The sequence below is a fragment of the Pseudomonas sp. ANT_J12 genome (assembly GCF_008370045.1).
Classification (GTDB): Bacteria; Pseudomonadota; Gammaproteobacteria; order Pseudomonadales; family Pseudomonadaceae; genus Aquipseudomonas.
Genome location: NZ_VOBN01000021.1, coordinates 57672 through 99352, shown reverse-complemented (window position 1 = coordinate 99352; position 41681 = coordinate 57672). Strand labels below are relative to the sequence as shown.

General features: G+C 60.9%; 35 protein-coding genes, 1 tRNA gene and 3 pseudogenes (1 of these 39 only partly in view). 21 read left to right on the top strand and 18 right to left on the bottom strand.

The features are described 5' to 3' along the window. Window positions 1-119: 119 nt before the first annotated feature. From FQ192_RS34675 to FQ192_RS28465, 3 genes and pseudogenes are all read right to left on the bottom strand, one after another. A pseudogene (locus tag FQ192_RS34675) lies at window positions 120-224 on the bottom strand (cysteine hydrolase); the annotation flags it as partial. Between the two features lie 329 nt (window positions 225-553). After that, the gene (locus FQ192_RS28470; RefSeq protein WP_149661507.1) at window positions 554-1885 is read right to left on the bottom strand and encodes an IS4 family transposase; all 1332 of its coding nucleotides are present in this window, start codon (window positions 1883-1885) and stop codon (window positions 554-556) included. A gap of 325 nt (window positions 1886-2210) precedes the next feature. Beyond that, window positions 2211-2298: transfer RNA gene (locus tag FQ192_RS28465), tRNA-Ser, on the bottom strand. 123 nt (window positions 2299-2421) lie between these two features. On the opposite strand from FQ192_RS28465, the gene FQ192_RS28460 reads away from it, so the two are divergent. Next, complete coding sequence (locus FQ192_RS28460; RefSeq protein ID WP_149661506.1) at window positions 2422-3093, top strand: Bax inhibitor-1/YccA family protein; 672 nt, start codon at window positions 2422-2424, stop codon at window positions 3091-3093. A gap of 78 nt (window positions 3094-3171) precedes the next feature. Here FQ192_RS28460 and FQ192_RS28455 read toward each other — a convergent pair whose 3' ends face one another. The 3 genes from FQ192_RS28455 to FQ192_RS28445 form a co-directional block, all read right to left on the bottom strand. Next, window positions 3172-3840: a hypothetical protein gene (locus tag FQ192_RS28455; protein WP_149661505.1), complete on the bottom strand. Its 669-nt coding sequence runs from the start codon at window positions 3838-3840 to the stop codon at window positions 3172-3174. 108 nt (window positions 3841-3948) lie between these two features. Further along, window positions 3949-4278: a YceK/YidQ family lipoprotein gene (locus FQ192_RS28450; RefSeq protein WP_149661504.1), complete on the bottom strand. Its 330-nt coding sequence runs from the start codon at window positions 4276-4278 to the stop codon at window positions 3949-3951. A 57-nt stretch (window positions 4279-4335) separates the two neighbouring features. Then, on the bottom strand, window positions 4336-4773 hold the full coding sequence (locus FQ192_RS28445) for an Lrp/AsnC family transcriptional regulator (protein WP_133839030.1): 438 nt from the start codon (window positions 4771-4773) through the stop codon (window positions 4336-4338). A gap of 135 nt (window positions 4774-4908) precedes the next feature. On the opposite strand from FQ192_RS28445, the gene FQ192_RS28440 reads away from it, so the two are divergent. Beyond that, window positions 4909-5802, top strand: coding sequence for a DMT family transporter (locus FQ192_RS28440; protein WP_149661503.1), 894 nt, complete (start codon window positions 4909-4911; stop codon window positions 5800-5802). Window positions 5803-5805: 3 nt separating this feature from the next. Here the strand turns inward: FQ192_RS28440 and FQ192_RS28435 are convergent, their stop codons facing one another. Both FQ192_RS28435 and FQ192_RS28430 read right to left on the bottom strand, forming a co-directional pair. After that, window positions 5806-6843: an FUSC family protein gene (locus tag FQ192_RS28435; protein WP_178129264.1), complete on the bottom strand. Its 1038-nt coding sequence runs from the start codon at window positions 6841-6843 to the stop codon at window positions 5806-5808. A 38-nt stretch (window positions 6844-6881) separates the two neighbouring features. Next, entirely contained in the window at window positions 6882-8507 is a 1626-nt protein-coding gene (locus FQ192_RS28430) for an NADP-dependent glyceraldehyde-3-phosphate dehydrogenase (protein WP_149661501.1), read from the bottom strand. A gap of 253 nt (window positions 8508-8760) precedes the next feature. Between FQ192_RS28430 and FQ192_RS28425 the strand changes: the two genes are divergently transcribed. From FQ192_RS28425 to FQ192_RS28410, 4 genes are all read left to right on the top strand, one after another. Next, window positions 8761-9150 carry a cytochrome c5 family protein gene (locus FQ192_RS28425; RefSeq protein WP_149661500.1) on the top strand — a complete coding sequence of 130 codons (390 nt, stop codon included), beginning with the start codon at window positions 8761-8763 and terminating at the stop codon, window positions 9148-9150. A gap of 17 nt (window positions 9151-9167) precedes the next feature. Further along, a complete protein-coding gene (locus FQ192_RS28420; protein WP_149661499.1) occupies window positions 9168-10562 on the top strand; it encodes a D-arabinono-1,4-lactone oxidase in 1395 nt (464 codons plus the stop codon). Then, on the top strand, window positions 10562-11845 hold the full coding sequence (locus FQ192_RS28415) for a DSD1 family PLP-dependent enzyme (RefSeq protein WP_149661498.1): 1284 nt from the start codon (window positions 10562-10564) through the stop codon (window positions 11843-11845). The genes FQ192_RS28420 and FQ192_RS28415 overlap by 1 nt, the downstream gene beginning before the upstream one ends. A gap of 183 nt (window positions 11846-12028) precedes the next feature. Next, on the top strand, window positions 12029-12550 hold the full coding sequence (locus FQ192_RS28410; protein ID WP_149661497.1) for a GNAT family N-acetyltransferase: 522 nt from the start codon (window positions 12029-12031) through the stop codon (window positions 12548-12550). Between the two features lies 1 nt (window position 12551). Here FQ192_RS28410 and FQ192_RS28405 read toward each other — a convergent pair whose 3' ends face one another. Next, the gene (locus tag FQ192_RS28405; protein ID WP_149661496.1) at window positions 12552-13244 is read right to left on the bottom strand and encodes an aspartate/glutamate racemase family protein; all 693 of its coding nucleotides are present in this window, start codon (window positions 13242-13244) and stop codon (window positions 12552-12554) included. Window positions 13245-13323: 79 nt separating this feature from the next. On the opposite strand from FQ192_RS28405, the gene FQ192_RS28400 reads away from it, so the two are divergent. Together FQ192_RS28400 and FQ192_RS28395 are read left to right on the top strand one after the other, a co-directional pair. Beyond that, on the top strand, window positions 13324-14085 hold the full coding sequence (locus FQ192_RS28400) for an AraC family transcriptional regulator (protein ID WP_149661495.1): 762 nt from the start codon (window positions 13324-13326) through the stop codon (window positions 14083-14085). Window positions 14086-14155: 70 nt separating this feature from the next. Further along, complete coding sequence (locus FQ192_RS28395; protein WP_149661494.1) at window positions 14156-14650, top strand: hypothetical protein; 495 nt, start codon at window positions 14156-14158, stop codon at window positions 14648-14650. Between the two features lie 24 nt (window positions 14651-14674). Here FQ192_RS28395 and FQ192_RS28390 read toward each other — a convergent pair whose 3' ends face one another. The 3 genes from FQ192_RS28390 to ccoN form a co-directional block, all read right to left on the bottom strand. Further along, window positions 14675-15061 (bottom strand): putative Ig domain-containing protein, encoded by a 387-nt coding sequence (locus FQ192_RS28390; RefSeq protein WP_149661493.1) that lies wholly within the window; start codon window positions 15059-15061, stop codon window positions 14675-14677. Window positions 15062-15312: 251 nt separating this feature from the next. Continuing rightward, window positions 15313-15534: a cbb3-type cytochrome c oxidase subunit 3 gene (locus FQ192_RS28385; protein WP_149661492.1), complete on the bottom strand. Its 222-nt coding sequence runs from the start codon at window positions 15532-15534 to the stop codon at window positions 15313-15315. A gap of 8 nt (window positions 15535-15542) precedes the next feature. Continuing rightward, window positions 15543-16970 carry a cytochrome-c oxidase, cbb3-type subunit I gene (gene ccoN, locus FQ192_RS28380; protein ID WP_149661491.1) on the bottom strand — a complete coding sequence of 476 codons (1428 nt, stop codon included), beginning with the start codon at window positions 16968-16970 and terminating at the stop codon, window positions 15543-15545. 259 nt (window positions 16971-17229) lie between these two features. Here ccoN and FQ192_RS28375 point away from each other — a divergent pair, with 259 nt between their 5' ends. From FQ192_RS28375 to FQ192_RS28365, 3 genes are all read left to right on the top strand, one after another. Further along, on the top strand, window positions 17230-18903 hold the full coding sequence (locus tag FQ192_RS28375) for a nitrite/sulfite reductase (protein WP_149661490.1): 1674 nt from the start codon (window positions 17230-17232) through the stop codon (window positions 18901-18903). Then, window positions 18900-19379 (top strand): DUF934 domain-containing protein, encoded by a 480-nt coding sequence (locus tag FQ192_RS28370; RefSeq protein WP_149661489.1) that lies wholly within the window; start codon window positions 18900-18902, stop codon window positions 19377-19379. Before FQ192_RS28375 ends, FQ192_RS28370 begins: the two co-directional genes overlap by 4 nt. 180 nt (window positions 19380-19559) lie before the next feature. Continuing rightward, window positions 19560-20528, top strand: coding sequence for a hypothetical protein (locus FQ192_RS28365; RefSeq protein WP_149661488.1), 969 nt, complete (start codon window positions 19560-19562; stop codon window positions 20526-20528). A 128-nt stretch (window positions 20529-20656) separates the two neighbouring features. Here the strand turns inward: FQ192_RS28365 and FQ192_RS28360 are convergent, their stop codons facing one another. Continuing rightward, the gene (locus FQ192_RS28360; RefSeq protein WP_149661487.1) at window positions 20657-23017 is read right to left on the bottom strand and encodes a tetratricopeptide repeat protein; all 2361 of its coding nucleotides are present in this window, start codon (window positions 23015-23017) and stop codon (window positions 20657-20659) included. A 207-nt stretch (window positions 23018-23224) separates the two neighbouring features. Between FQ192_RS28360 and FQ192_RS28355 the strand changes: the two genes are divergently transcribed. After that, window positions 23225-23896: a DUF3313 domain-containing protein gene (locus FQ192_RS28355; RefSeq protein ID WP_149661486.1), complete on the top strand. Its 672-nt coding sequence runs from the start codon at window positions 23225-23227 to the stop codon at window positions 23894-23896. Window positions 23897-24060: 164 nt separating this feature from the next. On the opposite strand, the pseudogene FQ192_RS28350 reads toward FQ192_RS28355, so the two are convergent. The 3 genes and pseudogenes from FQ192_RS28350 to FQ192_RS28340 form a co-directional block, all read right to left on the bottom strand. Then, a pseudogene (locus FQ192_RS28350) lies at window positions 24061-24684 on the bottom strand (DUF1254 domain-containing protein); the annotation flags it as partial. A gap of 10 nt (window positions 24685-24694) precedes the next feature. Next, on the bottom strand, window positions 24695-25486 hold the full coding sequence (locus FQ192_RS28345; protein WP_149661485.1) for a hypothetical protein: 792 nt from the start codon (window positions 25484-25486) through the stop codon (window positions 24695-24697). A gap of 290 nt (window positions 25487-25776) precedes the next feature. Then, window positions 25777-26202: a YciI family protein gene (locus tag FQ192_RS28340; RefSeq protein WP_149661484.1), complete on the bottom strand. Its 426-nt coding sequence runs from the start codon at window positions 26200-26202 to the stop codon at window positions 25777-25779. Between the two features lie 105 nt (window positions 26203-26307). Between FQ192_RS28340 and FQ192_RS34670 the strand changes: the two are divergent. The 9 genes and pseudogenes from FQ192_RS34670 to FQ192_RS28295 form a co-directional block, all read left to right on the top strand. Next, window positions 26308-26391, top strand: a pseudogene (locus tag FQ192_RS34670) (polyketide cyclase); the annotation flags it as partial. A gap of 275 nt (window positions 26392-26666) precedes the next feature. After that, a complete protein-coding gene (gene tpx, locus FQ192_RS28330; protein WP_008030203.1) occupies window positions 26667-27167 on the top strand; it encodes a thiol peroxidase in 501 nt (166 codons plus the stop codon). 173 nt (window positions 27168-27340) lie between these two features. Further along, complete coding sequence (locus FQ192_RS28325) at window positions 27341-28651, top strand: MdtA/MuxA family multidrug efflux RND transporter periplasmic adaptor subunit (protein WP_149661482.1); 1311 nt, start codon at window positions 27341-27343, stop codon at window positions 28649-28651. After that, window positions 28648-31743 carry an MdtB/MuxB family multidrug efflux RND transporter permease subunit gene (locus FQ192_RS28320; RefSeq protein ID WP_149661481.1) on the top strand — a complete coding sequence of 1032 codons (3096 nt, stop codon included), beginning with the start codon at window positions 28648-28650 and terminating at the stop codon, window positions 31741-31743. The genes FQ192_RS28325 and FQ192_RS28320 overlap by 4 nt, the downstream gene beginning before the upstream one ends. A gap of 103 nt (window positions 31744-31846) precedes the next feature. Further along, on the top strand, window positions 31847-34954 hold the full coding sequence (locus FQ192_RS28315) for an efflux RND transporter permease subunit (protein WP_149661480.1): 3108 nt from the start codon (window positions 31847-31849) through the stop codon (window positions 34952-34954). Beyond that, window positions 34951-36432, top strand: a complete 1482-nt coding sequence (locus tag FQ192_RS28310; RefSeq protein WP_149661479.1) for an efflux transporter outer membrane subunit — start codon at window positions 34951-34953, stop codon at window positions 36430-36432. The genes FQ192_RS28315 and FQ192_RS28310 overlap by 4 nt, the downstream gene beginning before the upstream one ends. Before the next feature lie 5 nt (window positions 36433-36437). Further along, window positions 36438-36644: a hypothetical protein gene (locus tag FQ192_RS34115; RefSeq protein ID WP_178129261.1), complete on the top strand. Its 207-nt coding sequence runs from the start codon at window positions 36438-36440 to the stop codon at window positions 36642-36644. Window positions 36645-36741: 97 nt separating this feature from the next. Then, the gene (locus FQ192_RS28305; RefSeq protein ID WP_149661478.1) at window positions 36742-38823 is read left to right on the top strand and encodes a bifunctional diguanylate cyclase/phosphodiesterase; all 2082 of its coding nucleotides are present in this window, start codon (window positions 36742-36744) and stop codon (window positions 38821-38823) included. A gap of 242 nt (window positions 38824-39065) precedes the next feature. Beyond that, the gene (locus FQ192_RS28295) at window positions 39066-39812 is read left to right on the top strand and encodes an SDR family oxidoreductase (RefSeq protein WP_149661476.1); all 747 of its coding nucleotides are present in this window, start codon (window positions 39066-39068) and stop codon (window positions 39810-39812) included. A gap of 158 nt (window positions 39813-39970) precedes the next feature. On the opposite strand, the gene mapR is transcribed toward FQ192_RS28295, so the two are convergent. Both mapR and ccoG read right to left on the bottom strand, forming a co-directional pair. Then, on the bottom strand, window positions 39971-41380 hold the full coding sequence (gene mapR, locus FQ192_RS28290) for a GntR family transcriptional regulator MpaR (protein WP_133839068.1): 1410 nt from the start codon (window positions 41378-41380) through the stop codon (window positions 39971-39973). Window positions 41381-41558: 178 nt separating this feature from the next. Continuing rightward, window positions 41559-41681, bottom strand: the final stretch of a protein-coding gene (gene ccoG, locus FQ192_RS28285; protein WP_149661475.1) for a cytochrome c oxidase accessory protein CcoG. 1290 nt of this gene lie beyond the right edge of the window; the window shows 123 of its 1413 coding nt (coding positions 1291-1413); the start codon falls outside the window, past its right edge; its stop codon occupies window positions 41559-41561.

Sequence of the window (41681 nt, the reverse complement as noted above, 5' to 3'; positions counted from 1 at the left end):
ATGGTGCGGGAGGCAATCCTGATCTACAACCAGGAACGCCCACACCTGTCCTTGAAATACAAAACGCCCGATGCGGTGCATCGGGCGTTAGGGTGAAATAGGTGTAAACCTATTTCAGGACTAGACAGACTATTCAACGTATTCAGCAGCGCCTCACCAGCCCATGGTTCATCCGGGCCATGAAACAATCCAACCTGCATATCGAGAATCAACAGTGCATGCATAGTGCTTTTCCTTGCGTTTGGACCAGCGACACAAGGGCAAAAGAAAAGGCCCTTTCCATCACTGGCGGGCCTTTGAAGTTCGTGCGTTATTGGCTCACGACACCTCTCACGACCCGCCTAGGGCGGTCGTAGTCGTGGTGGTGGTCGAGGCAATGCGTAGCTGATTCATAAGCGGACAGTATCTGCACGGTGCCTGGTTGGCAAGGGGACAAGATCTACGCGATGGCTACTTCTTGTATTGCTCATTGAGGTCCGCTTCTGGCCGATTGCTGCCTTCGTTTCCATCCCATCACAAAATCGAAAACGCCGCTCATTGAGCGTGATGCTGTTCACTTAAGCGGAGCAGCCTTACGGTCCACTGGAAACCGGGTCTTTGAGATCTTCACCGTCCTTGGCCTCGAAGGCCTGGGGCGGTGATCCAGAAATAGTCCTCCAATACCTGCCCTTAGCTCTGCCAATCGCCTCCCTGTCGCTGAAACCGGGTTAGCCGCTGCCATGACGATCAGTTGGACGGCAATGTACTGGCAGGCCGGTTTGAAACGGATGTCCGAGGGGGCTCGGCCAAACGCCACCGCCGCCTGACTGGCCTCTCGACGAATCACGTTGTAAGCCAGTAAAAGCCCCCACACTTCTTGATAGATCAGCTCGATTTTTTTGCTGCGCAAGGTCATTGCGTTCTGTTGCATCGAACTCTTGATGTCCCTGAAGCCCAACTCGATCTCCCAGCGCTCCTGATAAAGCTTGGCAACGGTCTTGGTGGTGTAGGTCTTGGCTGGTAACGACGTCATGATGGTCTTCACTTTGCCTTGAATTTCATAGCTGACTTCGCGTACTTCCCAGTGCGATGGAAGCGTCGGATTTCGCTTTCTGGCCTGCGGCGAGACTTTCATGCGCACCAAACGGTCGTGCTGGCCATAACGGGCCACTTCCTCGCAGACCAGTCCTTTTTTTGCCGGGATCAACCAATGACGGTTGGTGCCCGTTCCGCTCAGGCTCGACAGCAGCTCCGCGCCCCAGAACCCTTTGTCGAACAGCGTCACCGAGTGGTCGGGAATCTGCTGTAAAAACTCGTCGGCCAAGCGCATTTCACTGCGTCGGTAAGGGCTCAATTGTGCATCCAGGATCACGTGCGAACGCACATTCATTAGCGCCACCAGGCGCAGCATCGGAAACGGTGTCTGACGTTCGCTCGGAGTATTTCCCGACCCGAAGTGATCTCGAAGCTCGGGCGCATCCGGGGTGCGCAAAAGCGCACCGTCCACCGCGAAGACCTGCAGATCATGCCAGGCATCATCGTCATAGCGCTCTGCGCCCCATTGGTTGCCGGTCTTGCGGAATAACCACTCAACAGGATCGGCGCCGAGCGGTTTACGAGCTTCAGTTACACCACTGCGGGCCAGCAAGTGGTCTGAGGCCAGGCCTTGGGCGTAGATGTTCAAACGTCTGGCTACCTCGTGAACCGGCTCGTCACGAAATAAGGCCATGCCGAGCACCAGCCAAAGCACTTGATCAGCGGGCAGGCGCCGTCGGCGAATGGTCGCCTGACTGGAAAGATCCAGTGCAGATGCGACCCACTCTATGGGAATGTTTTGGGTGAAGGTGCTCAGGTCGCAGAAGTTGAAAAGGTCGCCGAGGTCGAGCAGGTCCTGTTGAACAGACATAAAAAATCCGATGCCAGAGGTCTGGCATCGGATTTTCTAGGAAGCCCGGCGTGAGCTCAAATGCTTAAGTGAACAGCAGTACGCTCATTGAGCGGCGTTTTTGAATGCGTTTTATTTGTTAACCCAGGCCCCACATGCTTTCGCGTTTCATACCTGATCGATCCTTGCTGCCGCACTGATTGCCAGCGATGAGGGGTTCAAGTATTAGCCGCTCATCGAAAATCGATGATTTATCCAAGGTATGGGCTGAAGTATGGGCTGCAGGGTTTTGTCAAAAACCAGAAACGAAAAAGCCCTGAATAATCAGGGCTTTAGCGTGTAAATATGGCGGAGGCGATGGGATTCGAACTCATGGACCTGTTACAGTCGACGGTTTTCAAGACCGTTGCCTTAAACCACTCGGCCACACCTCCGTTTGCGTTGCGGGCGCCATAATACCTGAATGAAACACGCTGTCAAACTCTCTGCATGGCTTGTTACAGAGCGTCTGTTATGATCTTTGCGACTGAACGTTTCAAACCAACAGGAGTGTCGCCATGCGCGAACAGGATTACGCAGTTAATAACAGCGTGCAGGCTGAGCAGCTAGAGGTTAGCCGCGTCCTGCGCAACACGTACGGCTTGCTCGCTCTCACCCTCGCATTCAGCGGTGTGATGGCGTTCGTTGCACAGCAGATGCGTGTCGGCTACCCGAATATTTTCGTGGTGCTGATCGGCTTCTATGGCCTTTTCTTCCTTACCAACAAGCTTCGTGACTCGGCCTGGGGCCTGGTGTCGGCTTTTGCGTTGACCGGTTTCATGGGTTTCCTGCTTGGCCCAATCCTCAATCGTTACCTGGGCATGCAGGGCGGGGCTGAAGTGGTCAGTTCCGCTTTCGCGATGACTGCGCTGGTGTTCGGTGGTCTGTCGGCCTATGTGCTGATCACTCGCAAGGACATGAGCTTCCTCGGTGGTTTCATCACCGCCGGGTTCTTCGTGTTGCTGGGCGCGACGCTGGCAAGCATCTTCTTCCAGATCAGCGGTCTGCAACTGGCGATCAGCGCAGGTTTCGTGCTGTTTTCCTCGGTCTGCATTCTGTTCCAGACCAGCGCCATCATTCATGGCGGCGAGCGTAACTACATCATGGCGACCATCAGCCTGTATGTATCGATCTACAATCTGTTTATCAGCCTGTTGCAGCTCTTCGGCATCATGAGCCGCGATGACTGATCGCAAGCCTTGAGTAATAAAAAACCCGCTTCGGCGGGTTTTTTATGGACGTCTATTTCACTATCGGACAGGTACGCTTTATTTCAGAGGCCGGGATATTTCAACCATATCGGCCGCGCTTACTTTCAGCCGCAACGTCAGACCCTGCAGCTGTCTCATTTTCAACATGCCCAACTGCCCGCCCTTTCGCTCGTGCTTATTGGCATCCAAGCCGTGACATTCGAGTCTTCGTTCAGGGCGACTCTTGGTGTCCGCGTCTTCCCAGTGGCAGCGTACTTCAAGCAATTGCTCGTCCAGCCTGGTCGCGAGCTGCTCGTCCTCCTTCAGGAATGTTTCGACTTCAAGTCCAACGGTGGAGGTTTCAAACGTATTGCGACCGGCCTGTGACCGATCCCGGATCGTGAAGTCGAAACTGTTGAGCACCAGTGTGCAATCGCCGACTCTTTTGCCCAGCTCCACCTCGAATTCAGACGTATGAGGTGTAGGGGACAGCTGACTGTAAAACATCGCTTTGTCAGGATTGGGATCCCCGGCGTAATCGTCGGGCAAGATGCATACACTGGTGAACAGCGGACGATAGGAGGCGGTTACGTCCACGACAAACTGGGCGGGCATCTCAGTCTTGAGGGTCACATGATTGGAAAACATCGCGCAGCCTGTTGCTTGAATAATCAGGCTTCCCAGCAGCAGGTTGCGCACGAGACGAGGTACGGCGCTGGCACAGAGATGCCGTAGTAACGGGCGCATAAATACTTCCTTGTAGTGTTGCCGGTCGGCAAACGGGGTGCGCACTCTAGCGGTGTATGAAGAGTGGTGAAAGCGAAAAGCCTATTACGATCAGGAAAGGGGCCTTCCTTACTCCGCCACGACAATGCTGCCATCGGCTTGTTGGCGATAGATGGTGTAGGGCAGGAGCATGGTGTCAAGTGCGCCGGAAATGACCGCATCGATCAACACAATAATTGTTCCGTTGTTGTATTTCTCCGGATCGACGCCTGCCTCCAGCGGCGCATGCAGGGTGCAGAAATCATAGGTCACACCACTGTAGATCCGTGGAACCGCACCGCAGTAGCTTCTTTTTTCCTTGAGACTCTTTGCCGCCGCTTCGTCACTGCGCACCACCGTTTGAACAGTGCCGCAACCCACCAGCATCAATGCGGCGAGTAATATTGCCTGAGTTTTCATGCCGCCAATCCTTCGCCGGTAAACCATCAATCTATCCCATTCAGCCCCAAACCACACTCACGCCATCGGTGGCAACCGGCGCTTGACCGGGGTTTTCTTCACTATCGCTGTGTTGGTCTCGGCGTGGGTGTTGAGGCGGTCGAGCAAGGTGTCCAGTTGTTCCATCGAGCGCACATGCAGGCGCGCAATGAAGCAGTCGTCGCCGGTGACCTTATCGCACTCGGTGAATTCGGGAATGGCCTGGATCTGCCGCTCGACTTCCTGCAATTGCCCAGGCAATGGGCGAATTCGCACGATGGCTTGCAGCTGATAGCCAAAACATCTGGGGTCGATTTCTACGGTGTAGCCTTTGAGCACGCCGCGTTCTTCGAGTCGGCGCAGGCGCTCGGCCACGCTGGGCGATGACAACCCGCTGATCTGCGCCAAGGCTTTGAGCGAGCGCCGTGAGTCTTCCATCAAGGCGCTGATCAGCACTTGATCAATATCGTCGGTCATGGCGAAACCTCGATTAGGCAATTAAACAAAACGGCCTCGATAAAAAAGGCAGAAATCGAGTTTAGCCTGATTTTTGCGCTGGAGGAGACGTTCGACGGATTGGCATAATTTGCGCTCAAACACAGGAGTCTGATGATGGACAAAACACTACGGCGCGGGTCATTCGAAATGACCGCCGCCATGCTTATTTCCGGAACCATCGGCTGGTTCGTGCTGGTGTCGGGCCAGCCGGTGCTGGACGTGGTGTTCTGGCGTTGCGTATTTGGTGCCGGCACCTTGTTGCTGATTTGCGTGGCTTTCGGCTTCCTGCGCCCCGGTATTCTGACCCGCACCACGTTTCTGTTGGCCGTGCTCAGCGGGATGGCGATTGTCGGCAACTGGGTGCTGCTGTTCGCCTCCTATTCCCGTGCATCAATTGCCATTGGCACGGCGGTGTACAACGTTCAACCGTTCATGTTGGTCGGCTTGGCCGCGCTGTTTCTCGGGGAGAAAATCACCTTGCAGAAGCTGTTCTGGCTGGGTATTTCCTTTCTCGGAATGCTGGCGATTGTCAGCGCCCATGGCGAGCAGGGGGCGGGCGGCAATGATTACTTGATGGGGATCGGCCTGGCGCTGGGGGCGGCGTTTCTTTATGCGGTGGCTGCGTTGATCATCAAGCGCCTGACCGGCACGCCGCCGCACCTGATCGCCTTGATTCAGGTCTGCACCGGCGTACTTTTGCTCGCGCCTTTCGCGCACTTTTCGGCATTGCCCCAAGCGCCGAGTGCCTGGGCCAGCCTGGTTACCTTGGGCATCGTGCACACTGGTTTGATGTACGTATTGCTCTACGGCGCCATCCAGAAACTGCCGACGGCACTGACCGGCGCACTGTCGTTCATCTACCCGATTGCGGCGATTTTCGTTGACTGGTTCGCGTTCGGCCATCGCCTGGAGCCGCTGCAATGGCTCGGTGTGGCCGCTATCCTGCTGGCCGCTGCCGGTATGCAGCAGGGTTGGGGCCTGAAACTGCGCCGGGCGGCCACGCCGTAAGCCTCAGAGGTTCCAGCGCGGCGCAGTCTTGGCCAGGCGCTGGCGCATTTCGCAGATGTTCGCGGCCAGTTGCCGGGTCAACAGACGATAACCATCCAGCGGACTGTAGACCGGCGCGTCGAGACCGATTTCCGGCAGCTCCACCGGCCGGTTCAGCCGCTGGGCGGCCCCGGATTTCAAGGCCCGGGCCATGCCGATCAACTGCACGCGGATCTGCCGGTGCTCGGCTTTCAACGCGGTTTGAAGATGCGCCATGGCCACCGGATCACTGGCATCCGGACGCGTGTTGCCAAGGATTTCCAGGGTGCTGACGCACATCCGCAGATTACGTTGAATGGCATCCAATTCAGTCATGGAAATCCGTACTTCCTTGGACACCGACGGCATCAGCGAGCGCAGTTGCACCAGCACCGTATTCAGGCGACCCATGATCTTCAGGTGTTCGTCCGCGGTGACCGGTTGGCCATTGATGATGCGCCCATAAAGGGTCGCGCAATCGCGCAAGGCGTCGGCCAGGTTGTAGCGCCAGGAGAACACCGCGTACAGCGGCAGGGCGAAGGAAAACGCCAGGGCCAGGGCAATGCCGATCAGAATGTCCACGCCGCGCCACAACCCGTCGGTGACCGGGTTATCGCCATGCCCGGCGACGATAAACACGGTAATCGCCGACAGCAGCGCTGTGTAGCCGCCCTTGCCGATGGCGTGATACGAGAACAACCCGCACACCACCGACATCGCGAAATACGTCAGCCACGGCATCCCGAACCAGGCCTGTTGCGCCACCAGTAGCAAGCCGACACCGGCGCCGATCAAGGTGCCGATCGCCCGCTCGGCGGCTTTCTTGCCGATGTTGCCGTGATGCTGCAAGCCGCCGATCACCACCAGCATGGTCACCGACGCCCACTCGCCGTGGGGCAGGTGAATGCCGGTGGTCAGCAGGATCGTCGCCAGCAAGCCTAGCGACACCCGCACCGCGTGGATCACTCGCGCGTTGCGATAGCGCCGATACGGGTCCAGCAATGGACGCAGCAATCGACGCATCAGCGGTGGCAGGCGATAGGCGCTCAGATGGCGTCTCCTCAGAAAATGTAATCGGTGGTCAGGAAGCTCGAATCCCGCCCGCGAATGATCTCGCTGATGAGCGCTTTATTGCTGTCCTGGAACTTGGTCGCCACCAGCGTGCGGATCGAAAACACCCGCAGCGCATCATGGACCGACAAAGTGCCTTCGGCGGAGTTCTTGCGACCGTTGAACGGGAAGGTGTCCGGGCCGCGCTGGCACTGGGCGTTGATGTTAATGCGCCCGACCTGATTGGCAAAGGTGTCGACCAGTCGGCCGACCGCCACCGGGTTCGTACCGAAGATGCTCAACTGTTGGCCGAAATCCGATTCCAGGACGTAGTCGATCACCGTGTCCAGATGCCGGTAGGGCACGATCGGCACCACGGGGCCGAACTGTTCTTCCTGATAGACGCGCATCTGCGGGTTCACCGGGAACAGCACCGCCGGGTAGAAGAACGACGCCCGGGCCTGGCCGCCGTTGGGGTTGACCACGGCAGCGCCTTTGCTCACCGCATCCGCCACCAGCGAATGCAGGTAATCGACCTTGCTCGCTTCCGGCAGCGGGGTCAGGGCCACGCCGCTGTCCCACGGCATGCCGGGTTTGAGGGTGGCGAGTCTGGCGTTGAATTTCTCGATGAACGACTCGACCACGTCTTCGTGGACGAAGAGGATTTTCAGCGCGGTGCAGCGCTGGCCATTGAACGACAGGGAACCGGTGAGCGCTTCGCTGACGGCGTTGTCCAGATCGACTTCGGGAAGGACGATGCCGGGGTTCTTCGCATCCAGGCCCAATGCCGCGCGCAAGCGGTGTGGTTTCGGGTGCAGTTTCTTCAGGTCACTGGCCGCTTTGTTAGTGCCGATAAACGCAAAGATATCGATCTTGCCGCTGGCCATCAGCGCGCTGACGGTTTCCCGGCCGCTGCCGTAGATCACGTTGATCACGCCGGTCGGGAAGCTGTCGCGGAACGCTTCCAGCAACGGCCGGATCAACAGCACGCCGAGCTTGGCCGGTTTGAACACCACGGTGTTGCCCATGATCAGCGCCGGGATCAGCGTGGTAAAGGTTTCGTTCAGCGGATAGTTGTAAGGCCCCATGCACAAGGCGACGCCCAGCGGTACGCGGCGGATTTGGCCGAGGGTGTCCTGCTCCAGTTCGAAACGGCTGGAGCGGCGGTCGAGTTCCTTGAGGGCGTTGATGGTGTCGACGATGTAATCGCAGGTGCGGTCGAACTCTTTTTCCGAGTCCTTGAGGTTCTTGCCGATTTCCCACATCAGCAACTTCACCACCGCCTCACGTTGTTGGCGCATGCGTCCGAGGAAGGCTTCGACGTGCTGGATCCGCTCGGCCACGCGCATGGTCGGCCACAGGCCCTGGCCACGGTCGTAGGCGCGGACGGCGGCGTCGAGGGCGGTCAGGGCGGTTTCGGCGTCCAGCAACGGCGTGCTGCCGAGGATCACTTGCTCGTCGCCATTTTCGCCGGTCAGGTACACCGGGCTGCGGACTTGGGCGAGGGGGCCGTTCCAGGTGCGCAGTTCGCCGTCGACCAGGTATTCGCGCTGCTCGGTCTGGCCGTCGAGGCGGTATTTTTCCGGGATGTCGCTGCTGTCGGGAAACAGATTGCCAAGGATGTGTGCTGTGGTCATGTCGCTACCCCGTCTGGATTCTGTGATGCGCTGATGAATCGTTTTAGCAGACCTGACCCTTGCTTGTCATGACTCATCTCAGCGTTTGTGTCGCTCGGTCATTTGAAGGGCGGAACGGGTCATGGCCTCAGATGCCCCCCTAGTTGGCCCCCAATGCCCTCAACCCTGGCGCGCTGGTGCCTTAGTGTTGACCTCGCCTTGATCACAATAAAAAGGTGTCTCCCGCTGCGGGGCGCCACAAGAGAGGACCGCCATGCGGGCACGTCGATTCACTGAAAAGCCTAGCCGTTGTTTGGCGTTGGTGGGCTGCGTCTTCGCCGCGCTGCTGAGCGGTTGCGGTGATGAGCCAAAGCCACCGGTCACCCGCAGCGAAGTGGCCAACGCCATGCCCACAGACACCGCACTGGCCCAGGTCTACGCCAACAGTTGCAAGCTCTGCCACGCCAACCCCGCCGCCGGCGCACCGCTGACCGGCAATCAAAAAGCCTGGGAACCGCGGGTGCAGCAAGGCGCTGACACGCTGCTCGATCACGCGATCAACGGCTACAACGGCATGCCGCCGATGGGCCTGTGCATGCAGTGTTCGGAGGACGAGTTCCTCGCACTGATTGCCTTCATGTCCGGTCAGTCCATCCCACAATAAGAACGGCAGGTGCACCCATGACGATGGACCTGACACGACGTCAGTTACTGCAACGGGCGAGCGTTATCGGCGCCTTTACCGTGCTCGGCGCAAGCCCGGCGCTGGCCGAGTTGTTGCGCGCGCCGCGACTGATTCCCTGGCGCAACTGGTCCGGCGGCCAGAGTTGCCTGCCAGCGGCGCGACTGGCGCCGAAGAACCTCGATGAACTGACCCAAGTCATCCATCAGGCCCCCGGCAAAATCCGCCCGGTCGGCTCGGCTCACTCCTTCAGCGCCCTGGTGCCCACCGACGGCACGCTGGTGTCCCTGAGCTACTTCACCGGCCTGCTCGATCACGACCCCCAGACCTTGCAGGCCGAGTTCGCCGCCGGCACGCCGATGTCACGCATGGGCACACCGCTCAAGGACATCGGCCAGGCCCTGCCCAACATGGCCGACATCGACTATCAGACCCTCGCCGGCGCCATCTCCACCTCGACCCATGGCACCGGCAAAACCTTTCAGTCCTATTCGGCCCACGTCTGCGGCTTGCAACTGGTGACTGCCAGCGGCGACGTATTGGACTGCGACAGCACCCGCCATCCCGAGGTGTTCAGCGCCGCCCGGGTCTCCCTCGGCGCGTTGGGCGTGGCCACCAAAATCCGTCTGCAAAATCGCCCGGCGTATCGGCTACGGGAGCGCCAGTGGATCGCCAAGACCGAAGAGCTGCTGGAAGACCTCGACAAGAACACCCGGGAAAACCAGCACTGGGAAATGCTCGTGGTGACTCATTCCGACTACGCCTTGTCGATTGCCCTGAACGAAACCACCGACCCGGCCACGCCACCGATCCCGGCGGATGAGGAGGGCGGCAACGAGTTCGTGACCCTGATCGAAAAAATCGACAAGTACGCCAGCGACTTCCCCGACCTGCGCCGCACGCTGCTCAACAACCTGCGCCACCTCGCCAGTTTCGACGACCGGGTGGGCGACTCGTTCGACATCTACGCCAACGTGCGCACCGTGCGGTTCAACGAGATGGAGTATTCAGTGCCGGCGGAACACGGCCCGGCCTGCTTGCGCGAGATCCTCAAGCTGATTCAGGACAAAGACCTGCGCACCTGGTTTCCCATCGAGTATCGCTATGTGAAAGCCGATGACATTCCCCTGAGCATGTTCGAGGGCCGCGACAGTTGTTCGATCTCGGTCCACCAGCATTACCAGATGGATCATCACAATTTCTTCGCCGCCGTGGAGCCGATCTTCTGGAAATACAACGGCCGGCCGCACTGGGGCAAGTTGCACACGTTGAACGCCAAAAACCTGCAGCCGCTGTACCCGCACTGGCGGGCATTCATTGATGTTCGCCAGGCGCTGGACCCCAGCGGCAAGTTTCTCAACGCGCATTTGTCGTCGATTCTGGGGGTGAACTGATGGCCATCAATCGCCGCAGTTTCCTGCTCGGCACCTTGGGCGTGGGCGCCTTGCTGGTGGGTGTAGGCGCCTGGCTACGGCCGGGGGATCGAGGAGGGCCGTACAGCGATTATTTCCGCGCCTTGAACCGTGAACTGAACGCTCACGGCCCGATGCGTCCGGTGATGCTGATCGATCTGGATCGCCTCGATCACAACATCGACGTGGTAATGAAGTCGGTCCAGCGCGCCGGCAAACACCTGCGTCTGGTGGAGAAATCCCTGCCGGCACCTGGGCTGCTGAGTTACATCGCTCGGCGCGCCGGGACGAAGCGCTTGATGTCGTTTCACCAGCCGTTTCTCAACCATGACGCCGTGCTGTTTCCCGACGCCGACCTCCTGCTGGGCAAACCGCTGCCGGTGCGCTCGGCGCAGCTGTTTTACGAAACCCACAAGGGGCCGTTCAACCCGGCGAAGCAATTGCAGTGGCTGCTCGATACCCCGCAAAGGCTTCAGCAATACCTGGCGCTGGCGCAAGGATTGGGCGCGCGGTTGCGGGTCAATATCGAACTGGACGTTGGCCTGCACCGTGGCGGCGTCAGCGATTTGGACGTGCTCGGGCAGATGCTGGCGCTGATCAGCGCGCACCCGCAGCACCTGGAATTCGCCGGGTTCATGGGCTACGACCCGTTCGTGGGCATGGGTGTGCCGGGGATTCTCGGTTCACCCGAGGCACTGTTTGAAAAAGTGATGGTGATCTACAACCGCTGCGTCGATTTCACCCGCCAGCAGTACCCCGGTCTGTGGCGCGAAGGGCTGACGCTTAACACCGCCGGTAGCCCGAGTTATCGCATGCACGAACAGGAACGCGTGAGCACTGAAGTGTCCGTGGGGACGGCGATGCTCAAGCCGACGCACTACGATTTGCCGTCGCTGGTGGACCATGTGCCGGCGGCGTACATCGCCACGCCGGTGTTGAAAAGGACCGGGGCGGTGAACATTCCGGCGCTGGATGACAAGTCGAAACTGTTCTCGTGGTGGGACGCCAATCAGCGCGAGACGTTCTTTATTTACGGCGGCAACTGGATGGCCGAGTTCGAATCACCCCTGGGGTTACAGAGCAACGGCGTGTACGGCCGCAGCTCCAACCAGGAAATGGTCAATGGCTCCAGCGCCGTGGGGCTGGCGGTGGAAGATCAGGTGTTCTTGCGCCCGACGCAGACGGAATCGGTGTTGTTGCAGTTTGGGGATTTGCTGGCGGTGCGCGGTGGCAAAATCGTCGACACCTGGCCGGTCTACACCTGAGCGCGCAGATCCCTGTAGGAGCGAGCGATGCGGCGACCCGACTTGCCCGCGAAGGCGGTGTGTCAGTCACCTCTTTATTGCCTGATCCACCGCCTTCGCGGGCAAGCCTCGCTCCTACAGGGGGGGCTCGCCATTCAGGTGGATCGCGGGTTAGAGTCAGGGGCCATTCAAGGAAGAATCACCATGCCTAGCACCGACGCCATCATCACGATCCAGCGCTTCAGCGAATCCCACATCGACGGCATCACCGCGCTCTACAACGACCCGGCGATCACCCGCCAGGTGCTGCAAATGCCGTTTCAATCCACCGAGGTCTGGCGCAAACGCCTGATGCCGGAAAACGAGCGAGTGGTGCAACTGGTAGCGCTGCATCAGGGTGTGATCATTGGCAATATCGGCCTGGAGCAGTTTTCCCGGATCCGCCGCAACCACGCCGGCAGTATCGGCATGGGCGTCGCGGTGGAGTGGCAGGGCAAGGGCGTCGGCTCGAAGCTGCTGGCGACGGCATTGGACATCGCCGACAACTGGATGAACCTTCGCCGGGTCGAGCTCTCGGTGTACGCCGACAACGAAGCCGCCATCGGGCTCTACCGCAAATTCGGCTTTGAAGACGAAGGCCTGTTCCGCGACTACGCCGTGCGTGACGGCGTGCTGGTGGATGCCTTGAGCATGGCGCGCCTGCGTTCCACGCCCAAGGCTGGTTGAGTCAATCACCCAAGGCAAACGCCACTGCCGCCCGGGCATGCAGTTCGGTGGTGTCGAGCAGGGGCAGGGCGCTGTGCTCGGGTTTGATCAGCAGGCCGATTTCCGTGCACCCGAGGATGATCGCCTGGGCGCCCCGGGCGGTGAGCGATTTGATGACTTGCTGATAGACCTTGCGCGAAGCATCACTGATTACCCCGACGCACAACTCGTCGTAGATGATCCGGTGCACGGCTTGGCGTTCCTCGGCTTCCGGCACCAGCACCGTCAGGCCCATAGCGCTCAGGCAATCCTTGAGGAAATCCTGTTCCATGGTGAACGCGGTCCCCAGCAAGCCCACCTTGAGCGCGCCGGCCTCGACTGCCGTCTGGCCGGTCGGGTCGGCGATGTGCAGGAACGGAATGCTGATCGCGGCCTGAATCTGCCCGGCCACCTTGTGCATGGTGTTGGTACACAGCACCACGCACTCGGCACCGCCCGCTTCCAGCCTGCGCGCGGCATCCACCAGGATCGCCGCCGCATCGTCCCAGCGCCCGGCATGCTGGGCCTGTTCGACAGGCCCGAAGTCGACGCTGTACATTAACAACTGCGCCGAACGCAACGGTCCGAGGCGGTCGCGGACCTGCTGGTTGATCAGGCGATAGTATTCGGCGCTGGACTCCCAGCTCATGCCGCCGATAAGGCCGATGGTGCGCATGCTGTGCTCCTGTTTAATGGCAACCCTTTGTCAGAGAGTCTCCCGTGGATCCGCGCTTCGATCTATCAGGAAATTTCACATGCTGAGCCAACGCCTGCTGGACGATCAACTCTGCCTGCAACTGCTGCCGCGCGCGGCGTACAGCGCGCGGGATCCGGCGCAATGGCACACGCTTGGCGTAACCCTGGAGCGTCAGCAAGGCGTGCATGCCATCGATTCCGACCGTCGAGTGGACTTCGACACCTTGCCCGGCGTCCTGGCGCACACGCCGGTGGGTGTTGAGGTGTTTTCCGAATCGGCCAGTGGTGGCGAATACCTGTTGCTGCGGGTGGACGAACGGTTTGCCCGTCAGCACCTGCCGTCAGTCAATCACCGGATACAGTTCGCCGGCCAAAGCGAGGCCTTGGGACTGGCCCGGACGCTGCGCCGCCTGCTGCTCGATCCGCAACCCGACGCACTGGCGCTAGAGCAGGCGGCACTGCAACTGGTGGGGCAAGCGGGGGTAAAAACAGATTCCCGGACTACCCCCAAGGCCCTGACCCGAGTCATGGATCAGATCGCCGAACAGTTCCATCAACCCCTGAGGCTGGAGCAGTTGGCCGTCACTTACGGGCACAACGAATTGCGGTTTCTGCGCGATTTCACCCGCGCCATCGGCCTCACGCCCCACGCGTATCTGGTGGAAGTGCGCCTGCAAGCGGCGCGACGGATGATCGAGCAAACGGATCTGCCCCTGGCCAGCATCGCCCTGGACGCTGGCTTCGCCCATCAGTCGCACATGGGCAGCGCCTTCCGCAAACACCTGGCGATGACCCCCAGCCAATACCGCTCGCGCTTTTAGTCGTACGCCGGCCGCTGGCTTCTGCCATGCTCAAAGTCCGCAGCACCGCTTCACTCAAAGGAACACCGCAATGGACGACGTACGGCAACTGGGCGAGATGCTTCGCCACTACGCAGAAAGCGAAGCGCACAAGAAGCAATTGTTTGAAGCGCAATCGGCCGTGTGGGCGACGCGTATTGGGGAGCTGTTCGATCATATCCAGCAATGGCTGGAACCGGTCCAGGCCCCGAACCTGCTGGAAGTCAGCCGCGAGCTGTACGTCGCGTCCGGGCCGAGCGTGCCGGTCGAGACTTCGACCTTCAAGACCGAGAAGCTGACGATTGTGATTGCCGGCAAACCGGTGGAATTCGTACCGGACGTGATGGGCGCCGGTGGCCTGATCTCCCTGGCTGTGATGGGCCTGACCGCCGCGCGTTACGGCAGCATCTCGCTGGTCTGCCTGCCGCCGTCGACCAGCTGGCAATGGCGCAAGACCAATGGCCTGAAAGACCCGGATACCTTCGCGTTTGATGCGGATTTCCTGGCGGTGCAATTGCAGAGCCTGATTCCCCGCGAGCGCGGCTGATCGAACACCGGGCGCTGTGTGGCCTCAATGACTCTCGACGTTTAGCGTGTAGGTCCGTTGCGCCGCCTGGCCGGTGCACTGGGTGCCGTAAGTGTTGAGGTAAATCGAGACTTCATAGCGTCCGGGCTTTGTCGGTGTGCCGACGATAACGGCATGGTTCTGGCCCTCTTCATAAACCAGTTTCAACCCTTCAGGCAGTGGTAGCGCCGGATCGACATAAAACCCGGCCACGGCGACGTTCGGTCTTTCTACCTCGACACTGACGCGATATGGCTTGCCGGTTGTAGCACTCGCTAGATTGTCGGGTTGGATCGTCAGCGGTGCGCGCCCGGCGCAGCTCGCCAGGGGACTCAGCTCACAGCCGCCGAGCAGCAGCGAGAGCGCGATTATTGAAAAAAGTGCACGTTTCATGGTGGCTCTTCTATTGGCGATCAAGAATCCTGCTGATTGCTTGAACCCAACCGCGAACGTTCCTGGCAGTGTGTTTTCAACGGGCAGATTCTAGATCAATCCGCCGTTGAGGGACGAGCATCTTCCCGCTGCCTTGTGACTTGATCGTTCCCACGCGCAGCAAAGGAATGCAGCCCGGGACGCTCTGCGTCCCATTGGAACGCGGAGCGTCCCTTGAGGCATTCCCACGCAGAGCGTGGGAACGATCGGTATCAGACTTCGAGGTTGCCCCACCCCGGCTTCGCCTCTTCCGGCGCCACTGCCTTCACAGTTTTGCCCGTCGCCAACTCCACCCGCCGTGCCACCTCCGGGTCATCAGCAAACGGCATCAAACTCGCATCCTCCAGGCTCTCGGCCGTCTGATGCTTCAGGCAATACTCGATCGCCAGCCAGAACCCCACGATCCCGAACAGATTCAACGCTATCTCGATCATCTCGAACCTCAGGCAATCTGCGCTTCACGTTCAGCCATCGCCACGTCGGATACCCGCACGGTGCGCCAGGTGTTGTAGGCCATCAGCAGCATGCCGCTGAGAAAGAACACGCCGCCGGCAAACCGCACCACGAACCCCGGATGGCTGGCCTGCAAGGCTTCGACGAAGGAGTAGGTCAGCGTGCCGTCGTCGTTGATCGCGCGCCACATCAGGCCCTGGGTGATGCCGTTGACCCACATTGAGGCGATGTAGAGCACGGTGCCGATGGTCGCCAGCCAGAAGTGCAGGTTGATCAGCGGCGTGCTGAACATCTGCTCGCGGCCGAAGACTTTCGGCACCATGTGGTAGATCGCGCCGAAGGTGATCATCGCGACCCAGCCGAGCGCGCCGGCGTGGACGTGGCCGATGGTCCAGTCGGTGTAGTGGGAAAGGGCGTTCACCGTTTTGATCGCCATCATCGGCCCTTCGAACGTGGACATGCCGTAGAACGCCAGGGACAGGACGAGGAAGCGCAGGATTGGGTCGGTGCGCAACTTATGCCACGCGCCGGAGAGCGTCATCATGCCGTTGATCATCCCGCCCCAGCTCGGCGCCAGCAGGATCAGCGACATCGCCATGCCCAGCGACTGCGCCCAGTCCGGCAGCGCGGTGTAGTGCAGGTGGTGCGGGCCGGCCCAGATGTACAGGGTGATCAGCGCCCAGAAATGCACGATCGACAAACGATAGGAATACACCGGCCGACCCACTTGTTTCGGCACGAAGTAATACATCATCCCCAGGAACCCGGTGGTCAGGAAGAAGCCCACCGCGTTGTGCCCGTACCACCACTGCACCATGGCGTCGGTGGCCCCGGAATACACCGGGTAGGACTTGAACCAGTCCACCGGAATCGACAGGTGATTGACCACGTGCAGCATGGCGATCACCACGATGAACGCGCCGAAGAACCAGTTGCCGACGTAGATGTGCTTGGTCTTGCGCTGCACCACGGTGGTGAAGAACACGATGGCGTAGGCGACCCAGACCACGGTCATCCACACTGCGCCGGAGAACTCGATCTCGGCGTATTCCTTGGTGGTGGTGTAGCCCAGCGGCAGGGTGATCAGCATGATCACGATCACCGATTGCCAGCCCCAGAAGGTGAACGCGGCGAGCTTGTCCGAGTACAGCCGCACCTGGCAGGTGCGTTGCACCGCGTAGTAGCTGGCGGCGAATTGGGCGCTGCCGGCAAACCCGAAAATCACCAGGCTGGTGTGCAGCGGGCGCAAGCGGCCGAAGGTGGTCCACGGCAGGTCGAGGTTCATCTCGGGCCAGACCAGTTGCGAGGCGATAAACACGCCCATGGCCATGCCCACCACACCCCAGACAATGGTCGCGATGACGAATTGGCGGACGACCTTGTAGTTATAGGCCTGTCCGATTGTTGCTGTGCTCATGGTCAGTTCATCCATGCAAAGTCTTGCCAGGCCACCCGGTCTGGCATGGGATGCACTGTAGAAACCTTGCCGGAAACAAAACAGACTCAGGAAAACTTGATTTATACGGATCAGATTAAGGCAGTCCTGCGGCGATCTGACGCGCTCTGATACGGTTTTTTAGGTTTCAGGTGGGTCTGTAACGTGCTGCGCCGTAGGTCCATAGTCGCTTCATCGAAAACGGGCCGCAGAGCCCGATCAACCCTGATGAGGTGGCCACATGTATCAGTACGACGACTATGACCGGGCGCTGGTGTTCGAGCGGGTTGCGCAGTTTCGCGATCAGGTCGAGCGCTTCATGGCCGATGAACTGAGCGAAGAAGAGTTCCTGCCGCTGCGTCTGCAGAACGGCCTCTACATGCAAAAGCACGCCTATATGCTGCGGGTCGCCATACCCTACGGCACCCTCGGCGCCGGGCAGATGCGCACCCTGGCGAGCATCGCCCGGGACTATGATCGCGGCTACGGCCACTTCACCACCCGGCAGAACATGCAGTTCAACTGGATCGAACTGGCCCAGGTGCCGGACATCCTCGAACGCCTGGCCCAGGTGGAAATGCACGCGATCCAGACCTCCGGCAACTGCGTGCGCAATATCACCACCGAAGCCTTCGCCGGGGTCGCGGCGGACGAGTTGATCGACCCGCGACCGCTGGCGGAAATCCTGCGGCAATGGTCGACCATCAACCCGGAATTCCTGTTCCTGCCACGCAAATTCAAGATCGCCATCTGCTCGGCGAAACAGGACCGCGCGGCGATCATGATGCACGACATCGGCCTCTATCTTTACCCTGGCAGCGACGGGCAAATGCTGCTGCGGGTGATCGTCGGCGGCGGCCTGGGGCGCACGCCGATCCTCGGCTTGCAGATTCGCGAAGGCTTGCCATGGCAGCATTTGCTGTCCTACGTCGAGGCGGTGCTGCGGGTCTACAACCGCCACGGTCGGCGGGATAACAAGTACAAGGCGCGGATCAAGATCCTGGTCAAAGCGCTGGGCATCGACGCCTTCGCCAAGGAAGTCGAGGAGGAGTGGCAGCACCTCAAGGACGGCCCGGCGCAATTGACCGACGTCGAGTACGAGCGCGTGGCCAGTGCCTTCGTCCCGCCGGTGTATCAAGCGCTGGCCGGCACTGACCTGGACTTCGGCACGCGCCTGGCGCAGAACCCGGCCTTCGCCCGTTGGGTCGCACGCAACGTGCAGCCGCACAAAGTGCCGGGGTACGCCAGCGTCGTGCTCTCGACCAAACCCGGCATCGCCTCACCGCCGGGGGATGTCACCGCCGAGCAGATGGACGCGGTGGCGGACTGGTCCGAGCAGTTCGGTTTCGGCGAAATCCGCATCGCCCACGAACAGAACATCGTGTTGCCGGACGTGACCAAGGCCGACCTCTATGCCCTGTGGTGCCTGGCCTGCGATCAAGGGCTGGGCTGCGCCAATATCGGCTTGCTGACCGACATCATCGCCTGCCCCGGCGGGGACTTTTGCGCCTTGGCCAACGCCAAGTCGATCCCCATCGCCCAGGCGATTCAGGGCCGTTTCGAAGACCTCGATTATCTTCACGATTTGGGCGACATCAGCCTCAACATCTCCGGCTGCATGAACGCCTGCGGCCACCACCATATCGGCAACATCGGCATTCTTGGCGTCGATAAAAACGGCAGCGAGTGGTACCAAATCACCCTCGGCGGCGCCCAAGGGAAAAACAGCGCGCTGGGTAAAGTCATCGGCCCGTCCTTCAGCGCCGCCGAAGTGCCCAGCGTGATTGAAGGCATCATCAGCACCTTCGTCCGTTACCGCGAGAGCGAGGAATTGTTCGTCGATACGGTGCAACGCATTGGTCTGGAGCCGTTCAAGGAGCGGATCTACCCGAAAGTGCTGGAGGCGTCGGTATGAACAATCTGTTGCGGCTGGAGGAGGGCGTGGCGCGGATTGATCTGGATGACCCCTGGACGCTGGTGCGGGAGGTAGACGCTGAAATGCCCTCGGGACGGTTGATTCTGCCGTTGGCCCGTTGGCTGGATGAACCGACCCGGAATGGGGTTTGGCTGGGGCCGGACGATGAGGTGGAAAGCCTGAAATCCTGTTTCAACCTGCTGCCGTTGATCGCCCTGGATTTTCCGAGTTTTCGCGATGGTCGCGGGTACAGCCAGGCATATCTGTTGCGCACACGGCTAGGTTGGGCCGGTGAATTGCGGGCGGTTGGGGATGTGTTGCGCGATCAACTGAGCCATATGCGGCAATGCGGGTTTGACAGTTTTGCGGTGCGGGAGGACAAGTCGGCTGAAGATGCGTTGAAGGGACTGGCCGGGATGAGCGTGTTGTATGGGCGGTCGGTGATTGAGCCGCGGCCATTATTCCGACGTCGGTAAACACAGCAAGATCAAAAGATCGCAGCCTTCAGTAGCTCCTACAGGGGAATGAGTACACCTGTAGGAGTTGCCGAAGGCTGCGATCTTTTTGCTTTGGCGGTTGATGGCATTTTGGTAGAGTCCGCGCACTCGGCCGATTTTTGGGCGGCATGGACGAAATCAAGAAGGGAGTCTGGCGTTGTGAGTTTCGGCAAGAAGATTTTAGGGCTGACGGCATTTCTGTTGATGCTGACCCTGTGGGCTGGCTACTTTTACGTGTTCCAGGAAAACCGTGGCGGGCAGTTGGGCGGGGCCTATGACAGCACCGCCTGGTGCGGCACGCCACCGTCGGCCGATGCCTTGTCCCTGGGCAAGGATCAACTGACCCTGCGCATCACCAACAACCTGCGCGGCGAGTTCATGCTCGGCGGTTCGGTGATCGTTTCCGAACGCACCTTCAATCGCTACGACCTGGGCCGCAACGAATTGCGCCTGCGCCTGGAACCGCTGCAATGGTCCTTCGGCGCCACGCCGATCTTCCTCGAACAAGTGCGGATCAAACCCCTGAGCCGCAACCTCGCGTCCGACAATAAAAGCGCCTTCGCCGAACTGGAATCGCGTCCGATCGGCGTGCAGGGCCGGGCCACCGAATTTCCATTCGACACCTACCGCTACGGCTACAAACCGGTGCTGTATTACCTCAAAGGCAATGAGCGCATTGACCTGCGTTTGCGCCACATCACCACGCTGATGGAGATGTCGAACACCTTTACGCCGATCCAGAAATACAACCGCGTGGAGTACATCAACGAGAAGAACTCGATGGTGCGCGATGAGGATTACAAGGCTTACAGCGCCAATGAATGCGCGTTCAGTGTTGAGCGCAAGGGCTCGTTCAAGGTGATCGTTTTGCTGTTGCTGCTGGTGATTTGCCTGCCGCTGATGCACGTGTTTTATCGCGACGAGCCAGGCATCGATTTCCTGGCGACGCTGGTGGGGATTGGTGCGGTTCGGATGATGCTGGTGGGGCCGTTGCAGGATTTCCAGCTGTACAACATCGACTTCCTGTTTGGCGCGGCGATCCTGCTGGTGGGGACGGTGTCGTTGATCAAGGCGATGCGGGCCAATAGCCGGCGGGCGTTGGCGGCGCAGAGTGGGTCGTCGTGGTGATGATGGGTCCAGAGATTTGGGTTGGTTGAGCTGACGTCTTCGCGGGCAAGCCTCGCTCCTACAAGGTTGCGCAATCCCCCTGTAGGAGCGAGGCTTGCCCGCGAAGGGGCCCTCGGATCAAACCGCGATCATTTCAACGCCGGGTCCCCCATGTTCATTTTCTTCCACCCCTGCAACAACACCTGGGCCTTGGGCTCCTTGCCGTTCTCCAGGTAATACTGGATCAACGACAACCGCGCATTGCGGTTCGCCGGTTGCACCTTCAACAACCGTTCCAGTTCCTCGCACGCCTCATCCACCTTGCCACTGTCATGCAACGCGACCGCCAGCACATAACCGTACTGCGCGCTCTGCGGTTCCAGCGTCGCGGCTTTGCGCAGCAGCGGCATGGCTTGCGCCGTGTTGCCTGCGCGAATCAGTGACAACCCCTGGGTGTGCAGCAGCAACGCGGCGTCCGGGTGTTCCTTGACGCTCTGTTCCAGCAGCGCTTGCGCCTCTTGCGCACGACCACTAGCCTCCAGCCATTGCACCAGCGTCACCAGCGCCGGGTAGAAATCCGGGTCGCGTTTGAGCGCCGTACGCAGCAGCGGCTCGACGTCCGCCGTGCGCCCACTGGCCTGATACAGCATGGCCAGGTTGAGGTTGGCCTCGGCCCGTTCCGCCAGGCTTTTCTGTACGTCTTCGTACTCGGCGATGGCCGCGTTCCAGTTGGCCTGGGCACTGCCCAAACCGTTACGTGCCACGCTCAGCAGATCCCGAGCGGCGACGATCCGTACCGCCTTCACCGGATCACCGAGCAACGGCGCCAGCAGCGGCGCGCGCTCCGCCGGCGGCAGGAACGCACTGATCGCCCGCACCGCGCTTTCACGCACTTGCGGTGCCGTATTGCTCAAGTCCTGGGTCGCCAGTTTCAGCGCCTGATCGCTCGGGTACAGCGGCAGTTCGGCCAGCAGGGTCGCCCGTTGAATTGCCGGCAGGTTGCTGCGCTGCAACTGCTCGTACAAGGCCTGCGCCGCGCCCGGTTGACCATTGCGGATCAGCCACAGGCTTTCGTCATAGCGCGGTGCCTGAACAGCCGACGCCGACGCCGTGTTCCACAGCTTGAATTGCTCGGTCACCTTGTCCCCGGCCTTGCCCTGATGGCAGGTCAGGCACGCATCCGGCGTCCCCAGTCTCGAAGCGCGCTCGGGGTTGGGAATGCTGAAGCTGTGGTCATGCCGAAAGTCATTGCCCATGTAGAACTTGCCCGGCATGTGGCAATCCACGCATTGCGAGCCCGGCTGACCCGGTGTGTGGCGGGTGTGTTCGATGGAATCGTAGTTCTTCGCCTGCAAACCCTTGCCATCGACACCGTCCACTGCGGTCTTGCCGGCGGTGTTGTGGCATTGCAGGCACACGCCATTGCCGGTTGCCTTGAGTTCGGCGCTGTGGGGGTTGTGGCAGTTGCTGCAACGCACGCCCTTGTCGAACATTTTGCTCTGGGCGAAGGAGCCGTGTTCGAACACTTCGTCCTTGATCTTGCCGTCCAGCGCGTACAGTTCGCGGGTCAAGTTGCTTGGCAGATAGTCGTCCATCAAGCGCTTGCCGACGGTGTAGCCATCGCCCAACGGCGCGCGGCGCGAGTGGCAGCGGGCGCAGGTTTCGAGTTCGACGGTGGCGTTCTTGTCCTTGAGGTCGACGGCAAACCCGGCATGGAGCAGATCGGTTTTTTTCGCCGTCCATTCCAGGTGATTCGACGCCGGACCGTGGCACGCCTGGCAGCCGACACCGAGGCTGTTCCAGTGGCTTTCAAAGGTGTTTTTCGCCGCGTCGAAATTGCGTTTGTAGCCCGTGGTATGGCACTCGACGCACATGAAGTTGGCGTTCTGGCTCGGCTTGCTCCAGTGCAGCGGGTTCTTGAAGTCGACCCCCTGGCCTGGATAGAGATGAAACCACCGGTGCTGCTCGGTATCCCAGGCCACGCCCAGGGCTTGCAACCGGCCTTCGCCGACCTCGATCAGGTATTGCTGAAGCGGTGCGATGCCGAAGGTGTAGGCGACCTTGAAGTCGGCATTCTTGCCATCAATCCCCGGCGTGTTGACCCAGAAATCGTCACCCTTGCGCGAAAACACGCTGGTCTCTTTTTCGGCCTTGAAGGTGACGTTGTTGAAGTCCCCGAGCATCGTGTCGGCGGTGGCCGGCTGCATCGCCAATTGGTGATGGGAGCCTTGCCAGTCCTTGACCTGCTCGGTGTGGCAGCCCTGGCATGGCTGCTCATCGACCATCGTCGCCGGTGCCGCAGCCACCACCGGTTTGACCGGCGGGACGACAGGCGCGCTGACCGCGACAGGCTTGGGCGGGGCGGGGGTGCTGCTGTGGAACAGAAACCCGCCAATCGCCGCGACGGCCAGCAGCAATACGCCGATGGTGACGGGAAACAGGTAGCGGTTGATCAGGGGAGGGCGCGAATCAGGGTTCGGGTTTTCAGCTTTATTTTTATGCTTCGCCATTGCGACTTCCGTAGTCCGAGTGCGTTGGCCGTTCAGGGCGCGCTTTGAAGCTGGGTGCAGCTTTGCCGGATGGCCAGCGTCTGTCAAATGGGCTTTGTGCGCTGAGCCACAGCCCTGGATGAACCTTTGATGAGGATGACGGCAGATTATTGAGATTTGGCTATAACTACCTAGGTCTCTTTATCGACCTCTTACAGGAGTAACAGCATGAAGCTTGCGTTAATGATGAGCACACTGTGCATCGCCTCGATCGGGGTGGTTGGCTGCTCCAGTAAAGTGGTCGAGCCGGGCCAGTATTCGGGGTTTCTCAAGGACTACAGCCAGCTCAAGGAAGCCAAGTCACCGTCGGGTGCCGAGGTGATGCGCTGGATGGACCCCAAACTCAAAATCGATAAATTCACCAGCGTCTACATCGAGCCGACCCAGCTCTATCCCCAGCCGCAACCCACCGTGAAAATCCCCCAGGCCACCCTCAACGGCATCACCGGTTACTACGACCAGGCGCTCAAGCGCGAACTGGGTAAATCCCTGCCATTGGCCGCCGGCCCAGGGCCCGGCGTGATCGTGGTGCGCGCGGCAATTACCGCAGTCAGCAGCAAGACCGAAGGCCTCAAGCCCTACGAAGTGATCCCGATTGCGTTAGTGGCAGCGGCGGTCAGCACGGCCAGCGGGATTCGCGATCAGGAAACCACCCTGGCGACAGAGGCGGTATTCCTCGATGGCGGCAACAACACGGTGGTGGCCCAGGTGGTGCGCAAAGGCACCGGCAAACCGCTGGAGAACGACACTCAAGTGATGAAGGCCGATGACGTGAAAAGCGTGATCGATGGCTGGGCTTCGGATCTGCATCAGTCGTATTTGAAGCTCAAGTCCAAGTAGTCCTCATTGATCGTTCCCACGCTCTGCGTGGGAACGATCATGTAGGAGCGAGGCTTGCCCGCGAAGACGGCGGAGCAGACCACCCGCAACCTTCGCAACACGTCCCTCAATAGTCGACGCGGGCCATCCGGTTGTAATAACTGAGCAGCGCGTCATAGCCGCGGTTCGACCAGCGCCTTGCCTTTCGCCGGGTCCGGGTCGAGTACGCGGAAACCCACCAGCACGTTCATGGTTTCCGACTTGGCCAAGTAATACTTGCCGGCGTCGGCCGGTGGCTCGGCGCCCGGTGGCAGCACCAAGTACTTGCCGCCCTTGCCTTTGTCCGGGCCGGTCTGGCCCATGTCGATGATTGCCCGTTGCCAGAAATCACCGATGCCGCCCGCCGTCGGGCCGGGTGGCAGTTCAATCACCAGTGGCCCGGTTTCATTCAGGTCGACGAAGCCGAGGATGTACGGCGTGGTGGCGTTGGCGGTGATCACGCCGAGCTTGTCTTCGTAACTGTTGAGCACCATCAGGTCGCCGCTGTGGGCGCCGAGCTTGTCGCGAAACTCTTCCTGCCATTGGGCGTAGGACACCAGCGGCAAGGCCCACAGGTAACTCTGGGTCGCCTGCTGGAAATCCAGCTCGGCGTAAAGCTTGGCGATGGATTCATGGGCCGGAAGTTCGCCTTCCATGGCCACGTCGCCGATACGGGTGTCGAGGCCCTGGGCGTGCGCCTGGGCGCCCACGCCGCAACTGACGAACATCGCCATGACGCTGAAACCCGCCGCACGCAGTGCAATATGCATATCAAAATCCTTATTTGCCGAAGGTGACGTTGATCCCGGCGAACAGCGTGAATTGCGGCAAGCCATCGCCTTTACGCTCGACTGTCCACTGGGGTTCAACGAAGGCGTTGAAAATGTTGGTCCCGGACTTCCAGACCTTGCCGCCACCGAAACCGATGGGGATGTAATGGGTGTCGTTCTTCAGGTCGAAGGTCCAAGTGCCGGTGGAGCGCAGGTACCAGCCCTTGGGCAGGTTATGGATGATGAACGGCTGCAGGGTCGCGGTTTCGACGTGGGCGCGATCATGGTCGCCGGCGAACGAACTTTGATATTGCACCAGCGCACCCAGCAGGCCCCGGGGTGACGAGTCGATGGCAATCGCGGCGAGGCCGGCCTGCCACTTGCCGGTGCCCAATTCATCCTGCTCGGCGGTCGGCGCCGTGATTTGCGGGCCGATGCCCAGCTGCACGCCGTCGGTCTTGAGCAGGAAGATATCGAACAGGTTCAGGTCACCGATGCCGGTGCTGTAGCCGTTGTGCGGGTCGGGGCGGGTGCTGATCGGCAAGGTCGCGCGCAGCAATTGCGGGACGCCGATGAAATCGTTGGGGGCCACCGGCAAGGTGCCGCGCAGCAAGGTGTCGTTGGTGTGGACGTTGGTGTCGTAGAGTTTGGGCGTGTAGTAGTCCTGCAGATTGGCGCCCGGCGCCAGATTCAGCGGGTTGTTGCTTTTATTGGCTTCCTCGGCGTTATCGGCGTGCGCACAAAAGGCATACGCCAGGAGTGCCCCCGATAAAAAGGCGTGGGTTCCCTGGATTTTCGACATGATTCCCCGGTTCCTTGGTGGCTCAGTGGACGAACTCGGCCATATTCTTGGCCTTTACTGCGTAGTCTTTTTCCTAATCAAGCCTGCAGGACACGTCTTTTGAAGCTAGCAGCTAACCGCGGGTTATCCAGTCCAAGGGGTTAATTCTTTGGTTTTGTGAGCGTATTTGCGTTTTTTCTGTGTGCTAAAAAGTTAATGCGAAACAGTAGGTTGCCGGCGGGGGTTGATGCGGGATGTGAGGATTTACAGGGGGAGGCGGGCACACTGGCTGTGCCCGCCAGGACATCGATTCAGCTCTTTTTCGCCTGCGCACGGATTCGTTCTTCCTGCTCACGCAACTGCGGCGTGAACTCGGGGCCGAAATCCTCGGCCGAGTACACCGGGCGAATCTCGATCTCGGCGTCCGTCCCTGGCATCGGGTTCGGGCAGCGTTTGACCCATTCGATGGCTTCTTCTTTCGATTTCACTTCCCAGAGCCAATAACCGGCGATCAGCTCCTTGGTTTCGGCGAACGGGCCGTCGATCACCGTGCGTTTGTCCCCGGAGAAACGCACGCGGGCGCCTTTGCTGCTGGGTTGCAAGCCATCGCACGAAAGGAGGATGCCAGCCTTGGCCAGTTCCTCGTTGTAGTTGCCCATCGCGGTCAGCAGTTCCTCGGTGGGCATCACGCCGGCCTCGGAATCCGGGCTGGCTTTGACAATGATCATGAATTGCATGGTGTTATCTCCGCTGGATGTGAGTGCTTCACTGGCTAGTCGAATGGCCATTTGCTGAATCGACAGTGCGGCTGAAAAAAAGCCGTCTTTTTAGCGTAGGAGATGCTGGCTGCCTTTCGTCATGAACACCGGGTGGCGGCGGGAGAGGGCGGTACGCTATATACCGACCTGGCGGCCATTGGCGGCGCGGCATCGCAATAGGCTGCGGTTGCTGGCCTGAACACAGACCTGTAGGAGCGGGGCTTGCCCGCGAAGAACGATGATGCGGTTCGCCTGATACACCGCAGTGTGGCCTTCGCGGGCAAGCCTCGCTCCTACAGGGTTTTTGTGTCGCTTGTATGTGGTGTATCCAATTTGTGCGCTGGCACATCACAATTTGTATCCGGGCATAGGTCGTCGGGCCATTTCGTGGTTAACTTCGGCCTCTTCAGATTTCCAACAACACCTCCAGAAGGACTCCGTTCATGGCTCAAGTCACTCTTAAAGGCAACCCGGTTCAAGTCAACGGCCAACTGCCACAAGCCGGTTCCAAGGCGCCAGCCTTTTCCCTGGTTGCCGGCAATCTGTCGGACGTGACCCTGGCGAGCTTCGCCGGCAAGCGTAAAGTGCTGAACATCTTCCCAAGCGTCGACACCCCGACCTGCGCCACTTCGGTTCGCAAGTTCAACGCCCAGGCCAACGACGTCGCCAACACTGTCGTGCTGTGCATCTCCGCTGACCTGCCGTTCGCCCAGGCCCGCTTCTGCGGCGCCGAAGGCCTGGAAAACGTACAGAACCTGTCGACCCTGCGTGGCGCCGAGTTCATCGAAAACTACGGCGTGGCCATTGCTGACGGCCCGCTCAAAGGCCTGACCGCTCGCGCTGTCGTGGTGCTGGATGAAAACGACAACGTGCTGCACAGCGAGCTGGTTAAAGAAATCGCTGAAGAGCCTAACTACGAAGCGGCCCTCGCCGTTCTCAAGTAAGGTTTTACAATTGTTAACGGCCTGGCTCTGTCCAGGCCGTTTTCATTTGTGCTTCAGTGTCTTAGCAAAACCTCCTGTTACGTAAGCCGAAGGTAAATTGCCGGTAAAGCCGCTTTGCTTAACGCTCGCCAGTGCTTATCGTTCAGCCTCCTGTAAAAGAAGCCCCCGCGCCCATGGTTGATCATTCAATGCAATCCTCCTCCCGTAGTCCCCGTCGCTGGCTGCTCGGCCTGCTTGTCCTGTTGGTCGTCGCTGGCGTGTGCTGGAAATTCTGGCCAGCCGGCACCGAGCATAAAACGGGCGAAAAGCCGAAAGCCGTTGCCGGGCATACGGGCAAGTCCGGGGGCATGCGTCCGGGCTTTGGCGGCGCGACCGGGCCGATCCCGGTGCGGGTGGCCCCGGCGGTCAAGGGTGACTTCCCGCTGTATTACAAGGCGCTGGGCACGGTCACGGCGCTCAACACCATCAATGTTCGCAGCCGCGTGGCCGGCGAGTTGATGAAGATTGCCTTCGAGGAAGGGCAGGTGGTCAAGGCCGGGGACTTGCTGGCCGAGATCGACCCGCGTCCTTACCAGAACGCCTTGCTTCAGGCCGAAGGCACCTTGCTGCAAAACCAGGCGCAACTGAAAAACGCCCAGGTCGACGTCGAGCGCTATCGCGGTCTGTTTAAAGAAGACAGCATCGCCAAGCAGACCCTCGACACCGCCGAAGCACTGGTCGGCCAATACCTGGGCACGGTCAAGACCAACCAGGCGGCGGTCAACGACGCCAAGCTCAATCTCGAATTCACCAAGATCCGCGCGCCGATCACCGGGCGTGTCGGTTTGCGTCAGCTCGACGTCGGCAACCTCGTCGCCGCCAACGACACCACCGCGCTGGCGATCATCACCCAGACCCAACCGATCAGCGTCGTTTTCACCCTGCCGGAAAACAGCCTCGACACCGTGCTCGCCCGTTACCACTCCGGCGCCAAATTGCCGGTCGAAGCGTGGGACCGTGGTGACATGAAAATCCAGGCCAGCGGCGTACTGCAGAGCCTGGACAACCAGATCGACGTCACCACCGGTACCCTGAAATTCAAGGCCCGCTACGATAACCGCGATCAAGCGTTGTTCCCCAATCAGTTCGTCAACGTGCACCTGCTGGCCGACACCCTCAAAGACGTGGTGCTCGCGCCCTCGGCGGCGATCCAGTTCGGCACCAACGGCACCTTCGTCTACGCCATGGACGGGGACAACAAGGTCAAGATTCGTCAACTGAAAGTCGGCGCCAGCGACGGTGACAACACCGTCATCACCGAAGGCCTGGCCGTCGGTGATCGCGTGGTCCTGGAAGGCACCGACCGCCTCAAGGAAGGCAGTGAAGTGGAAGTGGTCAACGACAGCCAGGATGTGCCGACCACCCCGACCGAACACCTGCAAGGCAAATCCGCGGCGAAAACCACTGAAGCGACCGCCAATGACAAGGTGAAGAAGGGCGCATGAACATCTCGCGGCTGTTCATCCTTCGCCCGGTCGCCACGACCCTGAGCATGCTCGCCATTATTCTGGCCGGCATCATCGCTTACCGTTTGCTGCCGGTGTCGGCGTTGCCCCAGGTCGATTACCCGACCATCCGCGTCATGACCCTCTATCCCGGCGCCAGCCCGGACGTGATGACCAGCGCCGTAACCGCGCCCCTTGAGCGCCAGTTCGGGCAAATGCCGGGCCTGACGCAAATGGCCTCCACCAGCTCGGGCGGCGCCTCGGTACTGACCCTGCGCTTCAGCCTCGACATCAACATGGATGTCGCCGAGCAACAGGTGCAAGCCGCGATCAACGCCGCGACCAACCTGCTGCCCAAGGACCTGCCGGCACCGCCGGTGTACAACAAGGTCAACCCGGCGGACACCCCGGTGCTGACCCTCGCCATCACCTCCAAAACCATGCTGTTGCCCAAGCTCAATGACTTGGTCGATACCCGCATGGCGCAGAAAATCGCCCAGATCAGTGGCGTCGGCATGGTCAGCATCGCCGGCGGCCAGCGTCAGGCGGTGCGAATCAAGGTCAACCCCGAGGCCCTGGCGGCCAATGGCTTGAACCTGTCCGACGTTCGCACCCTCGTCGGTGCTTCCAACGTCAACCAGCCCAAAGGTAACTTCGACGGCCCGACCCGGGTGTCGATGCTCGACGCCAACGACCAACTGACCTCGCCCAAGGACTACGCCAACCTGATCCTGGCCTACGCCAACGGCGCGCCGTTGCGGCTCAAGGACGTGGCGGAAATCGTTGATGGCGCCGAGAACGAACGCCTGGCCGCTTGGGCCAATGAAAACCAGGCCGTGCTGCTGAACATCCAGCGCCAGCCCGGGGCCAATGTCATCGAGGTGGTGGACCGGATCAAGGCGTTGCTGCCGAGCATCACCGACAACCTGCCGGCCGGCCTCGACGTCACCGTCCTGACCGACCGCACCCAGACCATCCGCGCCTCCGTGACGGACGTGCAACACGAACTGCTGATCGCCATCGCCCTGGTGGTGATGGTGACGTTCCTGTTCCTGCGCCGCGCCAGCGCGACCATCATTCCGTCGGTGGCCGTGCCGCTGTCGCTGATCGGCACGTTTGGCGTGATGTACCTCGCGGGGTTCTCGGTCAACAACCTGACCCTGATGGCCCTGACCATCGCCACCGGTTTTGTGGTGGACGATGCCATCGTGATGCTGGAGAACATTTCCCGATACATCGAGGAGGGCGACAGTCCTCTGCAAGCGGCACTCAAGGGCGCCAAGCAGATCGGCTTCACCCTGATTTCCCTGACCCTGTCGCTGATTGCGGTACTGATCCCGCTGCTGTTCATGGCCGACGTGGTCGGGCGCCTGTTCCGCGAGTTCGCCATCACGTTGGCGGTGGCGATCCTGATTTCCCTCGTGGTGTCCCTGACCCTGACGCCGATGATGTGCGCGCGGCTGCTCAAGCGGGAACCGAAGGAAGAAGAACAGGGCCGTTTCTACCGGGCCAGCGGCGCGACCATCGACTGGATGATCGCCGCCTACGGGCGCAAATTGCAGTGGGTGCTCAAGCACCAGCCGCTGACCTTGCTGGTGGCCATCGCCACCCTCGGCCTGACCGTGTTCCTTTATATGGTGGTGCCCAAGGGCTTCTTCCCGGTGCAGGACACCGGGGTGATCCAGGGCATTTCCGAGGCGCCGCAGTCGATTTCCTTTGCGGCGATGAGCGAGCGCCAGCAGGAACTGGCCAAAGTCATCCTGGCCGATCCATCGGTGGAAAGCCTGTCGTCCTACATCGGCGTAGACGGTGACAACTCGACGCTCAACAGCGGTCGCATGCTGATCAACCTCAAGCCCCACAACGCCCGGGACCTCAGTGCGACCAAGATCATTGCCCGACTGCAACCGGAAGTGGACAAACTGGTCGGCATTCGCCTGTTCATGCAACCGGTGCAAGACCTGACCATCGAGGACCGAGTCAGCCGCACGCAGTACCAGTTCAGCATGTCGTCGCCGGACTCGGAGTTGCTCAGCCTGTGGAGCAGCCGTCTGGTCCAAGCCCTGGCCCAGCGCCCGGAATTGACCGACGTCGCCAGCGATCTGCAAGACAAGGGGTTGCAGGTGTACCTGGTGATCGACCGCGATGCGGCGTCCCGGGTCGGGGTGTCGGTGTCGAACATCACCGATGCGCTGTACGACGCCTTCGGCCAGCGGCAGATTTCCACGATTTACACCCAGGCCAGCCAGTATCGCGTGGTCCTGCAATCCCAGTCCGGCGAGAAAATCGGCCCGGACGCGCTGAACCAGATTCACGTCAAGACCACCGATGGCGGTCAGGTGCGCCTGTCCAGTCTCGCCCATGTCGAACAACGCCAGACGCAATTGGCGATCACCCACATCGGCCAGTTCCCGGCGGTGATGATGTCGTTCAACCTGGCGCCCGGCGTGGCGCTGGGGCATGCGGTGGACGTTATCGACCAGGTGCAGAAGGACATCGGCATGCCGATTGGCGTGCAGACCCAGTTCCAGGGCGCGGCCGAAGCGTTCCAGGCGTCGCTGTCGAGCACTTTGCTGCTGATCCTGGCGGCGGTGGTGACCATGTACATCGTGCTCGGCGTGCTCTACGAGAGCTACATTCACCCGATCACCATCCTCTCGACCTTGCCCTCGGCGGCGGTCGGTGCATTGCTGGCGCTGCTGCTGACCGGCAACGACCTGGGGATGATCGCGATCATCGGCATCATCTTGCTGATCGGCATCGTGAAAAAGAACGCGATCATGATGATCGACTTCGCCCTCGACGCTGAGCGCAATCAGGGCATGGCGCCGGAGCAAGCGATCTATCAAGCGGCGTTGCTGCGGTTCCGGCCAATCCTGATGACCACCCTGGCGGCGTTGTTCGGCGCGGTGCCGTTGATGCTCGCTACCGGTTCGGGCGCGGAATTGCGTCAACCGCTGGGCCTGGTGATGGTTGGCGGGTTGCTGGTGAGTCAGGTGCTGACCTTGTTCACTACGCCAGTGATTTACCTGTATTTCGATCGGTTGGGACGCCGCTTTGGCAAGACCGAGTCGAAAGAGGTGGTGGTATGACGCCGGTCAGCTGCAAGTTTCAAGCGGCAAGCGGCAAGTTAAAGCCTGCGCACGGCCTGCTTTTCTCTTGCAGCTTATGGCTTGAAGCTTGGAGCTGTCGTCCATGAATCTCTCAGGACCGTTCATCAAACGTCCCGTGGCAACCATGCTGCTTTCGTTGGCGATCATGCTGCTGGGCGGCGTAAGTTTCGGCCTGTTGCCGGTGTCGCCGCTGCCGCAGATGGACTTCCCGGTGATCGTGGTCCAGGCCAGCCTGCCCGGCGCCAGCCCGGAGGTAATGGCTTCGACCGTGGCCACGCCGCTGGAACGTTCCTTCGGCGCCATCGCCGGGGTCAACACCATGAGCAGCCGCTCCAGCCAGGGCTCGACCCGGGTGATTTTGCAGTTCGACCTCGACCGCGACATCAACGGTGCGGCGCGGGAAGTGCAAGCGGCGATCAACGCCTCGCGCAACCTGCTGCCCAGCGGTATGCGCAGCATGCCGACCTATAAGAAGGTCAACCCGTCGCAAGCGCCGATCATGGTCTTGTCCCTGACCTCGGATGTACTGGAAAAAGGCCAGCTCTACGACTTGGCCTCGACGATCCTGTCCCAGAGCCTGTCCCAGGTGCAGGGCGTGGGCGAAGTGCAGATCGGCGGCAGCTCGCTGCCAGCGGTGCGCATCGAACTCGAACCCCAGGCGCTGAACCAGTACGGCGTGGCCCTGGACGATGTGCGCAACACCATCGCCAATGCCAACGTGCGCCGGCCGAAAGGTTCGGTCGAGGACGACCAGCGTCTGTGGCAGGTGCAGGCCAACGATCAACTGGAAAAGGCCAAGGACTACGAGTCGCTGATCATCCACTACAACAACGGCGCGGCCCTGCGCCTGAAGGATGTGGCCACGGTCAGCGACGGCGTCGAGGACCGCTACAACAGCGGTTTCTTCAACAATGATGCGGCGGTGCTGCTGGTGATCAACCGCCAGGCCGGCGCCAACATCATCGAAACGGTCAACGAGATCAAGGCGCAGTTGCCGGCGTTGCAGGCGGTGTTGCCGGCCAGCGTCAAGCTGAACCTGGCCATGGACCGTTCGCCGGTGATCAAGGCGACGTTGCATGAAGCGGAAATGACCCTGCTGATCGCCGTGGCGCTGGTGATTCTGGTGGTGTTCCTGTTCCTCGGTAACTTCCGCGCCTCGCTGATTCCGACGCTGGCGGTGCCCGTGTCGCTGGTCGGCACCTTCGCGGTGATGTACCTCTACGGGTTTTCCCTGAACAACCTGTCGCTGATGGCGCTGATCCTCGCCACCGGGCTGGTGGTGGACGACGCCATCGTGGTGCTGGAGAACATTTCCCGGCACATCGACAAAGGCGTGCCGCCGATGAAAGCGGCGTACCTCGGGGCCCAGGAAGTCGGGTTCACCTTGCTGTCGATGAACGTGTCGCTGGTGGCGGTGTTCCTGTCGATCCTGTTTATGGGCGGGATCATCGAAAGCCTGTTCCGCGAGTTTTCCATCACCCTGGCGGCGTCCATCGTCGTCTCGCTGATCGTGTCGTTGACCCTGACCCCGATGCTTTGCGCCCGTTGGCTCAAGCCGCATACGCCGGGCCAGGAAAACCGTCTGCAACGCTGGAGCCAGCGCGCCAACGACTGGATGGTCGGCAAGTACGCCACCAGCCTCGATTGGGTGCTGCGTCACCGCCGCCTGACCTTGCTCAGCCTGATCGTGACCATCGGCGTCAACGTTGCGCTGTACGTGGTGGTGCCGAAAACCTTCATGCCGCAGCAGGACACCGGACAGTTGATCGGTTTTGTGCGCGGCGACGACGGCCTGTCGTTCAGCGTGATGCAGCCGAAGATGGAAGTCTTCCGCCGTGCCGTGCTCAAGGACGATGCGGTGCAGAGCGTGGCCGGGTTCATCGGCGGCACCAACGGCACCAACAACGCCTTTATGCTGGTGCGCCTGAAACCGATCAAGGAGCGCAATATTTCCGCGCAGAAGGTGATCGAACGCCTGCGCAAGGAAATGCCCAAGGTCGCCGGCGCGCAGTTGATGTTGATGGCGGATCAGGACCTGCAATTTGGCGGCGGGCGTGAGCAGACCACTTCGCAATATTCCTACATCCTGCAAAGCGCCGATCTGGGTTCGTTGCGCGAGTGGTACCCGAAAGTCGTCACCGCGCTGCGGGCCTTGCCTGAGCTGACGGCGATTGATGCTCGCGAGGGGCGCGGCGCGCAACAAGTGACGCTGATCGTCGACCGCGATCAGGCCAAGCGCCTGGGGGTGGACATGGACATGGTCACCGCCGTGTTGAACAACGCCTACAGCCAGCGGCAGATTTCGACGATCTACGACAGCCTCAACCAGTATCAGGTGGTGATGGAGGTCAATCCGAAATACGCCCAGGACCCGATCACCCTCAAGCAGGTTCAGGTGATCACCGCCGATGGTGCGCGGATTCCGCTCTCGACCATTGCCCACTACGAAAACAGCCTGGAAGACGACCGGGTCAGCCACGAAGGCCAGTTCGCGTCCGAGAGCATTTCGTTCGACATGGCCGAAGGGGTCACGGTGGAGCAGGGCACGGCGGCCATCGAGCGGGCGATTGCCAAGCTCGGCATGCCGGAAGACGTGATCGTGAAAATGGCCGGCACCGCCGACGCCTTTGCCGCGACCCAGAAGAGTCAGCCGTTCATGATTCTCGGCGCGTTGGTGGCGGTGTATCTGGTGTTGGGCGTGTTGTATGAAAGCTACATTCACCCGCTGACCATTCTGTCGACGCTGCCGTCGGCCGGGGTCGGCGCCTTGTTGTCGATCTATGCCTTGGGCGGGGAGTTCAGCCTGATCTCGCTGTTGGGGCTGTTCCTGCTGATCGGCGTGGTGAAGAAAAACGCGATCCTGATGATCGACTTGGCGTTGCAGTTGGAGCGGCATCAGGGCATGACGCCGCTGGATTCGATTCGCAGCGCCTGTCTGCAACGGCTGCGGCCGATTCTGATGACCACGCTGGCGGCGATTCTCGGCGCGCTGCCGTTGCTGCTCAGTCGTGCCGAGGGCGCGGAAATGCGCCAGCCGCTGGGCCTGACCATCATCGGCGGGCTGATCTTCAGCCAGGTGCTGACCCTCTACACCACCCCGGTGGTTTACCTCTACCTCGACAAACTGCGCCATCGCTTCAATAAATGGCGTGGGATACGTACCGATGCAGCTCTGGAAACTCCGCTATGACTGACCGTTCGCTTATCACTCTGGCTGCACCGATTGCCCTGGCCCGGGGCTCGCGCTTGTTGAGCCTGGCGCTGTGCATGGCCCTGGTCAGCGCCTGCGCCGTCGGCCCGGATTATCAGCGCCCGCACACGGCCGAGATTGCGCAGTACAAGGAAGCCGAGGGCTGGCGTCAGGCCAGTCCCAGCGATGCCCTGGCCCGTGGCGCCTGGTGGGAGTTGTACGGTGACCGCCAGCTCAATGGCCTGGTGGAACAACTCAACAATGCCAACCAGACCGTCGCCCAGGCCGAGGCCCGCTATCGCCAGTCCCAGGCCTTGGTGAAAAGCGCCCGCGCGGCGTTTTACCCGACCGTCGATTTGAGCGCGGGTAAAACCCGTTCCAGTCAGGGTGCCGGCAGCAGCAGTTCCAGCCTGAGCAGTTCCGCCAGCGGGATTCGCAATACCTACACCACCGAATTGGGCGTCAGTTGGGAAGCGGATATCTGGGGCAAGTTGCGCCGCGGGCTGGAAGCCGACACGGCCAGCGCCCAGGCGAGCTTCGCCGATCTGGCGGCCATGCGCCTGAGCCAGCAGTCGGAAATGGTGCAGAACTATTTGCAGTTGCGGGTCATCGACCAGCAGAAGCGTTTGCTCGAATCGACGGTCGCGGCCTATCAACGCTCGCTGCAAATGACCCAGAACCAGTACCGCGCCGGTGTCTCCGGGCGCGATGCGGTGGCCCAGGCCCAGACGCAGCTCAAAAGCACCCAGGCCGATCTGGTGGATCTGATCTGGCAACGGGCGCAGTTCGAAAACGCCATCGCGGTGCTGATCGGCCTGCCACCGGCGCAGTTCAACCTGGCGGAAACCCAGGACATTCCGAAACTGCCGCAAATCCCCCTGAGCCTGCCGTCGCAATTGCTTGAACGCCGGCCGGACATTGCCTCCGCCGAACGCTCGGTGATTGCCGCCAACGCCGAAATTGGCGTGGCGAAAGCCGCGTACTACCCGGACCTGACCCTGAGCCTCAGTGGCGGTTACAGCAGCAGTACGTCGAGCAACCTGATCAGCTTGCCGAACCGCTTCTGGTCGGTGGGGCCAAAACTGGACTTGCCGTTGTTCGACGGTGGCGCGCGCTCGGCGGAAGTCGACCGCAACGAAGCGGTCTACGACGAAACCGTGGCCAAGTACCGCCAGACCGTGCTCGATGGCTTCCGCGAAGTGGAAAACTACCTGGTGCAACTCAAGGTGTTCGAAGACGAAGCGGCGGTGCGTCAGGAAGCACTGGACGCGGCGCGCGACTCCCTGCGCCTGACCGAAAACCAGTACAAGGCCGGTTTGATTGCCTATCTGGACGTGGTAGTGGTGCAAGCCACGGCGTTGAACAACGAACAAAGCGTGTTGAACGTGTTGCAGAGCCGGTTGATTGCCAGCGTGCAGTTGATTGCGGCGTTGGGCGGTGGGTGGGATGGGGAGTTGCAGGTGAGTGACAAGGAATAACCTGCATGCTGATCGTTCCCACGCTCTGCGTGGGAATGCATCACGTGACGCTCTGCGTCACATCCAGAGCCGAACGCGGAGCGTCCGTGGCGGCATTCCCACGCAGAGCGTGGGAACGATCAAACGCGGACCTTCAGATCGCCACAATGATCGCGTTGAAACTCCGATTTTTGCTGTCAAACAAGCGTTTCATCGGCTTGATGGCCATTTGATAATTTTGTCAGTGCGTTCTTCCGCGCATTCAGTACAATCGCCGACTTTGCCCCCCGAGAATGGATGCAGTACGCAGGGGCAGTCACGAGAAATCCCATGCTCATCGGCACCTATTCCCCTACGCTGGTTTTCATCTCGCTGTGCGTGGCGATCCTCGCTTCGTACACCGCCCTTGACCTGACCGGCCGGATCGCCACCACCAAGGGCCGCGCCGTCCACCTGTGGACCGCCGGCGGGGCGGTGGCCATGGGCATTGGCGTGTGGTCGATGCATTTCATCGGCATGCTCGCGTTCAAATTACCCATCGACCTGGGCTATGACCTCAGCCTGACCGTGCTCTCGCTGGCCATTGCCATCCTCTCTTGCGGATTTGCCCTGTGGCTGGTCAGCCAGCCGAAGCTGCCGGGCTGGCAACTGGCGTTCGGCGCGCTGGTGATGGGCGCCGGGATCAGCGCCATGCATTACACCGGCATGGCCGCCATGCTGATGGTGCCGGGCATCGATTACGACCCGACGCTGTTCGGCGCCTCGCTGCTGATTGCCGTCGGTGCGTCCGCCGCAGCGTTGTGGATTGCCTTCCGCCTGCGCCAGCACACGCCTTACGTGGGCCTGATCCGTGGCGGTGCCGCGGTGATCATGGGCTTCGCCATCGTCGGCATGCACTACACCGGCATGGCGGCGGCGCGTTTTCCGGACGGCAGTTTCTGCAGCGCGGCCCTCAATGGCTTGAGCGGTAAAGGCCTGGACAACCTGGTGCTGATCACCACCCTCGCGGTGTTGAGCATTGCCTTGCTGACCTCGATTCTCGATGCACGCCTGGAGGCGCGCACCGCTGATCTTGCGCGCTCGCTGACCGAGGCCAACCGCGAACTCACCCAATTGGCCTTGCACGACACCCTGACCGGCCTGCCGAACCGCACGTTGCTGGCGGATCGCATCGACCTGGCCATGTCCAAGGTGCAAGAGCAGGGCGGTTGTTTTGCGCTGATGTTCATCGATCTGGACGGCTTCAAACCGGTCAACGATGCCTTCGGCCACCACATGGGTGATCAGTTGCTGCGCGAAGTCAGCCTGCGACTGCGCGAAGATTTGCGCAGCCAGGACACGTTGGCGCGGATCGGCGGCGACGAATTCGTGCTGCTGGTGCGCCTGAGCGAGCCCAACGATGCACTGAACCTGGCGGCGCGTCAGGTCAGCCTGATCGCGCGCTCGTTCCGGGTCGCCGAGCATGACTTGCAGATCTCCGCCAGCGTCGGCATCGCGCTGTATCCGGGCAATGGCCAGACCGCCCAGGAACTGCTGATGAACGCCGACGCCGCGATGTACCACGCCAAGGGCGCAGGCAAAAACGGTCACAGCTTCTTCGACGCCTCGATGAACAGCAACGCCCGCAAGCAACTGCAACTGCTGCAAGACCTGCGCGCCGCGTTGGAACATCAACAATTCAGTCTGTATTACCAACCCAAGTTCGACGCCAGCAATGGGCGTCCGGTCGGCGCCGAGGCCTTGCTGCGCTGGCAGCACCCGACCCAGGGCATGTTGCTGCCGGACAAGTTCATCGAACTGGCGGAAAAGACCGGGCTGATCATTCCTATCGGCGAGTGGGTGCTCAACGAAGCCTGCCGGCAGATGCGCGAATGGTATGTGCTCGGCTACACCGACTGGCGCATCGCGGTGAATCTCTCGGCCTTGCAGTTCTGCCACGCCGGCCTGGTCCAGAGCGTGGCCAAGGCCTTGGCCACGCACCATTTGCCGGCCAACAGCCTGACCCTGGAAATCACCGAAACCACCGCCATGAGCGACGCCGATGCGAGCATGACCGTGTTGCAGGAACTGTCGGAAATGGGCGTCGATTTGTCCATTGATGACTTCGGCACCGGTTATTCGAGCTTGATGTACCTCAAGCGTTTGCCGGCTAACGAGCTGAAGATTGACCGCGGCTTTGTCCGGGATCTGGAGCATGACAGCGATGACGCGGCCATCGTTTCGGCGATTGTGGCGCTGGGCCAGGCGCTGGGTTTGCGGATCGTGGCGGAAGGCGTGGAGACCGGTGTGCAGCAGGACTTTCTGACGAAGTTGGGGTGTGATTCGTTGCAGGGTTATTTGCTCGGGCACCCGCTGCCGGCGGAGCGTTTTATGGTCGATATTGTTCGGGGTGAACAGCTGGCGGCGGGCTGATAGATCCTGCCTGGAGTGGGGTAGAAACCTGTGGCGAGGGAGCTTGCTCCCGCTGGGCCGCGCAGCGGCCCCCAAAAACAGGGACTGCTGCGCAGTCCAGCGGGAGCAAGCTCCCTCGCCACAGAAAAGCACTTCGCCACCTATCTGCATCGTCACCCCGATAGATGCAGGTCATGCAAAACCCGCCAATGGCGGTTATTCTTGCCCCCGACTGCTTAAGCTCGAAACGGGGGAACATCAGCATGGAAAAAGTCATTGTCATCACCGGCGGCAGCCGCGGGATTGGCGCGGCCACGGCGCTGTTGGCCGCGGAACAGGGCTACCGGATCTGTATCAACTATCAGGCTGATGAACAGGCTGCCCAACATGTGCTGGAGCAAGTCCGCGCCCTCGGCGCCCAGGCCATTACCGTGCGCGCCGACGTCAGCATCGAAGACGAAGTGGTTGCCCTGTTCCACCGCGTCGACACCGAGTTGGGCCGGGTCACCGCCCTGGTGAACAACGCCGGCACCGTCGGGCACAAATCCCGGATCGACGAAATGTCCGAATTTCGCATTCTCAAAACCCTCAAGACCAACGTCCTGGCGCCGATCCTTTGCGCCAAGCACGCGATCTTGCGCATGTCGCCCAAGCATGGCGGGCAGGGTGGCAGCATCGTCAATGTGTCTTCAGTCGCTTCGCGCCTGGGCTCGCCCAACGAGTACGTGGATTACGCCGCCTCAAAAGGTGCGCTGGACAGCTTCACCATCGGCCTGTCGAAGGAAGTGGCGGGCGAGGGGATTCGTGTCAACGCCGTGCGCCCCGGTTTTATCTACACTGATTTCCACGCGCTGAGCGGCGATCCGGATCGGGTCAGCAAGCTGGAGTCGGCCATCCCGATGGCCCGGGGTGGGCGGCCGGATGAAGTGGCCGAGGCGATTGTGTGGTTGTTGTCGGACAAGGCTTCGTATGCGACCGGGACGTTTGTGGATTTGGGTGGCGGACGCTAACCGCTAACCGCTGATCGTTCCCACGCTCTGCGTGGGAATGCATCCCGTGACGCTCCGCGTCACATCCAGAGCCGAACGCGGAGCGTCCGTGGCGGCATTCCCACGCAGAGCGTGGGAACGATCAGGCGGGGCGCGTGGGAACGATCACGCGATCACTGTCAGAACGACCGGACAATCCTGCCCAACGTCTCCATCGCTTTCTCCGACGCCTCATCCCACGGGCTGCCGTAGTTCAAGCGAATGCAATTCCTGAAGCGCTGGGTCGGTGAAAAAATCGGCCCCGGCGCGATGCTGATCCCTTGGGCCAGCGCCATCTGGAACAACTTCAACGAATCCATCTGCGGTGGCAGTTCCAGCCACAAAAAGTAGCCGCCGGCCGGTTGGCTGACGCGGGTCTGCGCCGGGAAGTAGCGGGCGATGGCGGCGAGCATGGCGCTTTGCTGTTCTTCCAGAGCGTAACGCAGTTTGCGCAGGTGACGGTCGTAGCCGCCGTGTTGCAGGTAATCGGCGATGGCGGCCTGGGCCGGCATTGAGGCGCAGAGCGAGGTCATGAGTTTCAGCCGTTCGATTTTTTGCGCGTAACGCCCGGCGGCGACCCAGCCGATGCGGTAGCCGGGGGCCAGGCTCTTGGCGAACGAACCGCAATGCATCACCAGGCCTTCGGTATCAAAGGCCTTGGCCGGTTTCGGCGCTTGCTGGCCGTAATAGAGTTCGGCGTAGACGTCGTCCTCGATCAGCGGCACTTGATGGCTGCGCAACAATTCCACCAATTCCTGCTTCTTCGCCTCGGGCATGGTCGCGCCCATCGGGTTTTGGAAACTGGTCATGCACCAGCAGGCCTTGATCGGGTGGCGCTCCAGGGTTTGCGCGAGCACGCCCAGGTCAATGCCGTCGCGCGGGTGCACCGGGATTTCCACCGCTTTGAGCTTCAGGCGTTCCAGCACTTGCAGGCTGGCGTAGAACGCCGGGGCTTCGATGGCCACCAGGTCGCCGGGTTCGGTGACGGCTTGCAGGCACAGGTTCAAGGCCTCCAGCGCACCGTTGGTGATCAGCAGTTCTTCCATGGGCAGCATCAGCCCGCCGACCATGTAACGCAGGGCGATTTGCCGGCGCAGCTGCGGGTTGCCCGGCGACATGTCGGTGACCACCATGCGCGGGTCCATCTCCCGGGCGGCGCTGGCCAGGGAGCGGGACAGGCGTTGCAGCGGGAACAGGGTCGGGCTGGGGAAGGCGGAGCCGAACGGGACGGTGGTCGGGTCCTTGATCGAGTCGAGGACCGAGAACACCAGTTCGCTGACGTCGACTTCGGTGGACTCGTTGACCTGGCTGCTGATCACCGGCTCCGAAAACGGGCTCGGGGCGTGGGTGTTGACGAAGTAACCGGAGCGCGGCCGGGCCCGGATCAGGCCGCGACGCTCCAGCAGGTAATACGCCTGGAACACCGTGGACGGGCTGACCCCGTAAGTCTGGCTGGCGTAGCGCACCGACGGCACGCGCTGGCCGGGGCCAAGGACCCCGGAGCGGATCAGTTCAGCGATGTCATCGGCGAATTTTTCGTAGCGTTTCATCGAGTGCCTGGATTGAAGTTATTTATGTGGTGCTCATTTGTGGCGAGGGGCTTGCCCCCGTTCGGCTGCGAAGCAGTCGTAAATCAAGCCGCGCGATATTTCTGAAGAAATGCAGGGGGCCGCTTCGCGACCCAACGGGGGCAAGCCCCCTCGCCACAATGGCCGGCATCTTAACGGCTCAACGATTCATCGGCGCAACAAACCGGCTCTTCGCCACGCTGTAGATGTCGGGTTCGTCGCTGTCGACAATCTTGAAGCTGATGGTCTGCGAGCTGCTGCTCGGCCGTTCCGTGGTCATGGC

Bases quoted from the DNA above. Each gene is read 5' to 3' on its own strand.
- FQ192_RS34115 (WP_178129261.1), top strand. From the start codon at position 36,438: ATGCTGATCGTTCCCACGCTCTGCGTGGGAATGCATCACGTGACGCTC.
- FQ192_RS28395 (WP_149661494.1), top strand. From the start codon at position 14,156: ATGGACGACGTACGGCAACTGGGCGAGATGCTTCGCCACTACGCAGAA.
- FQ192_RS28425 (WP_149661500.1), top strand. From the start codon at position 8,761: ATGCGGGCACGTCGATTCACTGAAAAGCCTAGCCGTTGTTTGGCGTTG.
- mapR (WP_133839068.1), bottom strand. From the start codon at position 41,380: ATGAAACGCTACGAAAAATTCGCCGATGACATCGCTGAACTGATCCGC.
- FQ192_RS28385 (WP_149661492.1), bottom strand. From the start codon at position 15,534: ATGATCGAGATAGCGTTGAATCTGTTCGGGATCGTGGGGTTCTGGCTG.
- FQ192_RS28340 (WP_149661484.1), bottom strand. From the start codon at position 26,202: ATGCAATTCATGATCATTGTCAAAGCCAGCCCGGATTCCGAGGCCGGC.
- FQ192_RS28360 (WP_149661487.1), bottom strand. From the start codon at position 23,017: ATGGCGAAGCATAAAAATAAAGCTGAAAACCCGAACCCTGATTCGCGC.
- FQ192_RS28370 (WP_149661489.1), top strand. From the start codon at position 18,900: ATGAACAATCTGTTGCGGCTGGAGGAGGGCGTGGCGCGGATTGATCTG.
- FQ192_RS28390 (WP_149661493.1), bottom strand. From the start codon at position 15,061: ATGAAACGTGCACTTTTTTCAATAATCGCGCTCTCGCTGCTGCTCGGC.
- FQ192_RS28460 (WP_149661506.1), top strand. From the start codon at position 2,422: ATGCGCGAACAGGATTACGCAGTTAATAACAGCGTGCAGGCTGAGCAG.
- FQ192_RS28450 (WP_149661504.1), bottom strand. From the start codon at position 4,278: ATGAAAACTCAGGCAATATTACTCGCCGCATTGATGCTGGTGGGTTGC.
- ccoN (WP_149661491.1), bottom strand. From the start codon at position 16,970: ATGAGCACAGCAACAATCGGACAGGCCTATAACTACAAGGTCGTCCGC.
- FQ192_RS28435 (WP_178129264.1), bottom strand. From the start codon at position 6,843: ATGCGTCGATTGCTGCGTCCATTGCTGGACCCGTATCGGCGCTATCGC.
- FQ192_RS28445 (WP_133839030.1), bottom strand. From the start codon at position 4,773: ATGACCGACGATATTGATCAAGTGCTGATCAGCGCCTTGATGGAAGAC.
- FQ192_RS28470 (WP_149661507.1), bottom strand. From the start codon at position 1,885: ATGTCTGTTCAACAGGACCTGCTCGACCTCGGCGACCTTTTCAACTTC.
- FQ192_RS28295 (WP_149661476.1), top strand. From the start codon at position 39,066: ATGGAAAAAGTCATTGTCATCACCGGCGGCAGCCGCGGGATTGGCGCG.
- FQ192_RS28455 (WP_149661505.1), bottom strand. From the start codon at position 3,840: ATGCGCCCGTTACTACGGCATCTCTGTGCCAGCGCCGTACCTCGTCTC.
- FQ192_RS28405 (WP_149661496.1), bottom strand. From the start codon at position 13,244: ATGCGCACCATCGGCCTTATCGGCGGCATGAGCTGGGAGTCCAGCGCC.
- FQ192_RS28430 (WP_149661501.1), bottom strand. From the start codon at position 8,507: ATGACCACAGCACACATCCTTGGCAATCTGTTTCCCGACAGCAGCGAC.
- tpx (WP_008030203.1), top strand. From the start codon at position 26,667: ATGGCTCAAGTCACTCTTAAAGGCAACCCGGTTCAAGTCAACGGCCAA.
- FQ192_RS28345 (WP_149661485.1), bottom strand. From the start codon at position 25,486: ATGTCGAAAATCCAGGGAACCCACGCCTTTTTATCGGGGGCACTCCTG.
- FQ192_RS28355 (WP_149661486.1), top strand. From the start codon at position 23,225: ATGAAGCTTGCGTTAATGATGAGCACACTGTGCATCGCCTCGATCGGG.
- FQ192_RS28420 (WP_149661499.1), top strand. From the start codon at position 9,168: ATGACGATGGACCTGACACGACGTCAGTTACTGCAACGGGCGAGCGTT.
- FQ192_RS28415 (WP_149661498.1), top strand. From the start codon at position 10,562: ATGGCCATCAATCGCCGCAGTTTCCTGCTCGGCACCTTGGGCGTGGGC.
- FQ192_RS28400 (WP_149661495.1), top strand. From the start codon at position 13,324: ATGCTGAGCCAACGCCTGCTGGACGATCAACTCTGCCTGCAACTGCTG.
- FQ192_RS28305 (WP_149661478.1), top strand. From the start codon at position 36,742: ATGCTCATCGGCACCTATTCCCCTACGCTGGTTTTCATCTCGCTGTGC.
- FQ192_RS28325 (WP_149661482.1), top strand. From the start codon at position 27,341: ATGGTTGATCATTCAATGCAATCCTCCTCCCGTAGTCCCCGTCGCTGG.
- FQ192_RS28310 (WP_149661479.1), top strand. From the start codon at position 34,951: ATGACTGACCGTTCGCTTATCACTCTGGCTGCACCGATTGCCCTGGCC.
- FQ192_RS28410 (WP_149661497.1), top strand. From the start codon at position 12,029: ATGCCTAGCACCGACGCCATCATCACGATCCAGCGCTTCAGCGAATCC.
- FQ192_RS28440 (WP_149661503.1), top strand. From the start codon at position 4,909: ATGGACAAAACACTACGGCGCGGGTCATTCGAAATGACCGCCGCCATG.
- FQ192_RS28320 (WP_149661481.1), top strand. From the start codon at position 28,648: ATGAACATCTCGCGGCTGTTCATCCTTCGCCCGGTCGCCACGACCCTG.
- FQ192_RS28375 (WP_149661490.1), top strand. From the start codon at position 17,230: ATGTATCAGTACGACGACTATGACCGGGCGCTGGTGTTCGAGCGGGTT.
- FQ192_RS28315 (WP_149661480.1), top strand. From the start codon at position 31,847: ATGAATCTCTCAGGACCGTTCATCAAACGTCCCGTGGCAACCATGCTG.